Source organism: Pseudomonas aylmerensis (assembly GCF_001702265.1).
Lineage (GTDB): Bacteria > Pseudomonadota > Gammaproteobacteria > Pseudomonadales > Pseudomonadaceae > Aquipseudomonas > Aquipseudomonas aylmerensis.
In genome coordinates, this window is the sequence record NZ_MAUE01000038.1 from 1 (window position 1) to 57671 (window position 57671).

The 57671-nt window shown below is 61.6% G+C and carries 45 protein-coding genes; 30 read left to right on the top strand and 15 right to left on the bottom strand.

The window, feature by feature from the left end; genetic code table 11:
* The 7 genes from BBG20_RS23820 to BBG20_RS23850 form a co-directional block, all read right to left on the bottom strand.
* Window positions 1-715, bottom strand: a 715-nt coding sequence (locus tag BBG20_RS23820) for an ABC transporter permease subunit (RefSeq protein ID WP_065907773.1), incomplete at its 3' end; no start/stop codon positions are given.
* On the bottom strand, window positions 715-2574 hold the full coding sequence (locus BBG20_RS23825; protein WP_065907775.1) for an extracellular solute-binding protein: 1860 nt from the start codon (window positions 2572-2574) through the stop codon (window positions 715-717). The genes BBG20_RS23820 and BBG20_RS23825, both read right to left, overlap by 1 nt.
* 130 nt (window positions 2575-2704) lie before the next feature.
* Window positions 2705-2986, bottom strand: a complete 282-nt coding sequence (locus BBG20_RS23830) for a peptidylprolyl isomerase (protein ID WP_065887453.1) — start codon at window positions 2984-2986, stop codon at window positions 2705-2707.
* A gap of 87 nt (window positions 2987-3073) precedes the next feature.
* The gene (locus tag BBG20_RS23835; RefSeq protein WP_065907777.1) at window positions 3074-3919 is read right to left on the bottom strand and encodes a helix-turn-helix domain-containing protein; all 846 of its coding nucleotides are present in this window, start codon (window positions 3917-3919) and stop codon (window positions 3074-3076) included.
* Window positions 3920-3984: 65 nt separating this feature from the next.
* Window positions 3985-5403, bottom strand: coding sequence for an aminotransferase (locus BBG20_RS23840; protein ID WP_065907779.1), 1419 nt, complete (start codon window positions 5401-5403; stop codon window positions 3985-3987).
* Window positions 5404-5428: 25 nt separating this feature from the next.
* Window positions 5429-6529: a polyamine ABC transporter substrate-binding protein gene (locus tag BBG20_RS23845; RefSeq protein ID WP_065907780.1), complete on the bottom strand. Its 1101-nt coding sequence runs from the start codon at window positions 6527-6529 to the stop codon at window positions 5429-5431.
* 104 nt (window positions 6530-6633) lie between these two features.
* Window positions 6634-7128: a DUF1543 domain-containing protein gene (locus tag BBG20_RS23850; RefSeq protein WP_065907782.1), complete on the bottom strand. Its 495-nt coding sequence runs from the start codon at window positions 7126-7128 to the stop codon at window positions 6634-6636.
* Between the two features lie 106 nt (window positions 7129-7234).
* Here BBG20_RS23850 and BBG20_RS23855 point away from each other — a divergent pair, with 106 nt between their 5' ends.
* On the top strand, window positions 7235-8056 hold the full coding sequence (locus BBG20_RS23855) for an aldo/keto reductase (protein ID WP_065907784.1): 822 nt from the start codon (window positions 7235-7237) through the stop codon (window positions 8054-8056).
* 52 nt (window positions 8057-8108) lie between these two features.
* Here BBG20_RS23855 and BBG20_RS23860 read toward each other — a convergent pair whose 3' ends face one another.
* Window positions 8109-8624, bottom strand: a complete 516-nt coding sequence (locus BBG20_RS23860) for an Hcp family type VI secretion system effector (RefSeq protein WP_065907791.1) — start codon at window positions 8622-8624, stop codon at window positions 8109-8111.
* Between the two features lie 478 nt (window positions 8625-9102).
* On the opposite strand from BBG20_RS23860, the gene tssA reads away from it, so the two are divergent.
* The 16 genes from tssA to BBG20_RS23940 are packed head-to-tail and all read left to right on the top strand — an operon-like array spanning window position 9103 to window position 28798.
* Window positions 9103-10656, top strand: a complete 1554-nt coding sequence (tssA, locus tag BBG20_RS23865) for a type VI secretion system protein TssA (RefSeq protein ID WP_083221471.1) — start codon at window positions 9103-9105, stop codon at window positions 10654-10656.
* A 32-nt stretch (window positions 10657-10688) separates the two neighbouring features.
* Window positions 10689-11186 carry a type VI secretion system contractile sheath small subunit gene (tssB, locus tag BBG20_RS23870; RefSeq protein ID WP_065907795.1) on the top strand — a complete coding sequence of 166 codons (498 nt, stop codon included), beginning with the start codon at window positions 10689-10691 and terminating at the stop codon, window positions 11184-11186.
* 28 nt (window positions 11187-11214) lie between these two features.
* Complete coding sequence (gene tssC / locus BBG20_RS23875; RefSeq protein WP_065907797.1) at window positions 11215-12690, top strand: type VI secretion system contractile sheath large subunit; 1476 nt, start codon at window positions 11215-11217, stop codon at window positions 12688-12690.
* Window positions 12691-12704: 14 nt separating this feature from the next.
* Complete coding sequence (gene tssE / locus BBG20_RS23880) at window positions 12705-13106, top strand: type VI secretion system baseplate subunit TssE (RefSeq protein WP_065907798.1); 402 nt, start codon at window positions 12705-12707, stop codon at window positions 13104-13106.
* Window positions 13096-14883, top strand: a complete 1788-nt coding sequence (tssF, locus tag BBG20_RS23885; RefSeq protein ID WP_065907800.1) for a type VI secretion system baseplate subunit TssF — start codon at window positions 13096-13098, stop codon at window positions 14881-14883. Before tssE ends, tssF begins: the two co-directional genes overlap by 11 nt.
* Window positions 14847-15854 carry a type VI secretion system baseplate subunit TssG gene (tssG, locus tag BBG20_RS23890; protein ID WP_065907802.1) on the top strand — a complete coding sequence of 336 codons (1008 nt, stop codon included), beginning with the start codon at window positions 14847-14849 and terminating at the stop codon, window positions 15852-15854. The genes tssF and tssG overlap by 37 nt, the downstream gene beginning before the upstream one ends.
* A 12-nt stretch (window positions 15855-15866) precedes the next feature.
* Window positions 15867-18299: an AAA family ATPase gene (locus BBG20_RS23895; protein ID WP_065907804.1), complete on the top strand. Its 2433-nt coding sequence runs from the start codon at window positions 15867-15869 to the stop codon at window positions 18297-18299.
* Window positions 18296-19828 (top strand): sigma-54-dependent Fis family transcriptional regulator, encoded by a 1533-nt coding sequence (locus BBG20_RS23900; RefSeq protein WP_065907806.1) that lies wholly within the window; start codon window positions 18296-18298, stop codon window positions 19826-19828. Before BBG20_RS23895 ends, BBG20_RS23900 begins: the two co-directional genes overlap by 4 nt.
* A gap of 41 nt (window positions 19829-19869) precedes the next feature.
* A complete protein-coding gene (locus tag BBG20_RS23905) occupies window positions 19870-20001 on the top strand; it encodes a type VI secretion protein (RefSeq protein ID WP_065907808.1) in 132 nt (43 codons plus the stop codon).
* A gap of 16 nt (window positions 20002-20017) precedes the next feature.
* A complete protein-coding gene (gene tagH / locus BBG20_RS23910) occupies window positions 20018-21187 on the top strand; it encodes a type VI secretion system-associated FHA domain protein TagH (protein ID WP_065907810.1) in 1170 nt (389 codons plus the stop codon).
* 5 nt (window positions 21188-21192) lie between these two features.
* Window positions 21193-21672, top strand: a complete 480-nt coding sequence (gene tssJ / locus BBG20_RS23915; protein ID WP_065907870.1) for a type VI secretion system lipoprotein TssJ — start codon at window positions 21193-21195, stop codon at window positions 21670-21672.
* Window position 21673: 1 nt separating this feature from the next.
* A complete protein-coding gene (tssK, locus tag BBG20_RS23920) occupies window positions 21674-23002 on the top strand; it encodes a type VI secretion system baseplate subunit TssK (protein WP_065907812.1) in 1329 nt (442 codons plus the stop codon).
* Between the two features lie 5 nt (window positions 23003-23007).
* Complete coding sequence (icmH, locus tag BBG20_RS23925) at window positions 23008-23871, top strand: type IVB secretion system protein IcmH/DotU (RefSeq protein WP_065907813.1); 864 nt, start codon at window positions 23008-23010, stop codon at window positions 23869-23871.
* A 15-nt stretch (window positions 23872-23886) separates the two neighbouring features.
* On the top strand, window positions 23887-27249 hold the full coding sequence (gene tssM / locus BBG20_RS23930; protein ID WP_065907815.1) for a type VI secretion system membrane subunit TssM: 3363 nt from the start codon (window positions 23887-23889) through the stop codon (window positions 27247-27249).
* Window positions 27246-27959, top strand: coding sequence for a PP2C family protein-serine/threonine phosphatase (locus BBG20_RS23935; RefSeq protein WP_065907817.1), 714 nt, complete (start codon window positions 27246-27248; stop codon window positions 27957-27959). The genes tssM and BBG20_RS23935 overlap by 4 nt, the downstream gene beginning before the upstream one ends.
* Entirely contained in the window at window positions 27956-28798 is an 843-nt protein-coding gene (locus tag BBG20_RS23940) for a serine/threonine-protein kinase (RefSeq protein ID WP_065907825.1), read from the top strand. The genes BBG20_RS23935 and BBG20_RS23940 overlap by 4 nt, the downstream gene beginning before the upstream one ends.
* Before the next feature lies 1 nt (window position 28799).
* On the opposite strand, the gene BBG20_RS23945 is transcribed toward BBG20_RS23940, so the two are convergent.
* The 3 genes from BBG20_RS23945 to BBG20_RS23955 all read right to left on the bottom strand — a co-directional run bounded on the left by BBG20_RS23945 (window position 28800) and on the right by BBG20_RS23955 (window position 30824).
* Window positions 28800-29135, bottom strand: coding sequence for a DUF6388 family protein (locus tag BBG20_RS23945; RefSeq protein WP_065907827.1), 336 nt, complete (start codon window positions 29133-29135; stop codon window positions 28800-28802).
* Between the two features lie 28 nt (window positions 29136-29163).
* Entirely contained in the window at window positions 29164-29409 is a 246-nt protein-coding gene (locus BBG20_RS23950) for a hypothetical protein (RefSeq protein ID WP_065907829.1), read from the bottom strand.
* Window positions 29410-29504: 95 nt separating this feature from the next.
* The gene (locus tag BBG20_RS23955; protein WP_065907830.1) at window positions 29505-30824 is read right to left on the bottom strand and encodes a serine hydrolase domain-containing protein; all 1320 of its coding nucleotides are present in this window, start codon (window positions 30822-30824) and stop codon (window positions 29505-29507) included.
* Between the two features lie 247 nt (window positions 30825-31071).
* Here BBG20_RS23955 and BBG20_RS23960 point away from each other — a divergent pair, with 247 nt between their 5' ends.
* On the top strand, window positions 31072-33147 hold the full coding sequence (locus BBG20_RS23960) for a PTS sugar transporter subunit IIC/EAL domain-containing protein (RefSeq protein ID WP_065907831.1): 2076 nt from the start codon (window positions 31072-31074) through the stop codon (window positions 33145-33147).
* Here the strand turns inward: BBG20_RS23960 and BBG20_RS23965 are convergent.
* Genes BBG20_RS23965 through BBG20_RS23975 form a run of 3 tightly spaced genes read right to left on the bottom strand, consistent with a single transcriptional unit; the run spans window position 33144 to window position 36418 of the window.
* Window positions 33144-33977: a metal-dependent hydrolase gene (locus BBG20_RS23965; RefSeq protein WP_065907832.1), complete on the bottom strand. Its 834-nt coding sequence runs from the start codon at window positions 33975-33977 to the stop codon at window positions 33144-33146. The genes BBG20_RS23960 and BBG20_RS23965 overlap by 4 nt on opposite strands.
* A gap of 15 nt (window positions 33978-33992) precedes the next feature.
* A complete protein-coding gene (locus BBG20_RS23970; RefSeq protein ID WP_065907834.1) occupies window positions 33993-34883 on the bottom strand; it encodes an SDR family NAD(P)-dependent oxidoreductase in 891 nt (296 codons plus the stop codon).
* The gene (locus tag BBG20_RS23975; RefSeq protein ID WP_065907836.1) at window positions 34880-36418 is read right to left on the bottom strand and encodes a flavin-containing monooxygenase; all 1539 of its coding nucleotides are present in this window, start codon (window positions 36416-36418) and stop codon (window positions 34880-34882) included. The genes BBG20_RS23970 and BBG20_RS23975 overlap by 4 nt, the downstream gene beginning before the upstream one ends.
* 275 nt (window positions 36419-36693) lie before the next feature.
* Here BBG20_RS23975 and BBG20_RS23980 point away from each other — a divergent pair, with 275 nt between their 5' ends.
* From BBG20_RS23980 to BBG20_RS24020, 10 genes are all read left to right on the top strand, one after another.
* Window positions 36694-37692 carry an alpha/beta fold hydrolase gene (locus tag BBG20_RS23980; RefSeq protein WP_065907841.1) on the top strand — a complete coding sequence of 333 codons (999 nt, stop codon included), beginning with the start codon at window positions 36694-36696 and terminating at the stop codon, window positions 37690-37692.
* Between the two features lie 305 nt (window positions 37693-37997).
* Window positions 37998-39278 carry an alkane 1-monooxygenase gene (locus BBG20_RS23985; RefSeq protein ID WP_065907843.1) on the top strand — a complete coding sequence of 427 codons (1281 nt, stop codon included), beginning with the start codon at window positions 37998-38000 and terminating at the stop codon, window positions 39276-39278.
* A gap of 133 nt (window positions 39279-39411) precedes the next feature.
* A complete protein-coding gene (gene praA, locus BBG20_RS23990; RefSeq protein WP_065907845.1) occupies window positions 39412-39906 on the top strand; it encodes an alkane oxidation protein activator PraA in 495 nt (164 codons plus the stop codon).
* Window positions 39907-40040: 134 nt separating this feature from the next.
* On the top strand, window positions 40041-40553 hold the full coding sequence (gene praB, locus BBG20_RS32045; RefSeq protein WP_083221472.1) for an alkane oxidation protein activator PraB: 513 nt from the start codon (window positions 40041-40043) through the stop codon (window positions 40551-40553).
* Window positions 40554-40755: 202 nt separating this feature from the next.
* Window positions 40756-42189 (top strand): outer membrane protein transport protein, encoded by a 1434-nt coding sequence (locus BBG20_RS23995; RefSeq protein ID WP_065907847.1) that lies wholly within the window; start codon window positions 40756-40758, stop codon window positions 42187-42189.
* Between the two features lie 281 nt (window positions 42190-42470).
* Window positions 42471-44996 carry an acyl-CoA dehydrogenase gene (locus tag BBG20_RS24000; protein WP_065907849.1) on the top strand — a complete coding sequence of 842 codons (2526 nt, stop codon included), beginning with the start codon at window positions 42471-42473 and terminating at the stop codon, window positions 44994-44996.
* A gap of 157 nt (window positions 44997-45153) precedes the next feature.
* On the top strand, window positions 45154-46497 hold the full coding sequence (locus tag BBG20_RS24005) for a 3-oxoacyl-ACP reductase (RefSeq protein ID WP_065907851.1): 1344 nt from the start codon (window positions 45154-45156) through the stop codon (window positions 46495-46497).
* 3 nt (window positions 46498-46500) lie between these two features.
* On the top strand, window positions 46501-47391 hold the full coding sequence (locus BBG20_RS24010) for a MaoC/PaaZ C-terminal domain-containing protein (protein WP_065907853.1): 891 nt from the start codon (window positions 46501-46503) through the stop codon (window positions 47389-47391).
* A complete protein-coding gene (locus BBG20_RS24015; RefSeq protein WP_065907854.1) occupies window positions 47384-48682 on the top strand; it encodes an acetyl-CoA C-acetyltransferase in 1299 nt (432 codons plus the stop codon). The genes BBG20_RS24010 and BBG20_RS24015 overlap by 8 nt, the downstream gene beginning before the upstream one ends.
* 31 nt (window positions 48683-48713) lie before the next feature.
* Complete coding sequence (locus tag BBG20_RS24020) at window positions 48714-50420, top strand: AMP-binding protein (RefSeq protein ID WP_065907856.1); 1707 nt, start codon at window positions 48714-48716, stop codon at window positions 50418-50420.
* Window positions 50421-51807: 1387 nt separating this feature from the next.
* Here the strand turns inward: BBG20_RS24020 and BBG20_RS24025 are convergent.
* Window positions 51808-52923: a Gfo/Idh/MocA family protein gene (locus tag BBG20_RS24025; protein WP_065907858.1), complete on the bottom strand. Its 1116-nt coding sequence runs from the start codon at window positions 52921-52923 to the stop codon at window positions 51808-51810.
* A gap of 391 nt (window positions 52924-53314) precedes the next feature.
* On the opposite strand from BBG20_RS24025, the gene BBG20_RS24030 reads away from it, so the two are divergent.
* Window positions 53315-54343, top strand: coding sequence for a WD40/YVTN/BNR-like repeat-containing protein (locus tag BBG20_RS24030; protein ID WP_177343960.1), 1029 nt, complete (start codon window positions 53315-53317; stop codon window positions 54341-54343).
* 16 nt (window positions 54344-54359) lie between these two features.
* A complete protein-coding gene (locus BBG20_RS24035; RefSeq protein WP_065907861.1) occupies window positions 54360-56735 on the top strand; it encodes an efflux RND transporter permease subunit in 2376 nt (791 codons plus the stop codon).
* Window positions 56736-57671 lie beyond the last annotated feature (936 nt).

Below are 57671 nucleotides of genomic sequence, written 5' to 3' on the forward strand. Positions count from 1 at the left end.
GAAACGAGTTTTTGGTGAGGATGGTCAAGGTGGCGAACCCGCCGATCACCAAGGCGCTGACCGGTAATACCAGGTGCCAGAAATAATCGGCAATCTTGCCGACTGTGCTCAGCTCTTCGAAATTCTCCGAGACCAGCCCGCGTACCGGGAACCAGTTCAGCGACGTGCCGCCGGCGAACACCACGATCAGGAACATTGCGAACAGGAACGCCGGCATCGCATAACCGATCACGATGGCGGTGCTGCTCCACACATCAAAGCTGCTGCCATGGCGCACCGCCTTGCGAATTCCCAGGGGGATCGATACCAGGTAGGTGATCAGCGTGGCCCACAGGCCGAGAGATACGGTGACCGGCATTTTCTCCAGGATCAGGTCGGTTACCGTGGCGCCGCGAAAGAAACTGTTGCCGAAATCCAGCTTGGCGTAGCTCTTGAGCATCAGCCACAGGCGTTCCGGCGCGGGCTTGTCGAAGCCGTACTGTTTTTCGATGTCCTTGATCAGTTTCGGGTCCAGGCCACGGCTGGCGCGGGAGCCGCTGCTGATGCCCTCGCCGGATGAACCGCCGATTGCGCCGCCGCCGATGCCTTGCAGGTGGGCGATGGCTTGTTCCACCGGGCCGCCTGGCGCGGCCTGCACGATGACGAAATTGACCAGCAGGATAATCACCAGCGTCGGGATGATCAGCAGCAGGCGCCGCACGATATAGGCAAACATCAGCGCGTCCCTCCGCGTTTTTTCAGCTCGGCGTCCATTTGCTCATTGGTCAGCGGCGTCGGGCTGATCTCCCACCAGGTTTCCAGGGCCTCGTCGTTCTGCGCCTCGATGGCCGGGCGACCGAACCGGTTCCACCACGCGGCGGACGTGCCGGGCGGGTAGTAATTGGGGATCCACAGGTAATTCCATTGCAGCACGCGGTCCAGGGCATGGGCGTAGTTGAGCATCTGCGCCTGGGTATCAGCCTTGACCAGGCCCTTGATCAGCGTGTCGACCGCCGGGTCCTTGAGCACCATGTAGTTGTTGGCGCCCGAATCAAACGCGGCCGCCGAACCGAAGTAGTTGTACAGCTCCATGCCAGGCGATGTCGTCACCGGGAAGCCGGTCACGATCATGTCGTAGTCGCGGGCCATCAGCCGGTTCACGTATTGCGAGGAGTCGATGCGGCGAATATTCAAGGTGATGCCGATCTGCGCGAGGTTGCGTTTATACGGCAACAGCAAGCGCTCGACGCCGTTCTGGGCATTCAGGAAGGTGAATTCCAGCGGCTCGCCCGCGGCGTTGACGAGCTTGTCGCCCTGCGGTTTCCAACCGGCCTCTTCAAGCAGGGCCAGGGCTTGCAGTTGCTTGTCGCGGATCATGCCGCTGCCGTCGGTGACCGGCGCCTTGAACACCTGGGTGAACACCTCGTCCGGCACCTGGCCGCGCAAGGGCTCGAGAATTGCCAGTTCCTCAGGGGTCGGCAACTGGGTCGCGGCCAATGGGCTGTTGGAGAAGTAGCTCTGCTGGCGGATGTACATATTGCGCATCATCTGCCGGTTGGCCCATTCGAAATCCCACAGCATCGCCAGCGCCTGGCGCACACGGCGGTCCTTGAACATCGGTTTTTGCACGTTGAACACATAACCCTGGGACGGCTGCGACATCGCTTTGGCCAAGTGCGCGCGTTGCAGGCGGCCATCGTCGAGTGCCGGGCCGTTGTAGCCGATGGAGTAACCGGTGGCGGAGAACTCACGGTTGAAATCGTAGGCGCCGCCGCGCAGTACCTGGCGGGCCACTTCGGTGTCGCCGAAATATTCCAGGCTCAGGTGATCGAAGTTGTACAGGCCACGGCTGACGGGCAGGTCCTTGCCCCACCAGTCCGGGTCGCGGGTAAAGGTGATGGTGTTGCCCGAATCGATCTTGCTGACCTTGTACGGGCCGCTGCCCAGCGGGGCTTCGTAGCCGCCGCCGTTGGCGAAGTCGCGGGTTTTCCACCAGTGCTCGGGGAACACCGGCAGGGTGGCGATATCCAGCGGCAGGGTGCGGTTCTCGTTGCTGGAAAAATCGAAGCGCACCTGGCGCGGGCCTTCGACCTCGACGTGCTTGACGTCGGCGAACAGTGTGCGAAAGCGCAGGCTGCCCTGGGTCATCAGCAGGTCGAAGCTGTAGCGCACGTCTTCGGCGGTGATCGGCTTGCCATCGGCAAAACGCGCCTTGGGGTTGAGGTAGAAACGCAGGGACAGGCCGTCGTCGGCGCGTTCCATCTTCTCGGCCACCAGGCCATACACCGTGTAGGGTTCATCCAAGGAGCGCTGGGCGAGGGGGGCATACAGCCAGCCGTCGACCTGGGACACGCCGATGCCTTTGTCGATATACGGCAACACGTGGTCGAAACGCCCGATTTCCAAGGCCGAGCGCCGCAGCGTGCCGCCCTTGGGCGCATTCGGATTGGCGTAGTCGAAATGGGTAAAGCCGGCAGAATATTTGGCCGGTTCGCCGTACACCGTCAGGTAGGTTTGCGGGGCCGCGATCACGGCCGTGCTGGCCATCAGCAAGGCCAGGGTGGAACTCAGCAGAGATGAAAAAGCCAATCGCATTGTCAGCCTTGAACGCCGGGTGAAGAAGATTAGGGATTTGTACGCTAACGGCATCAACGTCGCCAGTCACCACATGCACAACGGCCCACCAAAAGGCGGGCCGTTGTTTATAGCATCAGCGCAGACTGGATCAGTCCTGGCGGCTGGTCACTTCCAGCAGGTGGTAGCCAAACTGGGTTTTCACCGGGCCTTGCACGGTGTTGACCGGGGCGCTGAACACGACGCTGTCGAATTCCTTGACCATCTGGCCTGGACCGAACGAACCCAGGTCACCGCCTTGGCGGCTGGATGGGCAGCTGGAGTTGGCTTTGGCAACTTCTGCGAAATCAGCGCCGCCTTCGATTTGGGCCTTGAGTTCGTTGCACTTGTCTTCAGTGGAAACGAGGATGTGACGGGCGGTGGCTTTGGCCATGGGGATTAACTCCTTGAGTAAAAACGGTGAGCGTACCGGATTCAGGCGGTTATTTCCTGGCAAAGTTCCCGGTAAATGCCCAGTGGCTCACGCGCGGGCCATGGCGCCGCTGCGGGTCAACCATTCGATAAACAACGCAAACAGCTCGGCCTGGGAATTGATCGCGAGCTTGGTGTACAGGTTCTTGCGGTGCATGCGCACGGTTTCCGGCGAGATCCCCAGCACCTGGGCCGTGGATTTCACCGAGTGGCCGCGCAGGATCAAGTGCGCGATCTCGCGCTCGCGCACGGTCAGCACGCCACTGGCAAACCCCATGAACGCCGCCTCGATTTGCTGGTGCGCCTGGGTCTGGGTAAACCCTTCATCACGGATCACCTTGGCCAGGCCCCCGGTGGTGCCAAAGCGGCGCAGCAATTCGCGGACCATGGCCTGGGTGGCCTGCTGCAACGCCAGTTGCGCGTCGCTGAACTGCCCGGCGCTGAGGCCCTGGAACATGCACAGCGAGATCTTGCTCTGTGGCCCCAGGTCGACAATGTAGTAACTCTCCTGGGCACCGCCGCTGCGCAGGTAGTAGGTCTTGTAGTACTCGCTGTTGAAAAAATCGTCCGGGGCGATCTGGGCCAAGTGATAGAAGCCCTCGGCCAGGCCCTTGTCGACTGCCAGGCAGAACGGGTCCAGCAGGTAGCCGCGCGAGAAGTAGCGGTGGATGATTTCGTCCTGATAGGCGCGGGGAATACCCTGCTGATAGAGCAGATGCGGGGCCAGTCCCTGGCGCTCCAGGCTGATCATCATCGATTCGATGGGCGTGAGCACACACAGCGCGCTGGCCAGGTGTTCGAGGAAGCACGCCTCGTCCACATGGATCAGTGCCTGGGCCAGGGCGCGGTGCCAGGCTTCCAGTTGCTGCAGGGTCGGGTCGGGAGCTGTCGTCATGCTGGCCAGTCTACCCGCAGGCCAACCCCCAGGCAAAAACGCCGAGACAGGCTCGGCGTTGAGGTTCATTGGCCCTGGTACTCGCCCGTCTGGCGCAGTTCGGCGGCGGTGTCGAGGATGCATTGGCGCAGGGTCTCGACCACCTCGTCGACCTGGGCATGGGTGATGATCAGCGGCGGTGACATCACATTCAAGTGACCGATGGGGCGTACCAACAAGCCCTTGGCCTGGGCGCGAAGATGGATTTTTTCGCCGATATTGACCGCGTCCGGCAGCAGCGCCTTGGTGCGTTTGTCGGCGACAAACTCGATGCAGGCCATCAGGCGCTGGCAGCGGATATCGCCCACCAGTGGCAAATCGACCAGGGTTTGCAGGCGTTGCTCCAGGTAAACCCCGACATCTTCCACATGCGCCAGCAGGTTTTCGCGCTCGATGATCTCGATATTCTTCAGCGCCGCCACGCAACTCACCGGGTGGCCGCTGTAGGTGAAACCGTGGGTAAAGCAACGGCCCTTGCCCGGCTCGCCGATCACCTGCCAGATGCGCTCGGAGAAAATGCACGCGCCCAATGGCAGGTAGCCGGAAGTCAGGCCCTTGGCGGTGGTAATGATGTCCGGCTGCATGCCAAACACGTCCTCGGAGGCAAAAAACGCACCGAGGCGTCCGAAGGACGTCACCACCTCATCGGCCACGTACAGCAAGTCGTAGCGCTGACAGACCTCCCACATGCGCCGGTGGTAGCCCTTGGGTGGAATGATCACGCCACCCGACCCCATGATCGGCTCGGCAAAGAACGCTGCGACGTTGTCCGCGCCCAGGGTAAGGATCTTGTCTTCGAACTCGTTGGCCAGGCTGTCGAGAAACTCCGCCTCGCTCATCCCCTGTGGCGCCCGGTAGTAATTGGGGCAGGCGATGTGGTGGAACAGGTCGCTCATGAAATCGAATTCCGGCGCGCGGTCGGCGGCCTTGTTGCCGATCGACATGGTCAGGAACGTGCTGCCGTGGTACGCGCTGAAGCGCGAAATGATGTGTTTCTTGGCCGGCTTGCCACGGCTGTTCTGGTAGAACTGCACCAGCCGGTAGGCGGTGTCCACCGCCGTTGAACCGCCGGTGGTGAGAAACACATGGTCGAGGTCGCCGGGGGCCAGGCTGGCAAGCTTGGCGCACAGCTCGATGGCGGTGACATTGGCCATGTCGCAGAACGGGTTGGAATAAGCCAGCTGACGCACCTGATTGGCGATGGCCTCGGCCATTTCCTCCCGGCCCAGGCCGATATTCGTACACCACATGCCGCCGACCGCATCCAGGTAGCGATTGCCCTGGGTGTCGTAGATGTAGGCCCCGTCGCCGGCGGCAATATTCAGCGAGCCCTGTTCACGGTGCTCGTCGAACATATGGAAACCGTGCATGTAGTGAGCTTTGTCGGCGGCGTCCAGCTTGGCATTGTCGAACTGGGCGAAGAAAGCAGGATTTGGCAGAGTCATGGCATTTACCTTCAATGGCTGGTTTTCACTTGCCGGTCTTCACGGCATTCCAGGTACGGGTGATCAGGCGCACGGCGGCCGGTGGCTGGCTTTTTTGCGTGAACAGGCGCTGCAGGGTCGCGGCGTCGGGGTAGATCGCCGGGTTGTCGCGGATCTCGGCATTCACCAGCGGCTTGGATGCCAGGTTGCTGTTGGCGTAATGGATGGTGTTGCTCACGCCCGCCATGGTCGCGGGCTGCAGGAGGAATTCGATGAATTTGTGGGCATTGGCGACATGCGGCGCATCCGCCGGGATATAGAAGTTATCGAACCAGATCAGCGAGCCTTCCTGGGGAATGAAGTAGTCCAGGTTGATCTTCGCCCCGGCCTCCGTCGCGCGCGCCTGGGAGGTGGCGTAATCGCCGGACCAGGTGGTGGCCAGGCACAGATCGCCGTTGGCCAGGCCGTTGATGAAACCGCTGGAGTCGAATTTTCGAATGTACGGTCGCACGGCCATCAACACCGCCTGGGCCGCCTTGAGGTCTTTGGGCGCGACACTGTTCGGGTCCAGGTGCAGATAGGTCAGGGCCAGCGGGATCATGTCGGTGGGCGAATCCATGAAGGTGATGCCGCAGTCGGCAAATCGCGACACGATCTTCGGATCGAAAATCATCGCCAGCGAACCGATGGGCGCATCCGGCATGCGCGCCTTGATCATGTCGACGTTATAGGTCACGCCATTGCTGCCCCAGGTATACGGCGCGGAATAGGTGACACCCGGGTCATGGGCTTCCAGGTGCTTGAGTACCAACGGGTCGAGGTTTTTCCAGTCGGGCAGTTGCGTTTTGTCCAGTGGCTGGAACACCTTGCCCTGGATCAGCAGCGGCACCAGCGAGGCGTTGAGCAAGGCCAGGTCATAACCGGAACGTCCGGAGAGCAACTTGCCCTGCACGGTCTCGTAGGAATCGTAGGTGTCGTAGATCACCTTGATCCCCGTGGCCTTCTCGAAGTCGGCCAGGGTGGTCTCGCCGATATAATCCGCCCAGTTGTAGATACGCAGGGTGTTGTCCGCGGCGTCTGCGGCCTGGCTCAGGGCCGGCAAGGCCAGCAATACGGTGCTGAGCAGGGCGATAAAGGCTTTATGCATGGGGACCCACCTTGTGTTGTGCTGTTATCAGGCGAAGGGACTGATGGCACTGTCAGGCAGGTGGCGGGCAGGGCGCCATACCCCGTTCGGGTAGGGCGCCGAATTCAGGGCAGGACGATATAGTCATTGCGCTGAATGATCGGCCGGTGCGGGCCCTGCACCAGGTGCAGGTAGCGGCCGTCCACGAGGTCGATGGGCAGGCAGTCGTCGATATCCAGCACGCCGTCGGTGTGGGCCTGGGACCAATGGCGCAGCATCTGTTGCTTGCCCTGGCGGGTGGCGTCCTGTTTGTTGCGCGCGACTACCAGCAGGTAATGATGGGCCTCGCCGAAGCTGTTGGCTTCATAACCGCCGAGGTTGATGAAATACAGGTGATGCGCTCCCGCCTCGGGGGCCAGGTGGCTGAGTTCGACCTTCCAGCCGTCGACGCCATCCACTGCCATCCACGAATCGATATGCACGCCCTTGGGGCTGCCGAACCAGCCGTCGCGCAGTTGCGGGTAGGTAGCTTCCAGCGTATCCGCCGCAGCGAACACCACATCATGCACTTCAATTTTCGCCCTGGGGTGCTTGCCCCCGAGCATCACGACAAACAGCATTGCAGGTCCTTCCTGGCGACTTGGCAGAGCGCAACCATACTTCGATTGAACCCTTTTGTCCGGCCAATGCCACACTGTTAATCCGCACACTCATCAGGAGATTGTCATGCGTACCATTGATCTGGCGGGCGTTCCCGTCCCTGTCGTCGGCCAGGGCACCTGGCGCATGGGCGAGGATCCGGACCAGCACCGCGCTGAAGTCGCGGCGTTGCAACTGGGCATCGACGAGGGCCTGACCCTGATCGATACCGCCGAAATGTACGGCGAGGGCGGCGCCGAAACGGTGGTCGGCGAGGCCATCCGCGGCCGGCGTGACCAGGTGTTCCTGGTGAGCAAGGTCTACCCGCACAATGCCAGCCAGAAGGGTATCCCGCGTGCGTGCGAAGCCAGTCTCGCGCGCCTGGGTACCGACTATATCGATCTGTATCTGTTGCACTGGCGTGGCCAGTACCCGCTTGAAGAAACCGTCGAGGCCTTCGAACGTTTGCGCGAGGCGGGCAAGATCGGCCGTTGGGGTGTCTCCAATTTCGATGTGGCCGACCTGCAGGAACTTGCATCCCCGGCCTGCGCGACCAACCAGGTGCTCTACAACATCGAAGAGCGTGGTATCGAATTCGACCTGCTGCCGTGGTGGCAACAACATCACTTGCCATTGATGGCGTACTGTCCGATTGCCCAAGGCGGAGCGTTGTTGTCCAGCACGACCCTCAAGCAGATTGCGCGCCGTCATGAGGTCTCGCCCGCCCAGGTCGCCCTGGCCTGGGTGTTGCGCCAGGACGGCGTGATCGCCATCCCCAAGGCGGTCAACCCCGAGCATGTGCGGCTCAACGCTGCTGCGGCCAAGCTGGTGCTGGACGAGCATGACCTTGACGCCATCGACCGCGTGTTCGGCGCCCCCAAGCGCAAGCACCCGTTGGCCATGGTCTAGCCACCTGGCCGCAACGGCGCCGTCCCTGGCTGCCGTTGCGGCACGAGTTGCCTCAGCCCGCTACCGGGCTTCGCCAGTCATCCGATCCGGACGTGCCAGAGACTTCGTGCGTCCAGACGATCTTGCGATAGGTGAAGTACACCTCCTCGAGGTGAGTGAAGTGGGCATTGTCCGGGTTCTGGCAATTGGGCATGCGTGACTGGATATCGACGATGGTCGCGCCTTCAAGCTCGATGGTGAAGTAATGCTCCTGGGTGCCGGCCGAGGACGTGCGCAGCCATTCCAGCCGGCACTTGACCTCCTCGCCGCTGGTCAATGCGCTGAACAGTAGTGGCGAGGACTTATCGAACACCTTGCTGATCATCAGGGGCTTGTGGACCCTCTGGCCCGTTGGCTGGCCGGATTGCGGATCACGGGGAATGATCACCTGATGGGAAAAGGCCTGCACCAGGATCTGGTCCTCATGGCCTTCCTGATAAATATTGCCTACCGAGTCCTGGGTGAATGTACCTGCCGTTATCAAACCTTGCTTGACGCCGGTGATGGAAAGATACGCGGGTGTTGGCATGACGGTTTCCTTGCCTGATTGATGAGGTAGTTCCAACGGGCAAGTGCGCCGGTCGGAGACATACCCTTAACAAGAAGCGTGCCGGAAAGTGCGAGGGCCAATGAAAGTAATGGTCTGGCAGGTTCTTGATCGAACTATTGAGTCAGTAGGGGTGTTTTTAAGCGGTTTTAAGTGAGGAGTGTTGCGCATAAGTGCGCAATTAGTTGCTCATAGGCTGTGTATAAGCTGCATTTGGGGTAGGGGCGGGAGTTACGGCTTGGATGCTTGTTTACCTGTGCAATCTGCTGCGCACGCCTCAATTTACAAGGGTTGTAGGAAATTCCTTAAGTGCACTTCCCTCGCTTGCTGGATGTTCAATGCATGGCTAAGGTTTGCGAACTTCGTTGCGAATCGAGCGAAGGTCAGGTGGCATTCTGATGCACGAATTTAATGTGCTTAGTTGGCCTTTGCTGTCTTTGGTAGTTGTGCGCGGTGCTCAATGTCTTATTCGGACAAGTTGTGTGATCATTATCTTGAAGTCGCGAAAATGCCGTGCTCGCAAACAAGTTTTGCTGGCAGCGACATGCGCTTTTCGAATGAGTATGACGCGCTCGAGACCGAGTTGGAGAAGGCGCAATCGCTGCACGGCAGCGGCCAGCCCGATTGGCACAAGGTCCTCGAAATCAGTGAGTCGCTGTTGTGTCGCCAGTCCAAGGATCTGCGCGTAGGCGTCTGGTTGACCTGGGCATTGCATCAGCGTGACTCCTTCCCCGGGTTGCTGGCCGGCCTCGGGTTGTTGCGTTATCTCTGCGAGCAGCACTGGGCGGCGCTGTATCCTGCAAAGCTGCGCACCCGGAGCGCAGCGCTGCGTTGGTTGGTATTACGGCTTGAGCCGTTGTTTGCGCAGAGTGTATCGGTACAGAGCCAGCAGCCGTTGTTTCGCTGCGTACTCGAACAATTGGTGCGGCTCGATGAACTGTGGACCGAACACCTGGGAGATGACGCGCCGCTGTTGCTGCCGATTCGCCGACAACTGACGCAGCGATTGGAACGCGTTGCACACGATGAGCCGCCGCCTGCCGGGTTGAGCGGTGCGATTGCGCAGGTCAAGCAGGCCACCACTCAACTGCTGAAGCCCGAAGCGGTGGTGGAGAACGAAAAACAAGCGCACAGAGTGTTGCGCACCTTGCAGGAGCAAGCTCGTCCCTTGTGTGCCTGGTGGTTGCGACAGAGCGCCACCGACCTGCGGGCATTACGCCTGAATCGAACCTTGGCATGGCTGGCGCTGGTCAGTTATCCGGACGCCGACAACCAGCACGTCACCTCATTGCGCGGACTGGCCCCCGACAAACTCACACGATTCCAGGAGCGTTTTGCCCAAGGGCATCACGCCGACCTGATGCTCGAACTTGAGGCCAGCCTCGCCGGTGCCATGTTCTGGTTCGACGGGCTGCATAGGCTCTGGCAATGCCTGGAGGCGCTGCAGGCGGATCAGGCCATGACCGAGCTGGAAGTGTCTTTTGCCTTGTTGCTGCAACGCTTGCCCAACCTGCCCGAGTATCGCTTTCACGACGGCACACCGTTCGCCGACACGGCAACCCGCGATTGGATCGCACTGCAGGTAACCCGTCACCTGCGCAGGCCTGAGTCACCGGCAGTCGCGGCCGATGTCGATGCCGAACCTTGGGAGAAGGCCTTGCAGGAGGCGGTGCCCAGGCTGCGCAAGGACGGGCTCAAGAGTGTCATCCCTGTGTTCAAGCAGGGCATGCACGGCGCCCACAGTGATCGTGCCCGGTTTCATTGGCGTCTCGCACAGGCTCGCGTGTGTGTACACGCGGGCAAGCATGAGCTGGCAAAGATCCAGCTCGAATACCTCGATCACGAGTTGCAACGGTCGGCGCTTGAGCGCTGGGAGCCGCAGTTGGCACTGCAGGTGGCCCAGCTGCTGCACCGCTGCTGCGACCTGATGCCACAAAACCACGCCGTGCGCGAGCGCAAGGAAGACACCCATCGCAGGCTGTGCCTCTTCGATCTTGAAGCGGTACTTGAATAGGCTTTCGAGCCACTTGAAAACGGAGCAGCACCATGGCCAAAGACGGTTCGGTAGCACCCAAGGAACGTATCAATATCACCTTCAAGCCAGCTATCGGTGGGGCGCAGGAAGAGGTTGAGCTGCCGCTCAAGCTGCTGGTCCTCGGTGATTTCACCCAGCGTGAAGACTTGCGCAAGCTTGAAGACCGCAAGCCCGTCGCACTCGACAAGAACACGCTCGACGAGGTGCTGGCCAAGCAGGCACTGAGCCTGACGCTGAATGTTCCCAACCGGCTCCAGGAAGGCGACGACGCCGCCGAGTTGGCCATCCAGGTGCGTATCAACACCATGAAGGATTTCAACCCTGCGAACCTGGTGGAGCAGATTCCCCAGCTGCACAAGTTGATGGCGTTGCGTGAGGCACTCATGGCGCTCAAGGGACCGCTGGGCAATACACCCAGCTTTCGCAAAGCCATCGAGCAGGCCCTGGCCGATGACGTTTCCCGCGCAAGGGTATTGGCAGAGCTAGGGCTGAACAGCCCTACCGCCTGACATTCTCAGTTAAAAGGACACTGACAGCATGACCACCCAACAGAACGCGACGCCTGCACACGCCGTGGATGAATACAGCATCCTCGACAACATCATTGCCCAGACTTTGCTCGGCGCCGACGACGAAGCGTACGGGATTGCCAAGCGGGGCGTCTCGGCGTTTATCGAAGAACTGATCAAGCCGCAGAACAGCGGCGAGCCGGTCAAGAAACGTTTGGTCGACCGCATGATCGCCGAGATCGACACAAAGCTCAGCCAGCAAATGGACGAGATCCTGCACCACCCGGATTTTCAGGCGCTGGAAGCCGCCTGGCGTGGCTTGCAGTTACTGGTCGAACGCACCGACTTCCGTGAAAACATCAAGATCGAACTGCTGAACGTCTCGCGGCAGGACCTGCTGGATGATTTCGAAGACTCGCCGGAAGTCACCCAGTCGGGGTTGTACAAGCATATCTACAGCGCTGAATACGGTCAGTTTGGTGGTCAACCGGTGGGCGCGGTGATCGCCAACTACTTTCTTTCCCCCAGCGCGCCCGACGTGAAGCTGATGCAATACGCTTCCAGTGTGGCCTGCATGGCCCACGCGCCTTTTATCGCTGCCGCCGGGCCGGGCTTTTTTGGCCTGGAAAGCTTCACCGGCCTGCCTGACCTGAAGGATCTCAAAGACCATTTCGAAGGTCCGCAGTTTGCCAAATGGCAAAGTTTCCGCCAGAGCGAAGACTCGCGCTACATCGGGTTGACGGTGCCGCGCTTTCTGCTGCGTACGCCTTACGATCCCCTTGAATGCCCGGTCAAGACCTTCGGGTACCAGGAAAATGTGGTGAACAGCCACGAGCACTATCTGTGGGGCAATACGGCCTATGCCTTCGCCACCCGGTTGACCGACAGCTTCGCGCGCTTTCGCTGGTGCCCGAATATCATCGGGCCGCAAAGCGGAGGGGCCGTGGAAGACTTGCCGTTGCATCACTTCCACAGCATGGGTGAAATCGAAACCAAGATTCCCACCGAAGTATTGGTGTCTGACCGGCGTGAATACGAGCTGGCGCAAGAGGGCTTCATTGCCCTGACGATGCGCAAGGGCAGCGACAACGCCGCGTTCTTCTCCGCCAGCTCGGTGCAGAAACCCAAGCAGTTCGGTATCAGCGCCGAGGGCAAGGACGCCGAACTGAATTATCGCCTGGGTACCCAACTGCCCTACATGATGGTGGTCAACCGCCTGGCCCATTACCTGAAGGTCTTGCAGCGTGAGCAACTGGGTTCGTGGAAGGAGCGCACCGACCTGGAGCTGGAGCTCAACAAGTGGATTCGCCAGTACGTCGCCGACCAGGAAAACCCCAGTGCCGAAGTGCGTGGGCGGCGTCCATTGCGGGCGGCACGCATCGTCGTCAGTGACGTCGACGGTGAGCCTGGCTGGTATCGCGTGAACCTCAGCGTGCGACCGCACTTCAAGTACATGGGGGCGGATTTCACCCTGTCGCTTGTTGGCAAGCTCGATAAAGCATGAGCAGGGGGCAGGGGATGACCCACAACCGAAGCCTGTTCGAACGCCTTGATCGCCCGGCAACTGCGCCCGCCTGCGGCGTGACGTCTGTAGCAGCCCACCTGGGGAAAATGCTCAGCATCCGCGCGGGCAGCGTTCTGACACTGGCGGACTATGGGTTGCCCGACCTCAATGATATGAACCAGAGCCTGCATGAGTCATTGAGCCAGTCGCGCCTGCTGATCGAGCGGTTTATCCGTGCTTATGAGCCGCGGTTAAAGGAGGTGCGGGTCATCGCGCTGCCACGGGATCACGATCCGTTGGCACTCGCATTTGTCATTGAGGCGGTGATGACGGGCGCAGGGGGCAAGCAACCGGTGGTTTTTACCGCGCGGCTGCGTGATGCCGGGCAGGTCGAGGTCTTGCCGGATGTCCTTTAATCGCTATTACCAGAGCGAGCTCAGTGCGCTGCGTCAACTGGGGCGACGTTTCTCCGAGCGCAATCCGGCGCTCGCACCGTTTCTTGCCGAGCCCGGCCAGGATCCGGATGTCGAGCGGTTGCTGGAGGGCTTTGCGTTTCTCACAGGGCGCTTGCGGCAGAAACTGGACGACGAGTTGCCGGAGCTGACCCATTCCCTCATGCACCTGTTGTGGCCCAACTACATGCGGCCGATGCCTGCTTTCAGCATCCTGCAGTTTGATCCGTTGAAGCATGCGGGGCCGGGTGTGAGTGTTGCGCGGGATACACCGGTGGAAAGTGCGGCCATCAACGGCGAGCGCTGTCGCTTCCGTACCTGTTACGCCACACAGGTCCTGCCGCTGCAACTGAGCGCTGTGGACTACAGCCTACAGGGCCAGCAGGGCCGGTTGAGCCTGCGCCTGGAGATGAGTGCCGAAGGCAATTTCAGTGAGTGGACCTTCGATCAATTGCGCCTGCACCTGGCCGGCGATCGCTATCTCGGCCAAGGGTTGTACCTGGACCTGTTGCGCCATCTCGAAGGTATCGAGGTGTTGCCCTTCGGCCAGGATGGCTTGCCGGTCTGCGACGTTGATGGCCAGGCGCTCGCGCTGCGGCTCGGTGCCGACCAGGTGAGCCCGGTGGGATTCAGCGAGGAGCACGCGTTGATTCCCTACCCGATGAATACCTTTCGCGGGTATCGCCATTTGCAGGAGTACTTCGCCTTTCCTGACAAATACCTGTTTGTCGACGTCGGTGGGCTGAATGCGCTGCGCAGCTTGCCGCCAGAGCAGCTCAGACAGGTGCGCGGGGTGGTGATGCGTTTCGAGCTGCGCAATCCGTGCCATGGGCCCCGGCACCCCACGTTGGAGAATGTGAAGCTGTACTGCACGCCGATCGTCAACCTGTTCAAGCATGACGCGGTGCCCATCCGCCTGGACGGCAAACAGGACGAGTACCTGCTGATTCCGGGGGAATATTCGCGCGAACACGCCTGTGTGTTTTCCGTGGACAGCATCACCGGTTGGCAGCCCGGCGGGCAGGGGTATCGGACCTACGTACCGTTCGAGTCCTTCGAGCATGACGGCGCGACCGAGGCATCCAAGGCGTCACCCAGCTACAGCATCCGCCAACGTCCATCTGCACAGCACGCCGGGCTCGATACCTGGCTGGGGTTCGACAGGGCGCCGGAGCACGATCAGGAAACGCTGTCTATCGAGTTGACCTGTACCAACCACAACCTGCCCAGGTTGCTTCAGATCGGGATGATCAACCAGCCATGCGAGCAGACACCCCAAGGGTTGTCGTTTCGGAATATCAGTGCACCGACGGCGAGTTTCTCACCGCCCCTGGACCAGGACTTTCTCTGGCGGCTTATCAGCAACCTGTCGCTCAACTACCTGTCACTGAGCGACATCAATGCCCTGAGGGTCATCCTCGAAACCTATGACTTGCCGCGCTACCACGACCGGCAAGCGCAGAAGGTCAGCGAGAGACGGCTGGGCGCATTGCACTCCGTCAGGCATGTGGCCGTTGACCGATTGCAGCGTGGCCTGCCGTTTCGAGGGTTACGCATCGACCTGACGATCGATCCGCAAGGCTTTCTCGGCCAGGGCGAAGTGTTTGTGTTCGCGTCGGTACTCAATGAGTTCTTCGCACTCTACGCCAGCCTGAATGCCTTCCACGAACTACGAGTCATCAGCACACAAGGAGACGTGTATCTATGGCCACCCCGGATGGGCCAGCAACCCCTGCTTTGACGGCGCTGTCCTGCGTCATCCGTGAGTACTCGCTGTTCCAGGCGGTTCTGCAGGTGATCAAGCGTCTGCGTGTTGCCCATCCGACCTTGGATGACGACGCGCTGTATGACCAGTTGGAGTTTCAGGCCAACCCGGGCCTGGGGTTTCCCGGTCACGATATTGACCGGGTGGAGTTTTTCGTTGAGCGCGGCCTGTTGCGAGCGCGGCTGCGCCTTAACGTGCTGGGCCTGTGCGGTGCCGGTTCGCCACTGCCTGCGTTTTATGGCGAGCAGGCGTTTGCCGACAGCGTAGGCGGCAACACGACGCGCGAGTTTCTCGACCTGTTTCACCATCGCCTGCAGCGGCTGATGCTGCCTATCTGGCGCAAATATCGCTATCGGGCGTGTTTCCAGGCGGGGGCGCGCGATGCTTTTTCCGAGCAGATGTTTGCCTTGATCGGCTTGCGGGGGCCGCAGATCCGCAACGCTGTGCCATTGAACTGCAAGCGGCTGCTGCCCTACTTGGGCCTGCTCAGCCTGCGCGCGCATTCGGCAGCCTTGATCGAAACGGTGCTGCGCTACTACTTCAAGCACCGTCGCGTGCACATCGAGCAATGGGTTGAACGCACGGTGGTGATTGCCGATTCACAGCGAAATCGCCTGGGTACTGCCAACAGTGTGCTGGGTGTGGACCAAGTGCTGGGAAGTCGGGTTGCCGATCGCAGCGGCAAGTTCAGGGTGCACGTGCAAGGTCTCGACTGGCAGCGCTTTCACGGGTTTTTACCCACGGGCACGGACTATCCATTGTTGTGTTCATTGGTGCGGCTGACCGCACGGGACCCTCTGGAATATGACCTGCGCCTGGTGCTGGCCAAGGAATCGATAAGGCCATTGCACCTGGGCGAACAGAACGTTTGCCACCTCGGTTGGACCAGCTGGCTGACGCATGAATGCGCTGACGGTGTGGTCATTGTGGCCAGCAACGCTAATTAGGGATGAATCATCATGATGAATGTGGACCTGCAACACCTGATCCAGACGTTGAACGCCCAAGCCCGCCAGGACCTTGCCCGCTCAGCCGAGCGTTGTGTTGCTCGCGGCGGCACGCAAGTGCTGGTGGAAGACTTGCTGTTGGCCTTGCTGGAAGATCACGAAGGCCTTCTGATGCAAGCGTTGGCGGATGCAGGGATCGACGCCGGCGAGCTGCGAGCCACCTTGCAACCCAAGGGCGAGTCGAGCGCGTCACGCAATCCGGTATTTGCCTTGGCCCTGGTGCAATGGCTGCAACAAGCCTGGATGGTTGCCCACCTGGAGCTCAAACACACCGAAGTTGATCATGGCGCCCTGTTGCTGGCGCTGTTGCGCCATCCGTTGGAGCACGCGGGCAGTGGCTATCAGGCGGTGCTGAGCCGATTGGACACGCGGCGTGTGCAGGATTTTCTGATGGCCCAGGCGCCTCGGCGTCCCTGCGCACCGAATGGCGAATCCTTGCTGGAACGCTTTACCCATGACCTGACGCGGCAGGCCCAGGACGGGCGTATCGACCCGGTGTTGTGTCGCGATGCCGAGATCCGGCAACTGATCGACATCCTGGTGCGCCGGCGCAAGAACAACCCGATTCTCGTCGGCGAAGCCGGGGTGGGGAAAACCGCAGTTGTCGAAGGCCTCGCCTTGCGTGTGGTCAGCTCGCAGGTGCCCGAACCTCTCAAGGGTGTACGAGTGCTGACGCTGGACCTGGGCTTGCTCCAGGCGGGTGCCAGTATCAAGGGTGAGTTCGAACGGCGCCTCAAAGGTGTGATCGATGAGATCAACGCGTCGGCGCAACCGGTGATCCTGTTTATCGACGAGGCTCATACGTTGGTCGGGGCGGGCTCCCAGGCGGGCTCCTCGGACGCGGCCAACCTGCTCAAGCCGGCCCTGGCGCGTGGCGAGTTGCGCACCATCGCCGCGACCACGTGGAGGGAATACAAACAGTACTTTGAAAAGGATCCAGCGCTGGCACGGCGTTTTCAGCCGGTGCTCATCGGTGAGCCGAGTGTCGACCAGGCGGTTTCGATCCTGCGCGGATTGGTGCCGGTGTATGAGCGCAGCCATGGGGTCTACGTTCGTGACGATGCCGTCGTTGCGGCTGCACAGTTGAGCGCCCGTTACCTGGCAGGGCGTCAGTTGCCGGACAAGGCGGTGGATGTGCTGGACACCGCCTGTGCACGCCTGCGCACCAGCCGGGACAGCGCGCCCGAAGTGTTGCAACGCCTGTATGCCGAACAGGCGGCAGGTGCGCTGCAACACCAGGCGTTGAGCCGTGACAGGGACACCGGGCTTGTCGTCGATGAACAGGCCTTGCAGGCGTTGAACCTGCGCATGACGGCAGTGGAATGTGAGCGGCAGCCGCTGGAGCAACAGTGGCTGGAGCGGCAAGCGTCTGCGCAACACGTGTGCCCGCGCCTGGTCGCGCAGGTCATCAGCGCCTGGACCGGCATCCCCGTTGAACAGCTGGCCCTTGAGACCAATGAGCGGGTTATGGGGTTTGCCGACGCGCTGCGTTCGCGCCTCCTTGGCCAGGAGCAAGCCGTACAGGCCCTTGATCGCAACCTGCGCGCGGTGGCCGCCGGGCTCAACAAGGTCGACGCACCCGTCGGGGTGTTCCTGCTGGTGGACCCGAGTGGCGTGGGCAAGACCGAGACGGCCCTGGCCCTTGGTGACCTGCTGTACGGCGGCGAGCGTTTCGTCACCACGCTCAACATGACCGAGTATCAGGAAAAACATGCGCTGTCGCGGCTGATTGGCGCACCACCTGGCTATATCGGCTATGGCGAGGGCGGGGTGCTCACGCAAGCCGTGCGTCAACGTCCGTATTCAGTGGTGCTGCTCGATGAGGTGGAGAAAGCCGACCCGGACGTGTTGAACCTGTTCTATCAGATTTTCGACAAGGGGCTGGCCAATGACGGCGAAGGGCGGGAGGTGGATTTTCGCAACACGTTGTTCCTGATGACCTCCAACCTCGGCAGTGAGGCCGTCGGCAACTTGTGCGCGGGTGCCCGGCGCCCGGATGTGCAGGTGCTGCAAGACGCGCTCGAACCGCTGCTGCGTGCCCACTTCAAGCCTGCACTGCTGGCGCGGATGCGGGTGGTGCCGTACTACCCGCTCACCGGTGAGCTGCTGCACGAAATGGCCCGGCTCAAGTTGGAGCGCCTCGGGCAAAGGCTGCAACTGCGCAAGCTCGCCTTCAGCTACACGCCTGAGCTGGTGGCGCACATGGCTGAGCGGTGTACCCATGGTGACAGCGGTGCCCGGTATATCGATCAATGGATCGAGATCCACTTGCTGCCACAGGTGGTGGATCGGTTGCTGGAGGCCATGGCCAGTGGCGAGCCCCTGTCGCGGGTGCATGCCGGCCTGGGCAGCCGTGGCGAGCCCAGCTGCGAGTTCAGCCAATGACGGATGACCGCTTGAACCCGCTGACCCATCCCGTGGCTTACGCCGAGGCGCTGCTGGCGTGGTTCGCCCGCCTGGGCATCGATGGCGACGAGACGACTTTGGCGGGTCTGTGTGTCGAGGCGGCCGCGCAACTGAGTCAGTGCGAACTCAGCCAATTGTATTGGCGCGACGAGCTAACCGGCGGACTGCGCCTGATGGCCGAGCATTTGCCTGCGAGACTGCCGGCCGCCGGGCCGGTTTTAAACGCGGACTCCCAGGGTGAGCAAGTGCTGCAGCATGTGCTCAGTCAGCGAAAGGGCCTTTGCATTGATGACCTGCCGGCCAGCGTCTACGACACCGGGTTCTTGCCCGCGATGGCGACGCCTTGGCATTCATTGTTGTGCGTGCCGCTGTTCAACCGGCAGAAGACCCTCGCGGGCGTATTGCTGTGTGCGAGCCACCACTCGAAACCGTTGCAGGACTACAGCGTTTCCCTCGGCCATCTGGCGAGCTTCGCCTTGATGCAACTGGCGTTGCTGCGACGGATGCGCACTGCGCAAAGTGTCGCGCAGCCGCAGGACTGTGCGCCCGTTCCTCGCGCGGCGTTGGGCTTGATCGGCAACAGCGCTGCCATGGATGCCACCTGTCGACTGATCGCCAAGGTGATGGGGACCCCATACACGGTGCTGCTGCGCGGCGAAACCGGTACCGGCAAAGAGGTGGTGGCACGCGCCATCCATGCCGCCGGGCCGCGCAGCAGCAAGGCTTTTGTGGTGCAAAACTGCGCGGCCGTTCCGGAAGGCCTGCTGGAAAGCGAACTGTTCGGTTACCGCAAGGGCGCCTTCACAGGCGCCGAACGCAACCACATAGGGCTGTTTGATACGGCGCACGGCGGCACTTTGCTCCTGGACGAGATCGGTGATATGCCGCTGTCGCTGCAGGCCAAACTATTGCGGGTATTGCAGGAAGGTGAAATTCGCCCATTGGGGTCCACAGCGGCGCATAAAGTCGATGTACGCATCATTGCCGCGACCCATCGAAACCTCGCCGCGATGGTGGCGCTTGGGACCTTTCGTGAAGACCTGTACTACCGGCTGGCGCAATTTCCGATTGAACTGCCGCCCCTGCGTGAGCGCGATGGCGATGTACTGCTGCTGGCGAGTGATTTCACGCAACAGGCCTGCACTGCCCTCGGGCGCGCGCCCGTGGAGTGGTCGAGTGCTGCGCTGGATCAGCTCTCCAGGCATGGTTTTCCCGGCAATGTGCGCGAACTCAAATGTCTGGTGGAGCGCGCGGTGCTGCTCTGTGACGACGGCGTGATCCTGCCGGAGCACCTGTCCTTGTCACCGGTGCCCACCGATGAACCCGTCGACACCACGTTGCGCCAACGCCTGGAGCGGGTGGAGCGCGTATTCCTGATCGACTGCCTGCACAAGAACCGTGGCAATCGCACGCGTACCGCTCGCGAGCTGGGTGTCGCGCGCCGCACGCTGCTCTATCGGCTGGCCCGCCTGAAGATTCCCATGGGCGATGCCCGCGAGGAGGGCTGAATGAGTGCGTGCGCATACCTGATTTTCCTGGGAGGAACCTGATGCCTTTTCGTTCGTGGCAAGCCGTGGTGCTTGTGTTGTGTTTGCTGGGTGGCTGCAACGCCAATTATGTCTTTGATGATGCTGACTATCGTCCGTTGGGTGATCCCCTGGCGGCCCGTCGCGGCCATTGAACAGGGAGGTCCTGCAATGCAATTAGTGCTTGAAGTGTGTGAAGCCGCGAGGGGTGAGTTGCCGGCGCGCAAAACGTTTGACGGCATCGGCGGCGTGATCGGTCGTGGCAAGGCGTGTGACTGGATCATTCCGGACACCGCGCGGTTGATTTCCAGTCACCATGGCCTGGTCAGCTACCGTGACGGTAGCTACTTCCTCACCGATATCAGCAGCAACGGTATCGGTGTGTCCGGCAGCGTGGAGCGCCTCTGCAAGGGGCAGGCGCGGTTGATCAACGAGGGCGATGTGTACCAACTGGGTGCGACGCAGATTCGAGCCCGGCTGATCGGTCATCAGCGCCGTCCAGGCGTCCAGGGGCAACCCATTCCCGACGATGCGTTCCTGGGGTTGGACCCACTCCAAGCGTTGGAGCGTGAACAACGCGGTGGCGAATCATCGCCGGAGCTGGACGCGTTGGACACGTGCACAGACGCGGTCGGTCACTCGATGGATCACCGGGCTGTGGACCATGACCACCTGGTCGTGCCTCAGTGGGCTGAGCCGGTCAGGGAGATTGAGTCGCCACAACCCGACAGGATTGCCCCGGCAACCACAGAGACCTTCTGGGCGCAGTTCGGCGAGGCGTTGGGCGTGCAGGTGGATACGCTCGATATTCCCGGGCGCGAAGCCCTGGCGATCAAGGTTGCCGGGTTGCTCAGGCAAACCATCGATGGTTTGCAGCAAGGCCTGCGAACCCGCGACGAGCTGTACACCGAGATGGGCCTGGATGGCTGCACTTCGGTGATGCGTCAGAACCCCTTGAAAGACTGCGGCGATCCCCAGACGGCCCTCGCGTCGCTGTTGGGTGGGGGCGATCCGCGCCAATGCCAGGCCGAGCGGTCGGTCGTCCAGGCGTGGCAGGAATTGCAAGTGCATCAACTGGCCCTGGTCGTGGCTTGCCGTACCGCCGTGCGCAGCGCATTTGCGCGCTTTGCGCCAGGCCATCTGCTGCTGTGTTTCGAACGCGAAGGTAAGCCGCGCCGTTTGCTCACCGATGGCGCGCACTGGCGCGCTTACCAACGCCACTACCGTCGGTTGAGCGACGAGGCCTGTCCGGAGGAGCCGCTATTGCGCATTGATTTTTCCAAAGCCTACACGGAGCAGGTGCGCCTGATCTCCACCCTGCACGCGGCGTACCCGGGATGATGTTCATGTATCGATTTGCATCAATGGTGGTAGCGCTGGGCCTGTTGGTCGGTTGCAGCAGCGTGTCGCCTTTTTCGACCCTGACCAAGCTGGACCTGACGTTGACGGCCAGCGACGAGGTCAACCCCGATCTTCATGGCCGTCCTTCGCCGGTGGTCGTGCATTTGCTCGAGCTGCGGCATCCCGTGGCATTCGAGCATGCCGACTTTTTCAGCCTGTATGGCCGGGCCGAACAGTCCCTGCCCAAAGACTGGGTCAGCAGCGAAGAACTGACACTGCGGCCCGGGGAGCGGTTGGCGCTCAAGCTTGGCGTTGGGCCTCACAGTCGTTACGTCGGCGTCCTGGCGGCCTATCGTGATTTGCCCCATGTGCAATGGCGGCTGGTGTTGCCGGTCATGCCTGCGCACCTGACGCGTGCCGACCTGGTGCTGGACCAGACCGGTATTCGTTTCGCCGTCCCGCACACCGACAGGCAGGAGGATTGAGATGCAGGTGCATAACGTTATCTGGCGCGAAGGCATGCTGCTCAAGCCCCAGCATTTGCAGCACAACGATCGCTACTACCATCAGCAGCTCAACCGCACTCGGTTACTGGCCGGTGATGCCTGGGGGTTCCTCACGCTGGAAGTCGACTTGCAGTACCTCAATCTGGGCAAGGTGGTGGTCAACCAGGCCAGCGGTGTATTGCCGGACGGCAGCCTGTTCGAGCTGAGCGGCGCGATGCAACCCCTGGTGTTGCAGGTGCCCGCCGACGCTGGCCCGCAAGCCGTGTACCTGGCCTTGCCCTTGGTGACCTTGAATCAGATTGAAGTGCGCAACCCTGAGCAAGTCGATGTGCTGGCGCGCTATGTGGCCTGTGAAACCGAGATTGGCGATTCCAACGCCGGCGTCGACTCGCGCTGCCAGATCAACTGTGCACGCCCGGACCTGCGCCTGATCCTGGGAGAGCAGGCCAGCGACCCGTGCTACGTGAAACTGCAGGTCGCCCAGTTGCTGGATTCGACCCGCGAAGGCGGGGTACGGCTGGACACGGATTTCGTCCCGACGTTCATCTATCTCCAGGAGGCCGGCTATGTGTCGTCGTGCGTCAAGGAGGTGATCAGTCTACTTGCAAGCCGTGGCGATGCGATCGCCGCGCGCGTCCAGGGTAATGGCACCTCCGCAGGCGCACAGGTCGGCGACTTTCTGATGCTGCAACTGATCAATCGCGCCGAATTGATTGTGCGTCACTACCTGGGCCAGACCCAGGTTCGTCCAGAGGTGGTGTACCGCGAGTTGCTCTCGATACTCGGCGAGCTATCGACGTTTGCGACCGATAGCAAGCGTGCGCAATGGGACGTGCATTACCGGCACGCCGACCAGGGTGCGAGCTTTCGCGGCTTGATGGTCGGCTTGCGCGCCGTGCTGTCGTCGGTGCTCGAACAGCATGCCATTGAGCTGGTGTTGCAACCGCGCCAGTACGGGGTGCTGGTCTGCCCGGTGAGTGATCTCAAGTTACTCGGGACGGCGACGTTTATCCTGGCAGCCGCCGCGCAGTGTGATGCGCAAGAGCTGCGCCATCGATTGCCCGCCCACCTGAAGATCGGCCCTGTGGAGCGCATCCGCGAACTGGTCAACCTGCATCTCGCCGGTATCAAGGTCAAGCCACTGCCGGTGGCGCCGCGACAGATTCCGTTTCACGCCAACAAGACCTATTTCATGCTCGAACTCAGTGCCCGTGACATCACGCAGTTGGAGCAATCGGGTGGTTTTGCCTTCCATGCCAGCGGCGAGTTCGCCGAGCTGGAACTCAACTTCTGGGCCATCAGGAACTGACTGCCATGAACAGGGAAAGTGAATACGCACAGGATGAGAAAACCGTGCTGCTTGATCGTGATGGAGTAGGACCGGCGCAGGGGCCGTTGACGGACGCTCCCTCGCCACCGCGCTTCGAGCAACTGGAAGACCGGATGATCTACACCGCCCGCCTGCAGGAGGCCCAGCGCTTCAATATGGGCCCCAATGCGTTGCTGGCGGCGGCGTGGGAACTGTTGTCGCAGGTGGTACAGCTCAAGGCCAGCGCCGGGCGTGAAAACCTGCAGGCCCTCAATGAGCGGCTGTCATCCGGCGTGGCGATGTTTGAGGCGCATGCCTTGCAACAGGGCGGCGAGGCGGGCCAGGTGATGTCGGCGCGTTATGTGTTGTGCAGTGTGATTGACGAGGCGGTGGTCACCACGGCGTGGGGCAGTCGCAGTGAGTGGCCGCGGATAAGCCTGTTGAGTCGCTTTCACAATGAAACGTTTGGCGGCGAGAAATTTTTCCAGCTGCTTGAGCGGCTGTCGCGTGATCCCTTCAAGCACGTGGCGATGCTGGAGTTGATGTACCTCTGCCTGTCGATCGGCTTTGAAGGCAAATACCGTGTCATGGAGCGAGGCGGGGCCCAGCTCGATTCGGTGAGGGATGCCTTGTACCGACAGATCAAGCATGTGCGGGGTGATCGTCCCTCGATGGCCGCACCGTCCGGTGCAGCGCAGGGCCGCCATTCTCGAATACGCATGCTCTCTACCCCTGCGGTCGTGGCCGTAGGGTTGGCCGCTGTGCTGGCGATGTACCTGGGTTTTGCCTGGGTGCTGGGCAAGGAACGCATGACGGTGCTGCAACCTCTTCAACTGTTGGCGTCGGCTCAGGCTCGAACGCCCTTGTAACGCTGGGAGCAAGGAATGAACGCATTCTTCAAGGGCGCGGGCAGGGTGCTGCGCAAAATCTGGGTCTGGAGCCTGTTGCTGGTGTTCGCCGGCGCACTGCTGGTGTGGTGCTTCGGGCCATTGCTGGCCGTCGATGACTATCGTTTCTGGCACAGTGCGACGGCGCGCCTGCTGACCATCAGTGGCTTGTTCCTGCTGTGGGGGCTGGCAATGGTGTTGGTGGATGCGCGCCGGTCGGCGCGGCTCAACCAGCCGGCGCACCAGGCTAAGCATCAGCACCAAGGGCTGATCAGCAATGAACGCCAGCAGGTGCGCGGACGCTTCAAGGAGGCGCTGCAGACACTGAAAAGCACCCGCCGCTACGGTGAGCGCAGCGAGCGTTGGCGCAGCGAGTTGCCCTGGTATTTGCTGATCGGGCAACAGGGCAGCGGCAAGACTCACTTGCTGGCCGCCAGTGGTCTGCAAGGTCCGCTTGATCGAACCGGGCCCGCCCCTCTGGGGGCAACCTCCTGCTGTGATTGGTATTTCGCCGACGAAGCGGTGCTGGTGGAGACTGCCGGCCGTTACCTGACGCAGCCTGACCCTTCAGTGGATGCGGCCGGATGGTCGACATTGCTGGGTCTGCTGAAGGCACGGCGCAGGGCGCGGCCGCTCAATGGCGTGGTGGTGACGTTGTCGGTGGACACGTTGCTGGGCAGCAATGAGCATGATCTGGAAATGCAGGCGCGTCATGTGCATAGCCGCCTGCAGGACATCCAGCAAAGTTTGCACGTGGATGTGCCGGTTTATCTGGTGTTGACCCAGGCCGACCGGTTGGCGGGCTTTGCCGAATTCTTTGATGTGCTGCAAGGCGACGGCCCGGAGGACGTCTTCGGCGGGCACCTGGAGGCCGACGGGGCCGGCGTGGAGATCGCCCAGGTGAGAGCCGCGTTCGAGGCACTGTTGCAACGCCTTGGGGCGGAGTTGATCCCGCGTTTGCACCAGGAGCGAAACATCGAGCGACGTGGCCTGATTCTCGACTTCCCACGGCAGGCTGCCCGTCTCGGCGAGCGCTTGTGCCTGTTCGTCGAGGCGGCGTTTTCCGCTCATCGCTACCAGCGTATCAATGGGTTGCACGGATTCTACCTGACCTGTGCGAAGACGAGCGAGGTGCGCGCGCATTTTGTCCAAGCCCTGTTCAACCGCGTGATTTTTGCCGGGGCCGACCTTGCCGGGCTGCAGGCTCCGGAACGGCATCGTCTGCGACGACGCCAAGGATTGCTGGCGTTGACGGCAGCGTTGGTCCTCGGCGCTGCGGCGGTGTTGTGGGGGCACAGTTATTCGTTCAACCATCAACGTTTGGCGCAACTGCCGGAGCTGCTCAAGCCTGCGCCACCCACGCCACCCGGTGCAGACGAGACCCTGGTATTGCTGGCGCTGCTGGACAATCGCCTGGCGGCGACGCGGGTGTTTGCACCGTTGGCAGAGGTGCGCTGGGTGGATCGGGCCGGGTTGTACCAGGGGCAGGTGAGTCGGCCGGTGTTGGCCAACGCTTATGAGCAAACCCTGCTTCAGCAACTGCTGCCGCAGGTGAGCCGCCTGCTGGAGGAGCAGTTGCAGAACAGCCTTGGCGAGCGTGAACGACTGCTGGAGACCCTGCGCGCCTACCTGATGCTCAATCTGCGCGAGCGGCGCGACACCCGCTGGTTGACCGAGCATCTGGCTGGCCTGTGGTCTGCGCGTTATGCCGGGGATATGTCAGTACAGACGCGGTTGAATGAGCACTTTGCGCGGTTGCTGGAGCAACCGTTCGCAGTGCCCGTGAACGAGGCGCTCGTGGCCCAGGCGCGGCAGGTATTGCGCGGTGAGTCGCTGGCAGACGTGGTCTACCGGACATTGCGCGAGCAGGCCAGCAACCTCGAACCTTACCGGTTGGCCGAGAGTCCGGTGTTCTCCCCACTGGAGCCGCCCATCCCCGGCTTCTACACCAAGAGATACCTGCAGTATTTCGAGAAGCAGGGCCCCCGGCTGGTGAATGCAATCGCCCAGGACAACTGGGTGCTCGGAGAGGGCACCGACCTCAGTCCCATGGATTTGCGCAGCTTGATGCTGGCGTTGGAGCAGCGCTACTTCAGTGAGTATGCCGATGCCTGGAGCCAGGCCCTCAGCCGCATCCGGCTGCAGGAAAGCGACGACCTGAGGCAAACGGCCGACCAGCTTGCAAGCCTCACATCAGCCCAGTCTGCATGGGTCCAGTTGTTGCAGCAGGTCCGTGAAAACACTCAGCTGTTGCCGATCCATGAACGGCTTGAGGCGATCGGCCAGCAGGCGGGCGCAGCAGGTGTGGCAGTGCCTGGCGCCTTGCTCGCGCAGGTCGTCCCCGATGCCGCCCGGCGCGCGCTACAGCGTCGCTTCGAGCCTTTGCATCAACTGCTTGATGAAACGCAAAATCCAGGCGCCAAGCTCACACAGGCATTGCGCCTGCTCGATGAGTTACACCTGCAACTGTCGGCGCTGAACCGGGAAAGCTCGCCGGAGCAGGCCGCGTTCAAACTGGTCAAGCAACGCATGGAGGGGCAGCAGCCGCTGTTGGGCAACCTGCGCGATGCCGCTACGCGCCTGCCGTTGCCGCTCAAGGGCTGGGTCGAAGGCATTGCTGACCAGACCTGGCGTCACCTGCTCGATGACGCGTATCGGCACGTGAACCAGCGTTACCACAGTGAGGTTTACGCTTTTTACGCCAAGGCGATCCAGCGTCGATACCCGTTCAATGCGCATGCCGGCAGTGATGTTGCCTTGGGCGATTTCCAGGAGTTTTTCAAACCGCGGGGGGCAATGGCGCGCTTCCATGAGGGCTACCTGCGGCCTTTCGTCAGCGTCGAGGGTGCGCGTTTTCGCTTGCGAAGCGTGGATGGGCGCAGCCTGCCGATGTCGCGTTCACTGCTGGAACAACTCAACAAGGCCCAGATCATTCGCCAGGGTTTTTTCACCGAGGAGCAGGGGGAGTGGGCGGTTCGATTCACCCTGGCGCCCTATAGCCTGGACCAGGCGGTGAGCCGGGCGATCCTGCAGGTGGGTGAGCAGCAGTTGGAATACCGTCATGGTCCGATCGTGCCGATGGCCTTTCAATGGCCTGGCGAGGCGGACAACCGGCGCAGCAGCCTGGTGCTGGAGCGCGGTGCGCAACGGCCACTGGGGATTGAAAAGAACAACGGGGACTGGTCGCTGTTTCGCCTGTTCGATCTGATGCAGAGTGAGCCGGCCAGCGGCAGGGAAGCGCAGATCATCAAGGCCGACCTTGCCGGCCTGCGCGCCAATTACCTGCTGACCAGCCAGCGCAATCCCAGCCCGTTCCAGATGGCGGCCTGGCGCACCTTCCGCTTGCCGGAGCAGTTGTGAGCCAACGACCGGCCTGGCGCAGCGCCGGGCGTACCCTGCAAGGCAAGGCGCGCTCGCGCAACGAGGACGCTTTTCTCGATGCACCGCAGGCCGGTTGTTGGGCGGTGGCGGATGGAATGGGCGGCCACCAGTCGGGGGACGTGGCCAGCCAGCGGGTGATCAGTAGCCTGGCGGCGTTGCCTGAGGGTGGCTCTTTCGAGCAACGCATCGAGGCGGTCCGGGTTTGCCTGCGCGGGCTCGACAGTCAGTTGGGCCAGGTGCTTGCGCAACCGGGCATCGTTGGTAGTACGGTGGTCGCCTTGCTGCTTGAAGCCAGCCGTGCGGCCTGCATCTGGGCCGGGGACAGCCGCTGCTACCTATGGCGTGGGCAGCGCCTGTACCAATTGTCGCGTGACCACTCGCTGCAACAGCAACTGATGGACACGCAGCAACTGAGCCTGGAACAGGCCCAGGCTCATCCCAGCGCCAGGGCCTTGACCCGTGCGATTGGCGCGCGCCGACCGCTGAGCCTGGAGGTCCTGGAACTGCGTACGCGCCCAGGCGATGTGTTTTTGTTGTGCAGCGATGGGCTCTACCAAGGACTCAGCCATGGTCAACTTGGCAGCGCCATGAGCCTGGACGCACCCTGGCAAGTGGTGGAGCGCTTGTTCACCGAAGTGTTGCGCGGGCCGGCGCGGGATGACCTCACCGCTGTGGTGATCCAGCCATGAGCGTCGCTGCAGCCTTGCCGAATCTGTTGGCGGGGCGTTATCAACTGGAGCGCATACTCGGCAGTGGGGGCATGGGCGTGGTCTATCGTGCCCGCGACCTGCTGCATGAGGCGTTTGGCGAGCCCAGCGCCGGCATCGCGCTGAAGGTGTTGGGCGAGACATTGTCCGCGTCTTCCGATGCCCATGTGTTGCTCTACAGCGAATTCGCCCTGACCCGCAGCGTGCGGCATGACCACGTGGTGCGGGCGTTCGCTTTCGAGGTCGACACGGTCCATCAGCTGGCATTCTTTACCATGGAGCTGATGCAGGGCATGACCCTGGATCGTGTGCTCAAGGGCTGCTTGCAAGGATTGCCGTGGCATGAACTGCAGCCCCTGGCCTTGCAACTGCTCGACGCGCTCGCCTGCAGCCATCGGCAAGGCATCCTGCATGGCGATGTGAAACCCGCCAATATCATGCTGGGAGAGCAGGGGCTGCGCTTGTTCGATTTCGGCCTGGGTTACGCCGAATCGCAGGAAGCGGCGGGGCTGCCGGGCTTGAGCCGGGGCCGCTTGAACGCCTGGACACCGGCGTATGCGGCGCCGGAACTGATGGCCGGTGGCGCACTGTCGACCCGTACCGATCTGTATGGCGCTGCGTGTGTGCTGTATGACTTGGCCCAGGGGCAGCGCCCCGGCGGGCGGCAGCTTGATCAGCAGCTGCCACGGCCACGACGTTTGCCCAGGCACTGTTGGCCGGCGCTGCGTTCAGCCCTGGCGGCAGACCCGGAGCAGCGGAACGTGAGCATCGCCGAGTTGCGCGAGGCGCTGGCTGGCCCTCGGCGGCGCTGGTTCCTCTAGTTCAAGGCTCCGGTGGAAAGTCATGCAATTGGCAGTACTCGTGCCAACTCAGCCCGGCCATTTGCGCGACCTCCTTGTGCACTTCGCGGCGCTGGGCTTCAAAGACCTCGCTGGAGTCGCTGGTGAGTTTGAGGGTCAGCTCCCAGGCGAACAGGCCTTGTTTTTCGGCTTCTGCTTCGAACGCTTCATGCAGCCGTTCGGCTCGGTACTGTGCCAGGGTTTCGCCCTTGGCCTGGGCGGCCAAGGGGTTGAGGGTGTCCAGTTGCATGGCCACGTCCGGGTGTTCGTTCAAGAATCTGTCCAGCGCAAGCTGGTGGTTATCGCCGGGTGGTGACAAAGGTGTACTCCTGTGGGGCTGGTAGTGTTTAGTGCGTGTGACGACGGGCTCGGCGCTGTAGGTGTTTTCGCATATGGCGGCTGATCCGGCAACGTATCGGTTCCAGCAGAAACAGTAGCACGTAGGCGGCCAGCACCAGGGCAAGGTCCAGCACGCCATCGTCGATAGGGGCGTTGAACCGTCCGATGATGTCCCTGACCGTGAACAATAGTGTGATGCCGCACAGCCAAAGCACGGCGTTGAACAGTAACGGGCGCAAAAGTTTGTCTTGCATGATGAGCGAACCTCCTTGATGTCGGGCTCCCGCTCCTTCGGGAGGAACAGCACGTCGAGTGTAGCGCCGACGCCGCAGCCCTGAACTGGCGCAGATCAAGCCCCCGGCTGTGCCAACAGATAACGCGCCATGGCCTCATATGCCGGCAAGGTGACGGCGTCATTGGCCGCATTGGCTGCGATCGGATGGGAGGCGAACCGCACAATCACCATCTCGGCCGCAGGATCGATGTAGATACTCTGGCCATGTACCCCGCGCGCCATGAAGGCGCCGTCCGGGTTGTGGGTGACCCACCACATGGCGCGGTAGCTCCAGCCTTTCAATTGACTATAGCCTGCCTGGGCAAAAGCCTGTTTGTCGCCGCCCTGGCGAATCGTTTTCAGCACCTCCTCGGGCACGATTTGCTCGCCGTTGTAGCGCCCGTTGTTACGCAGCATCTCGCCAAAGCGCGCCATGTCGCGCAGCCCGGCGTTCAAGCCCCCACCGGCGAACGGTGTGCCGATGGAGTCGACGGTGAAATAGGCATCCTGTTCACTGCCCAGGCGGCTCCAGATGCGTTCGCTGAGCAGTTGGGCAACGTTGCGGCCGGTGGCACGTGCGATCACCCAACCGAGCACGTCGGTGTTGACGGTCTTGTAGCCGAACGCCTGCCCATGTTCGCCGCGCTGCCTGACGGTTTGCAGGAACTCGAAGTAGCTGCGCGGCCCGATGTAGTCCTTGGGCTTGGGCAGCGGATTGCCGGCCTGGGCATGGGCCCAGACCTCTGCCGTGGGGTCGGCATAGTCTTCGCTGTAGTCCAGCGCGGTAGTCATGTTCAGCACCTGCTCCAGCGTGGCACTGCCGAACGCGGAGTTCGCCAGTTCGGGCACATAAGTCGCGACCTTTGCCTGCGCATCGAGGGTGCCCTCGGCGACGAGCATGGCGCCCAGTGTGCCGATCACCGATTTGGTCACGGACATTGCCGCATGTTGTCCGTCTTCTTTCAACACGCCGAAATAGCGCTCGTACACCACGGCCCCGCGGTGCAGTACAACAATGCCATCGGTGTAGGTGGCATCCAGGCTCTGGCGCCAGGTCAACGCTTGGCTGGCGCCATTGGGGACGACGCGCAGTTCGTCGATGCGCGGGTCGAGACGCCGGGGCAATGCTGTGCTCGCACCGAGTCCACGGGACACATTGATCGTGGGCATCAATTGACGAAAGTTCGCCACGCTCCAGCGCATGGCCGGGAAGCGAAAATAGCTGCCATCTTCAAATCGCAGGGTTCGCTCCGGCGGTGGCGGAGCACCGACCATCCACTGGAGGCGGGCCGGGTCACTGGCTTGGGCGTCGGCAAAGCTGGCTTCGGCAGCGTTGGCCACGGTGGTTGAAAGACCCAGCAGCGCGCCGGTCATGAGGGGCAGGATTCGTCGCATCAACAGGCACCTTGATCGCGGATAAGACACACGGAGCAAGGCCTGGGCTCGAGTCCGTTCGAGAATGACATGGCAAAGGATGGGCTAACTGACCGTACCCGACAAGCGCCAACGGACAGCGTGATCGGGGAATGTTGCGTGTGCCGCGGCAAAAGCCTTTCGCTCCCGGCATCAGGACGTGTAGCGTTACGCAGGGTTTTCAGGCCTGCCAACCACGGGCAGGGTGCGATGGGCAGAGGGACGGGTCATGGCGCAAACGCTGTTCAAACTTTTCTTTACCCAACGTCTGGCCGCCTTGGCCAGTACCGAGTCGCTGCGCGCGATCCGCGAAGGGTTGTTGTGGATCCTGCCGTGCCTGCTGGTCTCGGCCGCTTTTCTGATCCTGTCCGAGTTCGCCCGTGTGCTGGGCTTCGACCCACAAGTGGTGGCGTTCCTGGCCGCGCTGCACAACCAGATCAGTTCGGTGATTCCGCTGCTGGTCGGTGCGTCCATCGGCTACATGTTGGCGATCCAGTATCGGCTGCCCCAATTGCCGGTGGCATTCCTGTGCCTCGCCCATGTGGTGGTGGCGACGTTTATCCTGCGCGAATACCCCCGGGCCTCGGCGACGTTCGTGCTGTTTATCGCCATCGCCTCGCCGCTGCTCAATGTGCCGGCCATTGCCTGGCTGCACCGTTACCGCTGGACACGCCTGGTCAATGAAGACCTGGTCGGGCACAACCTCAGGGGCACGATCAACATGGTGCTGCCCGGAGCGATCACGGCCTTGGCGCTGGTGGTGGTGCTGTCCTTGTTGTTGCAGGTTCCTTACGTCGCGCAGATCCAGGGGCCGCAAGTGCTGGATGCACTGGAGTCGCCCTACGGCAGTGGTTTATTCGTGACCCTGATGAACTCGCTGTTGTGGTTTTTCGGGATTCACGGCGTGTACGCCATGCAGCCGCTGTTCAATGTGCTCGACCAGGCGGTGGCCCTCAACGGTGCGGCGTTGGCGGCGGGCGAGCCGATCAAGTATGTGCTGAACGGTGGCTTGCTGGGCTGTTTTGCGTTTATCGGCGGCTCCGGTGGCGCGTTGTGCCTGCTGGTGGCGATCCTGCTGTTTTCCAAGAGCCAGTCCATGCGCCTGGTGGCGATGGCGAGTGTGCCGCTGTCGCTGTTCAACGTCAGCGAGGTGCTGCTGTTCGGCTTGCCGATCATTCTCAACCCACGCCTGTTCATACCCTTTTTGATTGTGCCCGCGCTGAATGCGACGGTGGCGCTGACGGTGGTGCAAATGGGCTGGGTGTCGCCGGCTGTGGCAAGCGTGCCGTTTACCGCGCCGGTGTTGCTCAACGCCTACCTCAGCACCCACGGCGATGTCGCGGCCGTCGCGCTGCAAATCGCGCTGCTGGGCCTGGGCACGCTGGTGTACGCGCCGTATGTCCGGGCGATTCATCGCCAGGCCACCGAAGGCGGCACGGTCTACCTCAAGTCCCTGGACATGACCTTCCGTGGCCTGGAGGAAAAAGGCCGGCTGCGCGAACTGGACCCGGTATTGGCGTCCCACCGGACCCTGGCGCGCCAGGCCAGCGAGCTGAGCCATATCCAGCAGATCAGCGACTATGAGTTCTACCTCGAATTCCAGCCCCAGGTCTCGACCCGGACCGGGCTGTGCACCGGTTGCGAGGCGTTGATGCGCGCGCGCGATGCCCAGGGCACCGTGCATTCGCCATGGGAGTTCCTGCAATGGCTGGCCCAGGCGCGGCTGATGCCGGACGTGGATATGTGGGTGGCGTCGCAGGCGGTGCGCCAATACCAGAAGTGGCAGAAGCTGGGCTTCGGGTTGCCGATGACCATCAATATTTCCAGCGCCACCCTGACCGACGCCGCCTATGGCGAGCGTCTGGTGGAGATCCTGGCCCAGGCCCATGGCCAGGTCTCGGTGGAGATCACCGAAGACGCGCTGGTCTCGGACATCCAGGCTACTCGCCAGATCATCCAGAAGCTGCAGGCCATTGGCGCCAAGGTGTATATCGACGACTTTGGCACCGGGTTTTCGGCGTTGAGCTACCTGCACCAGTTCCCGGTGGACTTTATCAAGATCGACCGCAGCTTCGTGGTCGCCCAGCACGACCCCAAGGGCGCCCAGGTGATGACCGGCATGCTGCGCTTTTGCGAGGCGCTGAACCTGGGCGTGGTGGTGGAGGGGGTGGAAACCGCCGAGCAGTTGGCTTTCCTGAACGGCGGCACCGAATTGATTATCCAGGGCTGGTATTTCAGCAAGGCGCTGCCCGGCGATCAGTTGCAAGGCTTTGTACGCGAGCGCGCGGACCTGGCGAAGGTTTAATAGCTGCGCCGGGTCTGTTCGATGTCCTCGACCAGGCCGTCGATCGCCGCCAGGCGCGTGCGGTTGTCGTGGTCCCAGGGATGGAAGCCGGGTTTGAAGTAGTGCAGCCACGGCACCAGCATCCGTGGGAAAACCCCCTTGGGTCCGTAGAGAAACTTCAGCATGCGCCAGAACCCCTTGAGGAATCCGACGGACTGGCGGTCGGCAATCAGCAGGCGCACGTGGAAATCCAGCACCACCAGCCAGAAGAACACCGTGGTGGTCAGCATGGTGCCGGTGCGCAGCAGGTAGCGTTTGGGGCCGGGCTTGATCACGCGGTTCCACACATCGAAGGCCACGGCCTTGTGCTCGGTTTCTTCCAGCGCGTGCCAGTACCACATCTGTTGGTAGCCCTTGAGCGAGTCGCCAAAGCGTGACGGGTCGCTCAGCAGGATTTCCGCGAGCATCGCCGTGTAGTGTTCAAGCGCGATGGTGATCGCCAGGTTGAACGACGGCGCGAAGTGTTTCTTTTGCAGGTCGAGGATGAATTTCAGGCGCCGGTCCAGGGTGTGGGCGGGCAGGCCTGCTGCTTGCAACAAGTCGTTGTAGGCCACGTGTTCACGGCTGTGCATGGCCTCCTGGCCGATAAATCCCTGGATCTCTTTCTTCAGTTGCGGATCATCGATGCGCTGGCGGTAATGGCGCACGCTGTCCATGAAAAACAGCTCGCCCTGGGGAAACAGCAGCGACAGGGCGTTGAAGAAATGCGTGATGAACGGGCCCTGTTCGTGCCAATTGGTGATGCGCTCGGCAGGCAGGTCGAAATGAATATCGCGACGGATCGGCAACATGGTGCGTGCTCCTGTTCAGAGTCTGGGCTCGTCGTTGGTTTCAAACACTGGCGTGCGCGGCTTGGGCGCCATGCGCCGGCTGGCGAACACCACCAGCGCCTGGTACGCCGCCGGCAGGCAGCGGGCGAGCAGGTCGAGAAAGTACGCGTCGCGGCCAATCAGCACGCGGCGTTTGTTTTTGCGCACGCCGTGCAGGATCACCTTGGCGGCCTGGTCGGCGTCAGTGATGAAGAGCTTTTCGAAGTCGGCGCGGGCCTGCTGTTCGCTGTGGATCAGAAAGCCGGTCATGTTCGCGTCGATTCGGCTGCTGCGGCAGATATCGGTGCGAATGCCGCCCGGGTGCACGCAGGTGGCCGAGACGCCGCAGCGCTGCAGGTCGAGCTCCTGGCGCAGGGATTCGGTAAAGCCGCGCACCGCAAACTTGGTGGCGTTGTAGCCGCTCATGCCGGGCTGCGCGAACAGGCCGAACACGCTGGACGTGTTGATCACGTGGCCCTCGCCGGACGCTTTCAAATACGGCAGGAACGCCTTGGTGCCATGGACCACGCCCCAGAAATTGATGCCGACGATCCACTCCAGGTCGGCGTAGTCGACGCCCTCGACAGTACTCGACAAGGCCACCCCGGCATTGTTGAACACCAGGTTGACCTGGCCGTGTTCGGCCACACAGCGCGCGGCCCAATCCTGCATGGCCTGGCGGTCGGCAACATCCAGCACCTGCAGGGTGATGTGCACGGGTGAGAGGGTCGAGGCCTTGATCATCTCCAGCGTCTGTTCCAGCCCTTGGCTGTTTTTGTCCGACAGCGCCAGGTGGCAGCCTTCCCGTGCGAGGGCCAAGGCCAGGGCACGGCCCATGCCGGACGCGGCGCCAGTAATTGCCGCCACGCGGCCATTGAAGGTCTTCATGACAGGCTCCCTTCTGCAGTGGAGTGAGGCGCTTGGACGGCACGCGCCGGCGCATTGATCGGCACCAGGCTGGCCACGTAGTCCTTGAGCGCAAACTGGCGGGTCACCTGCTTGAAGCGCCAGGTCGAACCCGGCCACAAGGTGGTGTTCTTGCCGGTGCGCGGGTCGAGGTACCAGCTGCGGCATCCGCCGGTGTTCCAGATGGTGCGCTTGAGCTTGTCCTGCAGTTGCTGGTTGTAGGCGCTTTCCACCGCCGGCTTGACGTCCACACTGGCAATGCGATGGCGCTGCATCTGCCGAAGCGCGTCGAGGATGTAAGTGACCTGGGCCTCGATCATCAGGATCATCGAGTTGTGTCCCAGGCCGGTATTGGGCCCGACAATCAGGAACAGGTTGGGATAGCCCGGCACGGTGGTGCCTTTGTAGGCGTGGGCGCCGTCGTGCCAGGTGTCCATCAGGTCCACGCCGTTACGCCCAATGATGCAGTCGCGGGGCAGGGGATCGGTGGCCTGGAAGCCGGTGCCGAAAATCAGGCAATCGGCCGGGTGCTTGATGCCGTCGGCAGTGATCACGCCGTCGGCTTCGATGCGTGCCACGGCGTCGGTCACCACCTCGACATTGCTGCGCGACAACGCCGGATAGTAGTCATTGGAGATCAGCACGCGCTTGCAGCCGATGGTGTAGTCAGGCGTCAACGTCTTGCGCAGGGAAGGGCGGGCGACTTGTTTGTGCAGGTGGCGCAGGGCGATTTTCTGCACCATTTTCATCAGCCGCGGATGCAACGCAAAGCCGACCACGCGGCCTTCCAGGGCCCAGTAAAACGCGCCGCGCACCAGGCGCTGGGTGAAGGGCAGGTGCTTGAACAGCCAGCGTTCGAACGGGGTAATTGCGCGGTCAGGCTTGGGCATGATCCACGGCGGCGTGCGCTGGAACAGGTCCAGGTGAGCCACCTGTGGCGCGATCTGCGGCACAAACTGAATGGCACTGGCCCCGGTGCCGATCACCGCAACGCGCTTGCCTTTCAGCGAGTAGTCGTGGTCCCACTGCTGGGAATGGAAGCGCTTGCCCTTGAAGTTCTCCAGCCCTGGAATATCCGGCAATGCCGGGCGCGACAAGCCGCCCATCCCCGACACCAGCACCCGCGCACTCACCTGGCGACCATCGTTGAAGCTCAGTTGCCAGCGTTGCTGCTGTTCATCGAATACGGCGCGTGTCAGGCCCATGCCGAAGCGCAGGTAGGGCTTGAGCTCGAAGCGCGTGGCGCAGCGTTCCAGGTAAGCACGGATTTCCGCTTGGGGCGCGAATTGCCGCGTCCAGTCCGGGTTGGGCGCAAACGAAAACGAATACACGTGCGACTGCACATCACAGGCGCAGCCCGGGTAGTGGTTGTCTCGCCAGGTGCCGCCAAGGGTGTCGGCCTGCTCGGCGATAAAGAAGTCGGTGAAGCCGGCTTCCTTGAGCTTGATGGCCATGCACAGGCCGGCAAAGCCTGAGCCGATGATGGCGATATCGATAAAATCACTGTGGGCATTCATAGGCAGGCCCTCGTAGGCATCGGATGTGCTCCTGTTTTTGTTTTGTCTTTTAGATAGAACACCATTGCAAAGGAAAATTGAATTATTTATTTTAAAAAAGATTTTAAATAATCTACCTGAAAATATCGCCTACGCTAGTCACTGGCTCCTCATGTGCGACTTGTCCGACGGACGAGCAGGGTCTGCACGTAGTTTAGGTCCAGGGTTGGACGATAGGCCGAGGCCTGATCAATTCCGGTCAGGTTCCCGGCAGCAGGGAAGCAGAGGACCGAGCTATGGCTGTCGAATGGATGATTGCTGCGGCGGTGTTTATCGGCGTGAGCGCGCTGTTGTGGGGCGTCAGTGCCTGGATGACACGGCGTATTGAAGCCGCTGTTCCGATCAACGGGCGCTTCGTGGAGGTCAACGGCGAGCGCTTTCATTATGTAGAAGAGGGTAAAGGCCCGCCGCTGGTGATGATTCACGGGCTGATGGGCAGCAGTCGCAACCTGACCTATGCCTTGTCCGGGCAGTTGCGGGAGCAGTTCCGGGTGATCACCCTCGATCGTCCGGGGTCAGGTTATTCCACCCGTCATGCCGGCACTGCTGCCGACCTGCCGGCCCAGGCGCGACAAGTCGCGGCGTTTATCAACACGCTGGGCCTGGATAAGCCCCTGGTGCTGGGACATTCCCTCGGCGGGGCGATTTCCCTGGCGCTGGCCCTCGACCATCCCGACGCCGTATCGGGCCTGGTCCTGGTCGCGCCGCTGACCCATCCCCAACCGACCTTGCCGCTGGTGTTCTGGTCGCTGGCAGTACGCCCTGCCTGGCTGCGTCGCTGGGTGTCGCACACCCTGACCGTGCCGATGGGCCTGCTGACCCGCCGTGCAGTGGTCAAGGGCGTGTTCGCGCCCGATCCGGCCCCGGAGGATTTCGCCACCCGTGGCGGCGGGCTGCTGGGCATGCGCCCGGACAATTTCTACGCCGCCTCCAGCGAGATTGCGCTGGTCAATGATTACCTGCCAGGCATGGTCAAGCGCTACCCGCAGCTGACGCTGCCCATCAGCCTGATCTACGGGGCCCGGGACAAGGTGCTGGACTTTCGCCAGCACGGCCAGGCACTCGCCGATAAGGTGCCGGGCTTGAAGATGCAGGTGGTGGAGGGGCGCGGCCATATGCTGCCGATCACTGCCACGGCGCGCGTGGTCGAAGCGGTGCAGCACCTGGCCAAGCGCGTGCGACCCGGCGAAACCGCGACGATTCTGCAGCCGTCCTTTGCGTTGGCGAGCAAATAGTCATGCCTCACGTTGCGGGTCGAAAGTCCGGAATGCCTGCTCTAGAGACCTGACCAAACGGCTGAAAAAGAGACTGCTCAGTCACGTAAAAAAGGCCTCGAAAAAGTAGTTGACGACCTATCGATTCCGCGCTATTTATTTAAAAAAATATTTCAATATTTATTTTGAAATGATTTTTGAAATGCCTAAGAGCGAATAAAAATGAAAAAAACGTCTTTTATCGCATGGTTGAATTCCCGGAGCATCCATCGCTCCCTGAACCTGTTTTTTGTAACCCTGCCAACCCGTCTCATCCGGAGGCTGCCATGAATCAGACACTGGCAGCCCCAAGCGTATGGACCGACGGCAAGCGTCACCTGTGGTGGCTGGGGATCATGCCGCTGGCCACTCCGCTGTTGTCTGGCGCCCTGGCGATCACCACCGGTATCCAGCAACTGTGGTGGGTCGGCGTACTGGTGATCTTCGGCCTGATCCCCCTGATCGACGGCCTGCTCGGTGAAGACGTCAGCAACCCGCCCGAATCAGCCGTCAGCGGCCTGGAGTCCCAGAGCTATTACCGCTGGATCGTCTACACCGGCGTGCTGTTTGTGATTTCGTCGGTGGTGGTCACCGGCTGGCTGGCCGCCGGCGGGATCGACTGGATCATCAAGGGTGGCCTAGTGCAGGCCGCCGCGAATCTGGAGCCGACCAGCTGGCTGTCGCAGGCTGCCCACTACATCACCGCACGCACTCAGTTGCATGGCGAGCCGAGTTGGTTCACCTACCTCGGCATGGCGATGTCGACCGGTGCCGCAACCGGTATCGCGATCAATACCGCCCATGAACTGGGGCACAAGCCCAACGCTTTGGAGGTGTTTCTCGCCAAGGTGACCCTGGCGCCGACCTTCTACGGGCACTTCTACACCGAACACAACCGTGGCCATCACGTGCGTGTCGCCACACCGGAAGACCCGGCCAGTTCGCGACTGGGTGAAAGCTTCTGGGCCTTCCTGCCGCGCTCGGTGTGGTTCAGCGCACGCTCGGCCTGGAACCTGGAGCGCGAGCGCCTGCGCAAACTCGGCCTGCCGGCCTGGCACTGGAAGAACGCTGTACTCAGTGCCTGGATGTACAGCGTGGTGTTGTGGGGGGCGATGATCTACTGGCTCGGGGCGGCGGTGATTCCCTTCCTGATCATCCAGGGCATCTACGGCTTCTCGCTGCTGGAAGTGGTGAACTATGTGGAACACTACGGCCTTAAACGCCAGAAGTTGCCCAATGGCCGGTATGAACGTTGTTCGCCTCGGCACTCCTGGAACAGTAACCGTATTGTCACCAATATCTTCCTGTTCCAACTTCAGCGGCACTCTGATCACCATGCCAACCCGACACGCAGTTACCAGTCGTTGCGCCACTTTGATGAGTCGCCGCAACTTCCCTATGGGTATGCGAGCATGATTGTCTGGGCGTATGTGCCGTACTTGTGGCGCCGTCGCATGGACCACCGCGTACTTAATCATTACGCCGGTGATATTTTCCTGACCAACCTTCAGCCCTCACAACGGTTGAAGTACCTGGAGAAGTACAGCAACAGCGCTACGCCGTTCTAAGTGTAAGTCACATGTTGTTGGCGTACTCGGGGCCTGCGTGCCGCGCAGGCCTCTATCGCCCGAGTTTTTTCAGATCAGTTGCACGTAAGTTGTTTGACCCGAACAAAAATAATTAAAGGGAAGGACGTACACCATGCAATCACCTGCTAAGTTCACCACCCACATCGTATTGGCCGCGCTGGGGCTTATCGCCTATCACCAGGCCCAGGCCGCCCGCATCGAACCGGCCGGCAGCGCGTTTACCGCCCAAGGCCCGATCAGTTTTTCCAAGGGCGCGCTGATCAGCGCCGATTGCACCATCAAGGTGGCCGGCAAAGTTGCGGCCGATGGGTCATCGGTGGATGTCGAGAAAGTTGAATTCGATGGCGGCCTCAAGTGCAGCCGTGTCGAAGCCACCAACTTGCCCTGGGTGTTGATTGCCAAGGACACCAAGAGTGGCTCCATGTCGAAGATCAGCGTAGATGTCCACGCCTTCGGCCTGGGCGGCAAGTGCGGGCCTTCTACCGCCGATGGCACCTGGGATAACGCCACCGGCAAGTTGGAGGCGGCCAATGTGCCGATTGGCGAAGACTGCAAGATCAAGACAGTGTCGATCAAGATGCCACCGAACTTCAAAGTTGTGGAATAACACTGGACTGTTGTAGCAGTCATTGAATTGAGATTTGGCTGGAAAGGGAAGTTCCGCTTTGTTTCACCGTGACCTCTCGTTCATGGCCATTACCCCTGGCGAAATGAATTCGCCATAACATGTGAGGAAAAACAATGAAAAGCCTTAAAACCCTCGTTTGTGCAACGTCCTTTGCTCTGAGTTTCGGCGCAGCCTCGATGGCCAGTGCGGCGTCGATCGTTCCTAATGGACCGTTCACCAATTTGACCGGCAGCATTACCGTACTGTCGCCGTCTTCGTCCGCCCCTGTTACTTGCACCCTTACTGCCAGCGGCACTGTTGCAGGTGGTGTAGCGACTATTTCAAACGCTACTTTCACTGGCGGCATTCTGTGCCCATTGGCGCAACTGAAAAGTCTGCCTACCCCAGGCTGGGTGTTGACCGCTACTAGCCTCACCGCCGGCACTCTGTCCAATGTGGGCTACGTGATCAATGGTGCTCCTCCGCTGATTCCTCGGTCGGACTGCGGTCCTACCGGCATTGCAGTGACCTGGAATCAATCCACCCACGTTCTTGGCGCCACCAATCAAACCCTGCTTGGTCAGGGAACTGGCAACTGCACTATTCAATCGCTCACTGTTAACGCACCAGGCCTGACTGTTCAATAACCCGTTGGGTTAGAACCAGGGGCTGATCACCCGCTGTAGGCAGGTGCCTCGAAAGAGGCACCTGTTTGAAGTAAATAAGGCGTGACACCCGCAGCATCTTAAAAACGTATCAGCGATATGACGCGCAGGTGCTTCAACAAGTGCCTAGCATTTTTAAGACGCTTCCGCAGAGTCGGCCGTTGATAATAATAAGGAGTGCCGCATGAACAATAAGAAATTACAAGTGCAGGTCGCGCTGGGGCTGGCGTTGTTGGGTGGGATGGCGGTAACAGTACCAGCTCAGGCCGGTGGTTTTGCTACTCCGACCGTGGGCGCCGCTGGTTGGGGGCGTGGCTTCGGTGGGGGATCGCTGTTCAAGGATGATCCAGGCGCGGCTTACAACAACCCAGCAGCAATGGCTTTTATTGATCATAGCGTTGCGCAGTTCACCGTTGACTATGCTCGCATCAATATCAAATACAAAGGTCAGGCCTATGACCTCAATGGTAACCCTCTGGAAAAAACACCTCTGAACCCGGACGGATCTTTTGGTACGCCTTATTCTCAAGGTGACGGCGGTGAGGGTGGTTTTACCGCCTGGCTGCCTACCGGTTTCATGGTTATACCGATCAATGATCGTTTCGCTTTCGGCCTGAGCCAAGTAGTGCCTCAGGGTATGCGCAGTACCTGGGATCAGGACTGGAAGGGGCGTGATTTTGCCGTCGACACCAAGATCGAAACGGTAGGGCTCACCGGCTCTTTATCGTTCAAGGTCAACGATCAGTTCTCCATTGGTGCGGGGGCGATCGTCCAGCACAGCAAGGGCTTCGTCAGCCAGAACATTGACCTGCTGGGGGCGGCGGCTGCCTCGCCAGCGGGCATTCCTTTCCCGTCAGGCGTAGGCGACGCATTGATGCGCGTCAAGGTCGATAACACGTCCGTGGGCTGGTTCACAGGCGTCGTCTGGAAACCCACCGAACGTGACACCCTGGGTTTGAACTACCACGCGAAAATCAAGAACAAGATGGAGGGCAAATACAACATTCGGGCTGATGCAGCGTTGAAAAGCCTGATGACTGATCCTGCGTTGCCCGATGGCACGACGCTGGTGGGGGTTCTTTACCCCGGCTTGAGGTTGCAACCGGACGGCGCCAACGCCGAGACTCAGTTGGATATCCCGGCGAATGCTTCCTTTGACTGGGTGCATGAAGTCAATGAACGGTTGACCCTGGGCGTCAGTGCGACCTGGACTCAATGGTCATCCTTCAAGGCTTTGACGCTGACATCGGACGGTAACCTGATCGTATCGATTCCCTACAAGTATCGCGACGCCTGGCAGTACTCTTTCGGCGGCGATTACAAGCTCACCGACGACCTGACCTTGCGCAGCGGTGTGTCGTTTGACCAGACCCCTACACGCAACTCCACACGTGACCCGCGTATCCCCGACGGGGACCGGATCTTCGCTTCGCTGGGGTTTGGCTACAACGTCAGAGCCATTCCTGGTTTCAGCGTTGACGCGGCCTACTCGCGGCAGTTTGTGCAGGACGTGAAACTGAAGACACAAAACCAAGACCGCCTGGGTGGATCGCGACTTGATGGCAAATCCGAGGGCAAGGGAGAAGTGGTCAGTCTGTCAGCGACCTATCGGTTCTGACCCAAACGGTGTGACGCCGTCATGACGTAGTTGGCTCATCAGGCTGCCTCTTCATGCAGTCGCTTATCGACGGGTTGCCCACGCGACCCGTTCCGATTTTCTGATCCCATCAACCCATCAGGCTGACCCATTCAGCCGCCAATTTTTTCGCTCAAGCATTAAATAAAAATTTCAAAACAAAATTTGAATTTAGCTTTCCAAGTTTGTAGTGTGGCTTTACGCCGCAGGTCAATCCGACCTTCCGCACGTGAACCACGCCCTGAATCGAGTCGAGGTATCCCATGGTTATCTGGTTATTGGTGGGTTTCGCAGCTGCGATTGCCCTGGCGTATCGACAAGCCGCTGCCACCCTGTGGTTGGGTGCTGGCCTGGTCTGGTTGGCGATTGGTTACCTGTTCAACGTGGTGGCGGCGTTCGGCGCCACCGTCGCGGCGGTGCTGGTGGTGTTACCGGCGTTGCTGATGACCCTCAAACCGCTACGCCGCACGTTGTTGACCAGCAAGGCTCTCGGCCTGTTTCGTACGATCATGCCGGCGATGTCCGACACCGAACGCGCGGCCATTGAGTCAGGCACCGTGTGGTGGGACGCCGAGCTGTTCAGCGGCAAGCCCAACTGGCAGCGCCTGCTGCAAGCTGCGCCGGCCAGCCTGAGCGCGGAGGAGCAAGCCTTCCTCGACAATGAGGTGGAAACCCTCTGTGACATCGCCAACGACTGGGAAACCACCCAGGTCTGGCAGGACATGTCGCCCGAAGGCTGGCAGTACACCAAGGACGCCGGCTTCCTCGGCATGATCATTCCCAAGCAGTACGGCGGCAAAGGCTTCTCCCACTATGCGCACTCGCAGGTGGTGATGAAGCTGTCGACGCGCTGCTCGGCGGCGGCGATCTCGGTGATGGTGCCCAACTCCCTCGGCCCGGCCGAGCTGCTGTTGCATTACGGCACCGATGCCCAGCGCAACTACTACCTGCCGCGCCTGGCGCGGGGTGAAGACATCCCGTGCTTTGCCCTGACCAGCCCGTATGCCGGCTCGGACGCCGGGGCGATTCCCGACCTGGGCATCGTCTGCAAAGGCACCCATGAAGGCCAGGAAGTACTGGGTTTCCGCGTGACCTGGGACAAGCGCTACATCACCCTGGGCCCGATCGCCACGGTGCTTGGCCTGGCGTTTCGCGCCGAAGACCCGGAAGGCCTGTTAGGCGCTCCCGGTTCGCTCGGCATCACCTGTGCGCTGATCCCGACGTCGCACCCAGGCGTCAACAGTGGCCGTCGCCACTGGCCGCTCAACGCGGTGTTCCAGAATGGTCCTACCACCGGCAAGGATGTATTCATCCCACTGGAATGGGTGATCGGTGGTCGCGAGCAAGTCGGTAACGGCTGGCGCATGTTGATGGAATGCCTGGCCGCCGGCCGCGCGATTTCCCTGCCATCGGCCAACGTCGGCCTGGGCAAGGTCGCAGTACGCGGCACCACCGCCTATGCGGCGATGCGCAAGCAGTTCGGCCTGCCCATCGGCAAGTTCGAAGGCGTGCAGGCGCCGCTGGCGCGCATGGCCGGGCACTTGTATGCCTGCGATGCGGTGCGCAAGGTCTCGGTGGCGTCCCTGGACGCCGGTGAGAAACCGTCGGTGATCTCGGCCATCGCCAAGTACCACGTCACCGAACGGGCGCGGATTATCGTCAACGACGGCATGGATATCGTCGCCGGCAAGGGCATCTGCATGGGGCCCAATAACTTCCTCGCGCGCGCCTACCAGCAGAGCCCCATCGCCATCACGGTGGAAGGCGCGAACATCATGACGCGCTGCCTGATCATCTTTGGCCAGGGCCTGATCCGCTGCCATCCTTATGTGTTCCGCGAGATGGAAGCGGCGCGCCACCCGGACCGGCGCAAGGCCCTGGAAGATTTCGACAGCGCGATGTTCGGCCATATCAGCTTTGTGTTGGCCAATACCGTGCGTGCAGCGGTGCATTCCCTGACGGGCGGGCGGCTGATTTCCGCCCCGGCCAAGACCGACCCGGCGTTGGCGTCCTACTATCGCCAGGCTAATCGCCTGTCGGTGGTGCTGGCGCTGATTTCGGATATTTCCATGGGCGTGCTGGGCGGTGCCCTCAAGCGCAAGGAAAGTATTACCGGGCGCCTGGGCGATATTCTCTCGCAGCTGTACATCCTGTCCTGCGTACTCAAGCGCTTCGAGGACGACGGTCGGCCCCAGGCGGATTTGCCGCTGGTGCATTGGGCGGCGCAGGACGCGTTGTTGCGCGGCCATGAAGCGCTGGCCGAAGTGCTCGACAACTACCCGTCGAAAGCCGCCGCCGCAGTGGTGCGAGGCTTGAGTTTCCCGTTCGGCATTCCCCTGCACAAACCCTCGGATCGCCTGCTGGCCCAGGTGGCCGATGTGGTGCAGACCCCCGGCGAAACCCGCGACCGTCTGCTGGCCAATTCCTACATCCCGCGTCCGGAAATCGACAAGCTGGCCTACGGCGAACTTGGCTTCCGCCTGTTGCCGCAAGTCGAGCTGATCGATGCTCGCCTCAAGCCTGCGGTCAAGCAGGGGCTGATCGAGCCGATGCCGATCTCGGCCACGGCCTTCAACGCCTGGCGCGTCAAGGCGCGGGCGCTGGACCTGATCAGCGACGACGAAGACAGCTTGCTGGGGCGCTATGTGGAATACGCCGATCACGGCATCCAGGTGGACGATTTCCCGCAGGACTTCGGCTTGCTGGAGGCGTTGCAACAGCGCAAGCAAGCGCTGGAACCGCCGGCAAAGCGCAAGTCCAGCCAGGGTGAAAACGCCTCGGTCAATTGAGTGGTACTGAATGAACACGCTCAGTGTGGGGCTGGCTTGCCTGCGATGCAGGCGACTCGGTCTATCAGTCAAGCCGAGCCGCTGCCATCGCAGGCAAGCCAGCTCCCACATGGGTCGGGTTTAACAAGGCAGGAATGTGTTGTGAGTGGATCTATCTATGAGTGACAGCTATCTAGCGTTCGTCAGTTCTCCTTGGGGCCGCCGCCTGGCTGGGGCGATCGGTTTGCCCCAACCCTTGCCGTTGCAACGCCATCGCAGCGGTCAGCAAGGCCTCGCCAACCCGGTGATCCTGGCCGGGGCAGGGCGCCTGGCCGGCGAAGTGCAGCGCATTTTCGGCGACACCGACACGGTCACCGCCACTGCGGCCACGCTCAAGGCGCCGTCCACGGTGAAAGTGCAGGGCGCGGTGTTCGATGCCAGCGGCGTGACCGACCTGCAGCAACTCGACGAGCTGTATGTATTCTTCCACGCCAACGCCAAGCGCCTCGGCCAGCACGGTCGCGTGGTGGTGCTCGGCACGGCGCCGGAACACTGCGTCGACTTGCCCCAGGCCATCGCGCAGCGCGCCCTCGAAGGCCTGGTGCGCTCATTGGCCAAGGAGTTGCGCCGGGCCATCACCGTGCAGTTGCTGTACGTGGCGCCGGGGGCCGAGGCGGCGCTGGACAGCAGCCTGCGGTTCTTCCTGTCGCGCCGGTCGGCCTATGTGTCCGGGCAAGTGGTGCGCCTGGAAGCCCCGGTGGACGGTCACGTCACGGTCAATTGGGACAAGCCCTTCGCCGGCCGCCGCGCGCTGGTCACCGGCGCGTCGCGTGGCATTGGCCTGGCCATCGCCCAAGTGCTGGCGCGTGACGGTGCCCATGTGGTCTGCGTGGACGTGCCCCAGGCCCACGACGCGCTGCAGCAAGCCGCCAGCAGTGTCGGCGGCTCGGCCCTGCCGCTGGATATCACCGCTGCCGATGCCACCGCGTTGTTGCAGGCGCATATCAGCCAATACGGCGCCTTCGATGTGGTGGTGCACAACGCCGGGATCACCCGCGACAAGACCATCGCGAAGATGACCGAGGCAGCCTGGCGCAGTGTGCTGGCGGTCAACCTCGAAGCGCCGTTGCAACTGAGCCAGGCGCTGCTCGACCATCAGGGCCTGAACGCTGGTGGGCGCATCGTGTGCGTGTCGTCGATTTCCGGCATCGCCGGCAACCTCGGGCAGAGCAACTACGCGACCTCCAAGGCCGGCGTGATTGGCCTGGTGCAAGGCCTGGCCCGGCAGGCAGCGGCGCAACAGGTGACGGTGAATGCCGTGGCGCCGGGGTTTATCGAAACCCAGATGACCGCAAAAATCCCGTTGATGATTCGCGAAGCGGGGCGGCGCATGAACTCGATGTCCCAGGGCGGCCAGCCGATCGATGTGGCCGAGACCATCGCCTGGCTGGCACACCCGGCATCCGGCGCCGTCAATGGCCAGGTCGTACGCGTGTGCGGGCAAAGCCTGCTGGGAGCCTGAGCCATGGACTACGTGACGCAGATCATCGACCCGCCACCCTCGCGCACCCGCCTGCTGCTGGATGGCGTGCGCGCCCTGCGCAAGCCCAAGCTCGACGGTGTGCCGGTGCTGCCCAAGGAGCGCCTGGTGCGCTCGGCGGTGGAGCTGAGCGCCACCGGCATTGCCGGCTATGGCCGTGCGTGTGGCTTTCGTCACGAGCAGGGGGTGCCGTTGTCCTACCCGCATGTGTTGGCGTTCCCGCTGCACCTGATGCTGTTGACCCGGCCGAGCTTCCCGTACCCGGCCGGCGGCATGGTGCACCTGGCCAACCGCATTCGGCAGCACCAGCGGTTGCACCCAGGCCAGGCGTTGCGCATCGAGGTGTACGCCGAGCGCTGGGTCGCGCACCCCAAGGGACAGGCATTGAGCATCGCCACCCGTGCCTACAGTGCCGATGCGCTGGTGTGGGAAAGCGACAGCCTGTACCTGCGCCGCGACGTGAAGAACCCGCTCGGCGAGCCGTGGGGCGAGGCGCTGGAGTTGTCGAAAGAGGGCCTTTTGCGCACGCAACGCTGGGTATTGCCGGCCGATCTGGGCCGACGTTTCGCCAAGGTGTCGGGGGATTTCAACCCGATCCACGCCTCGATGATCGGCGCGAAAATCTTCGGTTTTCGCCGCGCCATCGCCCATGGCATGTGGACCCTTGGCCGAGCGCTCGCCGCCCAGCAGCCACCTGGAGGCCTGGACCAGGCCGAAGCCCATTGCGATTTCAAACTGCCGATCTACCTGCCCGGCCAGGTCGCCCTGTGGAGCCACCCCGTGACCGGCCCGCGCCGTGCATTCGAGGTGCGCAATGCTGCCGGCGACAAACCCCATATGCGTGGGCTCTTTATTTGGAAAGCCTTAGATGAGTGACTACAGCTTCAACCCGGCTCCGACCCGCCGCGTGGCGATCATCGGCGGCAACCGCATTCCGTTTGCCCGCTCCAACACCGTGTACGCCCATGACAGCAACCAGGATTTGCTGGTGGCGGCGCTGCAAGGCCTGGTCGACCGCTACAACCTGCACGGCCAGCGCCTGGGCGAGTTCGCCGCCGGCGCGGTGATCAAGCATTCGCGCGATTTCAACCTGGCGCGCGAGTCGCTGCTGTCCACCACGCTGTCGCCGCAAACGCCGGCTTACGACGTGCAACAAGCCTGCGGCACCGGCCTGGAAGCGGCGCTGCTGGTGGCGAATAAGATTGCCCTGGGCCAGATCGAGGTGGGCATCGCCGGCGGCGCCGACACCACTTCCGATGCGCCCATCGGCATCAACGAATCCCTGCGCCACACGTTGCTGGCGGCCAATCGCGCCAAGGGCATGGGCGACAAGCTCAAGGCATTGCTGAAAGTGCGCCCGTCGATGTTGTTCAAGCCGCTGCTGCCCCGTAACGGCGAGCCGCGCACGGGCTTGTCGATGGGCGAGCACTGCGAAGAAATGGCCAAGCGCTGGCAGATCAAGCGCCTGGCGCAGGACGAGTTGACCCTGACCAGCCACCAGCGTCTGGACGCTGCCTATAAACGCGGCTTTTTCGACGACCTGATCAGCCCCCATCGCGGCCTGGCCCGCGACAATAACCTGCGTGCCGACGCGAGCCTGGAGAAACTCGCCGGCCTGTCCCCGGCCTATGACCGGCAGAACGGCACGCTCACGGCCGGCAACTCCACGCCGCTCACCGATGGCGCCTCGGTGGTGTTGCTGGCCAGTGAAGAGTGGGCGGCGGCCAATGGCTGGCCGGTGCTGGCCTACCTGCGCACTGGCGAAACGGCGGCGGTGAATTTCGTCGACGGCACCGAAGGCCTGTTGATGGCTCCGGCCTATGCAGTGCCGCGCATGCTCAAGCGCGAAGGGCTGAGCTTTGCCGACTTCGATTTTTTCGAGATCCACGAAGCCTTCGCCGCCCAGGTGCTGTGCACGCTCAAGGCTTGGGAGGACGCCGATTATTGCCGCGAGCGGCTAGGCTTGGAGGCTCCGCTCGGCCCGATCGAACGCAGCAAAATGAACGTCAACGGCGGCTCGCTGGGCTGTGGTCACCCGTTTGCCGCCACCGGTGGCCGGCAGTTGGCGGCGCTGGCCAAGGCCATCCATGAGCGGGGTGGCGGTCGCGGCCTGATTTCGATCTGCGCGGCGGGCGGGTTGGGCATTACTGCCATCGTCGAAAAGTAGCTCTATCAAAAACAACAACAAGGAGACTGCCATGAACGCTGTAAGCCAGGAACAAACCGAACGGATCTGGTTGAACGCTTACCTGCCCGGCGTACCGGCAGACATCGATGCCGCTATCGAGGACTACCCGTCGTTGCGCGAGGTGTTCGTGGAGCACCTGGAGAAGTTTCGCGAGCGGGTCGCCTACGTCAGCATCGGCACCGAAATGACCTACGCCGACTGGCACGTGCAAGGCATTGCCTTTGCCGCCTGGCTGCAAGGCCAGGGCGTACAGCCGGGCGACCGTGTGGCGCTGATGATGCCCAACTGCTTGCAGTACCCGATCTGCCTGTTGGGCACGATCCTGGCCGGTGCGGTGGTGGTCAACGTCAACCCGCTGTACACCTCCCATGAGCTCAAGCATTTGCTCAAGGACAGCGGCGCCGAAACCGTGGTGATTTTCGAAAACTTCGCCCACACCCTGGAAAAAGTCATCGGCGGCAGCAGCGTCAAGCGCGTGGTGGTGGCGGCCATCGGCGACTTGCTCGGTACGCTCAAGGGCGCGGCGATGAACTTCATCCTGCGCCGCGTGCAAAAGCAGGTGCCCACGTTCAACCTGCGCGGCGCGGTGCGTTTCAATCAGGTGCTCAAGCAGGGCCGGGGGCTGAACCATTTTCCGGTGGGCATGCACCTTGATGACCTGGCGTTCCTGCAATACACCGGCGGCACCACGGGCGACGCCAAGGGCGTGATGCTCAGCCACCGCAATATCATTGCCAACCTGCTGCAGGCCAAGGCCTGGGTCGGCGATCAACTGGACCAGGACAAGCAGGAAACCAACGTCACCCTGCTGCCGCTGTACCACATCTTTTCGCTGACGGTGAACTGCCTGATGTTCATGTGCCTGGGCGGGCGCAACATCCTCATCGCCAACCCGCGGGATGTGAAGCGTGTGCAGATGATCCTGCGCAAGGAGCGCTTCAACGGGATTGCCGGGGTCAATACGCTGTTCAACGGCTTGCTGGAAAACCCGGAGTTCTGCGCGCGGGACTTTTCCGACCTGCGCATGGTGATCGCCGGTGGCATGGCCACGCACACGGCAGTGGCCAAGCGCTGGAAGGAAGTCACCGGGCTGCCGATCATCGAAGGCTACGGCCTGACCGAGTGTTCGCCGGTGGTGAGCATCAGCCCGATCAACATCGCCCGTATGCGCGAGATGGACTTCACCGGTAGCATTGGCGTGCCGCTGCCGTCGACCTGGGTGCGGTTTGTTCGCGAAGACGGCGAGCTGGCCGAACTTGGTGAGCAGGGCGAACTGCAAGTGCGCGGCCCGCAGGTGATGCAGGGTTACTGGCAGCGACCGAAGGAAACCGCCGAGGTGCTGGATGCCGAAGGCTGGCTGTCGACCGGTGATATCGGGGTGATGGATGAGCGCGGTTATATCCGCCTGGTGGACCGCAAGAAAGACATGATCCTGGTCTCGGGCTTCAACGTGTACCCGAATGAAATCGAGGACGTGGTGGCCTTGCACCCCGGCGTCGGGGAAGTCGCGGCGATTGGCGTGGAAGATGGCGTGACCGGCGAGAAGGTCAAGATCATCGTGGTGCGCAAGGACCCGAACCTGACCCAGGAACAGATCCTCGCCCATTGCCGTGAATACCTGACGGGCTACAAGATGCCGAAGTATGTGGAATTCCGAACCACGGAATTGCCGAAAACCACCGTCGGCAAAGTCCTGCGCCGCGCTTTGCGGAGCTGAAGGTCCGGCCCCTGTGGGAGCTGGCTTGCCCGCGATGGCGGGGTGACAGACACACCGCTATCGCAGGCAAGCCAGCTCCCACATTTGGGGTGTATTCCAAGGTTGGAACCGGGTTGTGCCGTCGGTAGAAAAGTTAGTGCAGCACTCCGGATTCCAAGTCCGAACAACGATCAAAACTGTGGGAGCGGGCTTGCCCGCGAAAGCGGTGTGTCAGTCGATGAACAGGGTGACTGATCCAGCGATTTCGCGAGCAAGCCCGCTCCCACATTTAGCTCGTATTCCAAGGTTGGAACCGGGTTGTGCCGTCAGTGGAAATGTGGGCGTAGCACCGCGAATCCCAAGCCGAACAACGATCAAAACTGTGGGAGCGGGCTTGCTCGCGAAAGCGGTGTGTCAGTCGATGAACAGGGTGACTGATCCAGCACCTTCGCGAGCAAGCCCGCTCCCACATTTTTGGCGTGTATTCCAAGGTTGGAACCGGGTTGTGCCGTCGGTGGAAATGTTGGCGCAGCACCGCGAATTCCAGGCCGAACAACGATCAAAACTGTGGGAGCGGGCTTGCTCGCGAAAGCGGTGTGTCAGTCGATGAACAGGGTGACTGATCCAGCGATTTCGCGAGCAAGCCCGCTCTCACATTTAGCTCGTATTCCAAGGTTGGAACCGGGTTGTGCCGTCGGTGGAAATGTGTGCGCAGCACCGCGAATCCCAAGCCGAAAAACGATCAAAACTGTGGGAGCGGGCTTGCTCGCGAAAGCGGTGGGTCAGTCGATGAACAGGGTGGCTGATCCAGCGCCTTCGCGAGCAAGCCCGCTCCCACATTTAGCTTGTATTCCAAGGTTGGAACCGGGTTGTGCCGTCGGTGAAAATGTGGGCGCAGCACCGCGAATCGCAAGCCGAACAACGATCAAAACTGTGGGAGCGGGCTTGCCCGCGAAAGCGGTGGTTCAGTCGATGAATAGGGTGACTGATCCAGCGCCTTCGCGAGCAAGCCCGCTCCCACATTTGGCTCGTATTCCAAGGTTGGAACCGGGTTGTGCCGTCGGTGAAACTATTAGTGCAGCACCCCGAATCCCAAGCCGAACAACGATCAAAAATGTGGGAGCGGGCTTGCTCGCGAAAGCGGTGTGTCAGTCGATGAACAGGGTGACTGATCCAGCGCCTTCGCGAGCAAGCCCGCTCCCACATTTGGGGTGCATTCCAAGGTTGGAACCGGGTTGTGCCGTCGGTGAAAGTGTGGGCGCAGCACCGCGAATCGCAAGCCGAACAACGATCAAAACTGTGGGAGCGGGCTTGCCCGCGAAAGCGGTGTGTCAGTCAATGAATAGGGTGACTGATCCAGCGCCTTCGCGAGTAAGCTCGCTCCCACATTTGGGGTGTATTCCAATGTTTAAACCGTGTCCACTGTTACCCAGCGTTCTTCACGGGCCGCGACGCGAATCGCGGTGGCCAGCCGTTCCACTGCCCACGCGGCGTCAAAATCGGTGCCGTCCGCCCCCTGGCCGGCCACGGCCATGATCAACTCCTGGACTTCCAGCGTCTTCAGTTCGTTGTAACCCAATTGGTGCCCGGCCGCCGGGCTGAACGCTGCGTAGCCGGGCAGGGCGGGGCCGGCCAGCAGGCGCTGGAAACCGTCCTGGCCGGCACGGCACAGGCGCAGTTCGTTCAAGCGCTCCTGGTCGAAGGCCAAGGTGCCCAGGGTGCCGCTGATCTCGAAACTCAGGTGGTTCTTGTAGCCATGCTTGAGCCAACTGCTGCTCACCGTGCCGCGCGCGCCATTGGCGAAGCGCAGCAGGGCATGCACCTGGTCATCCACCGCGATGGCTTTGCGCTCATCGCTGCCGTGTACCGCAGGGCGCTGGGCGTGGACGGTCTGGGTGTCGGCGCACACGCTGGCGACATCCCCCACCAGATAGTGCGCCATCGACAGCAAGTGGCTGCCCAGGTCCGCCAGCGCGCCGCCGGCATGCGCCACTTCGCAGCGCCATGACCACGGTGACGCGGGGTCGGCCATGAAGTCTTCGCTGAACTCGCCCTGGAAGCTGATGATTTCGCCGAGATCGCCGTTGGCAATCATCTGCCGAGCCAGGCCGATCATCGGGTTGTGCTGGTAGTTGTAGCCGACCCGCGTCACCACCCCGGCCGCACGGGCGGCGCGGCGCATGGCGTCGGCCTGTTCGAGGCTGACGGCCAGCGGTTTTTCGCAGTACACCGCCTTGCCGGCCGCAATTGCGGCCATGGCCATGGGGTAATGCAGGTGGTTGGGGGTGGTGATGGCCACGACATCGACGGCAGGATCATCGATCAGCGCCTGCCAGTCGCCGTGGGCCTGGGCAAAGCCCCAGGCCTTGGCGCAGCGCTGGGCACGCTCGGTATCGGCATCGGCCAGGGCGGCCAGCTTGAGGTGTACCGGCAGGTCAAATACCGCCCGGGCGTTATTGAATGCCAGGGCATGGGCGCGGCCCATGAAGCCTGTGCCGATCAAGCCGATTCCGAGTTCACGCATAGCCGTGGTCCTTTGGTTTATTGTTTTCAGGTGGCTATTAATGGAATAAAAATTCTCATAATTCAAGATATGGAATAAAAATTCATTGAGCGGGTGGTTGATCGTTCCCACGCTCTGCGTGGGAATGCAGCCCTTGACGCTCCGCGTCACCCGTCACGCCTCGGCAGCGGTAAACGACCAATCAGTGCGACTGATGGCGCCATATTCAGCACGTGGCCAAACGCCGCCAGTTAACAAAAGATAACGTAGCGCCGATTGTCAGACGATTCGAAAGCCCGATAGGATGGCCCCTGCTTCCTTCAGGCGCTCTAGATTGCAGGTTTCAGGCGCCAGGAAGGCAAGACGACCTAACAATAATAAATCGGGAGAAAGGTCTATGAGTGAGCCTGTCATGGGTTGGGTTGTTTGCCGCCCACGCGCCGCACGCAAGGTTGCGTTGCTGGCCGCAGCGCTCTCGCTGTTTGGGGCAGTCGCGTTGCCGACTGTCGTCCAGGCCGCCAGCGATACCACTTTTGCGATTGAATCCCCCAAGGCCGCCAAAGGCCTGATGATCGATGTCGTCCATGCCGGCAAGCGCCTGGTGGCCGTCGGTGATCGCGGGCATATCCTCTATTCCGATGACCAGGGCAGTACCTGGACCCAAGCCAAAGTGCCTACCCGGCAACTGCTCACGGCGGTGTTTTTCGTCGATGACAAGCACGGCTGGGCAGTCGGCCATGATGCGCAGATCCTCGCCAGTGCAGACGGCGGCGCCACCTGGACCCAGCAATACCAGGACCTCAAGCGCGAAGCGCCACTGCTCGACGTGTGGTTCAAGGATGCCGAGCACGGCCTGGCCGTGGGCGCCTACGGTGCGCTGATCGCGACCGACGACGGCGGCAAGACCTGGGCAGACGTCAGCGACCGCCTCGACAACGAAGACCAGTTCCACCTCAACGCCATTGCGCACATCAAGGACGCCGGCCTGTTTATCGTCGGCGAGCAGGGCAGCATGTTCCGCTCCAGCGACGACGGCCAGACCTGGGAAAAGCTCGAAGGCCCCTACGAGGGCTCGCTGTTTGGCGTGATCAGCACGGCGCAGCCGCAGACGCTGTTGGCCTACGGCCTGCGCGGCAATCTCTACCGCTCCACCGATTTCGGCAGCACCTGGGAGCAGGTTGAACTGCCGGCGGCACGCGGTGCCCTGGAGTTTGGCCTGTCGGGGGCGACCTTGCTCGACGACGGATCGCTGGTGGTGGTCGGCAATGGCGGCAGCGTGGTGGTCAGTCATGACGACGGCCAGACCTTCAGCGTGTTCAATCGCCCGGACCGCATTTCCCTCTCGTCGGTGACGGCAGCAGGCAATGGCAACTTGATTCTGGCCGGGCAGGGTGGCGTGCGTGTTGCCACTGCGACTGGCGCTGAACTGGCAAAACAATAAAAAAGGCGGGGAAAGAATGAGCAGTCATCACAACGATAAAGCGACCTTTCTTGAGCGCCTGATCTTCAACAACCGTCCGGCAGTGATCGTGATCTGCCTGCTGGTGAGCATTTTCCTGTTCTGGCAGGCGACGCTGATTCGCCCGTCCACCAGCTTTGAAAAGATGATCCCCCTCAAGCACCCCTTCATCGAAAAGATGATGGAGCACCGCAACGACCTGGCCAACCTGGGCAACACCGTGCGCATCTCGGTGGAAGCCAAGGACGGTGACATCTTCACCAAGGAGTACATGGAGACCCTGCGGCAGATCAACGACGAGGTGTTCTACATCTCCGGCGTCGACCGCTCGGGCCTCAAGTCGCTGTGGAGCCCCAGCGTACGCTGGACCGAAGTGACCGAAGAAGGTTTTGCCGGCGGTGAAGTGATCCCGCAGAGCTACAACGGCTCGCCGGAAAGCCTCGACCAGTTGCGCAACAACGTGCTCAAGTCCGGCCAGGTCGGGCGCCTGGTGGCCAACGATTTCAAGTCGAGCATTGTCGACATCCCACTGCTGGAGTCCTACCCGGACCCGCAGGACCAGGGCAAGCTGCTGGCCCTGGACTACCAGAAATTTTCCCACGAGCTTGAGGACAAGATCCGCACCAAGTTCCAGGAACAGAACCCCAACGTGCAGATCCACATCGTCGGCTTCGCGAAGAAGGTCGGTGACCTGATCGACGGGTTGATCATGGTGGTGCTGTTCTTCGGCGTGGCCTTTGTCATCACGCTGATCCTGCTGCTGTGGTTCACCAACTGCCTGCGCAGTACCATCGCGGTGCTCAGCACGACGCTGGTGGCGGTGGTCTGGCAGCTGGGGCTGATGCACTTTTTCGGTTTCGGCCTCGACCCGTATTCGATGCTGGTGCCGTTCCTGATTTTCGCCATCGGGATTTCCCATGGCGTGCAGAAGATCAACGGTATCGCCCTGCAGTCCAGTGAGGCCGACAACGCGTTGACGGCCGCACGCCGCACCTTCCGGCAACTGTTCCTGCCGGGCATGATCGCGATTCTCGCCGACGCGGTGGGCTTCATCACGCTGCTGATCATCGACATCGGCGTGATCCGCGAACTGGCCATCGGCGCCTCCATCGGCGTGGCGGTGATCGTGTTCACCAACCTGATCCTGTTGCCGGTGGCGATCTCCTATGTCGGCATCAGCAAACGCGCGATTGCCAAGAGCAAAAAGGACGCCAACCGCGATCACCCGTTCTGGCGCCTGCTGTCGAATTTCGCCAGCGCCAAGGTCGCGCCGGTGTCCATCGTACTGGCGCTGATCGCCTTCGGTGGCGGCCTGTGGTACAGCCAGAACCTGAAGATCGGCGACCTGGACCAGGGCGCCCCGGAACTGCGTCCGGACTCGCGCTACAACAAGGACAACAACTTCATCATAAACAATTACTCCACCAGCTCCGACGTGCTGGTGGTGATGGTCAAGACCAAGGCCGAAGGCTGCTCGCGCTACGAAGCCATGGATCCTATCGACCAGTTGATGTGGAAGATGCAGAACACCGAAGGCGTGCAATCGGCGATCTCGCTGGTGACCGTGTCCAAGCAGATGATCAAGGGCATGAACGAGGGCAACCTGAAATGGGAAACCCTGTCGCGCAACCCCGACGTGCTCAACAACTCCATCGCCCGCGCCGATGGCCTGTACAACAACAATTGTTCGCTCGCCCCGGTGCTGGTGTTCCTCAACGACCACAAGGCCGCGACCCTCGATCGCGCCGTGCATGCGGTGCAGGACTTCGCCAAGGAGAACAACAAGGACGGGCTGGAATTCCTGCTCGCTGCCGGTAACGCCGGGATCGAGGCCGCCACCAACGAGGTGATCAAGGAGGCCGAGCTGACCATCCTGATCCTGGTCTACCTGTGCGTGGCGACCATGTGCATGATCACCTTCCGTTCCTGGGCGGCGACCCTGTGCATCGTGCTGCCGCTGGTGCTGACCTCGGTGCTGGGCAACGCGCTGATGGCGTTCATGGGCATTGGCGTCAAGGTCGCGACCCTGCCGGTGGTAGCGTTGGGCGTGGGGATTGGCGTGGACTACGGCATCTACATCTACAGCCGCCTGGAAAGTTTCCTGCGTGCAGGGTTGCCGTTGCAGGAAGCCTATTACCAGACGCTCAAGTCGACCGGTAAAGCCGTGCTGTTCACCGGCCTCTGCCTGGCGATTGGCGTGTGCACCTGGATCTTCTCGGCGATCAAGTTCCAGGCCGACATGGGCCTGATGCTGACCTTCATGCTGCTGTGGAACATGTTCGGTGCGCTGTGGCTCCTGCCAGCACTGGCGCGCTTCCTGATCAAGCCCGAGAAGCTCGCGGGGCAGAAGGGCAACTCGCTGTTTGCCCACTGAGGTAGGACTTGGGGCTAGTGGGGTTCTTGTGGAAAGTGGGATTGGTTGTGGCTAGTGGGCTTCATGTGGAGAGTGGGATTGTTGTGGCTAGTGGGCTTCATGTGGAGAGTAGGATTGGTTGTGGCTAGTGGGCTTCATGTGGAGAGTGGGATTGGTTGTGGCTAGCGGGCTTCATGTGGAGAGTGGGATTGGTTGTGGCTAGTGGGCTTCATGTGGAAAGTGGGATTGTTGTGGCTAGCGGGCTCCTTGTGGCGAGCGGGCTTGCCCCGCGTTGGGCTGCGTAGCAGCCCCATCCCCACACACTGCGGTTTGCCTGAAACAACGCGGCGGATGTAGTGGGGGCGCTGCGCACCCCAACGCGGGGCAAGCCCGCTCGCCACAACAGCCCTGCTCATCACAAGAGGACTGCTCATCACAAGAGGGCTGCTTATCACAAGAGGCCTGCTCGCCAGCGTTTCCCCTCAAGGCGAGAGCGGAGAGTGGGATTGGTTGTGGCTAGCAGCCTTCTTGTGAAAAGTGGGATTGGTTGTGGCTAGTGGGCTTCATGTGGAAAGTGGGATTGGTTGTGGTTAGCAGGCTTCATGTGGAAAGTGGGATTGTTTTGGCTAGCGGGCTTCTTGTGGCGAGCGGGCTTGCCCCGCGTTGGGCTGCGTAGCAGCCCCATCCTCACACACTGCGGTTTGCCTGAACCAACGCGGCGGATGTAGTGGGGGCGCTGCGCACCCCAACGCGGGGCAAGCCCGCTCGCCACAACAGCCCTGCTCATCACAAGAGGGCTGTTCATCACAACAGTCCTGCTCATCACAACAGCCTTGCTCATCACAAGAGGGCTGCTCATCACAACAGCCTTGCTCATCACAAGAGGACGGCTCATCACAACAGCCCTGCCCATCACAGGGGACTGTTCATCACAGGAGGCCCGCTCGCCAGCCTTTT

Bases quoted from the DNA above. Each gene is read 5' to 3' on its own strand.
- BBG20_RS23825 (WP_065907775.1), bottom strand. From the start codon at position 2,574: ATGCGATTGGCTTTTTCATCTCTGCTGAGTTCCACCCTGGCCTTGCTG.
- BBG20_RS23830 (WP_065887453.1), bottom strand. From the start codon at position 2,986: ATGGCCAAAGCCACCGCCCGTCACATCCTCGTTTCCACTGAAGACAAG.
- BBG20_RS23835 (WP_065907777.1), bottom strand. From the start codon at position 3,919: ATGACGACAGCTCCCGACCCGACCCTGCAGCAACTGGAAGCCTGGCAC.
- BBG20_RS23840 (WP_065907779.1), bottom strand. From the start codon at position 5,403: ATGACTCTGCCAAATCCTGCTTTCTTCGCCCAGTTCGACAATGCCAAG.
- BBG20_RS23845 (WP_065907780.1), bottom strand. From the start codon at position 6,529: ATGCATAAAGCCTTTATCGCCCTGCTCAGCACCGTATTGCTGGCCTTG.
- BBG20_RS23850 (WP_065907782.1), bottom strand. From the start codon at position 7,128: ATGCTGTTTGTCGTGATGCTCGGGGGCAAGCACCCCAGGGCGAAAATT.
- BBG20_RS23855 (WP_065907784.1), top strand. From the start codon at position 7,235: ATGCGTACCATTGATCTGGCGGGCGTTCCCGTCCCTGTCGTCGGCCAG.
- BBG20_RS23860 (WP_065907791.1), bottom strand. From the start codon at position 8,624: ATGCCAACACCCGCGTATCTTTCCATCACCGGCGTCAAGCAAGGTTTG.
- tssA (WP_083221471.1), top strand. From the start codon at position 9,103: ATGTCTTATTCGGACAAGTTGTGTGATCATTATCTTGAAGTCGCGAAA.
- tssB (WP_065907795.1), top strand. From the start codon at position 10,689: ATGGCCAAAGACGGTTCGGTAGCACCCAAGGAACGTATCAATATCACC.
- tssC (WP_065907797.1), top strand. From the start codon at position 11,215: ATGACCACCCAACAGAACGCGACGCCTGCACACGCCGTGGATGAATAC.
- tssE (WP_065907798.1), top strand. From the start codon at position 12,705: ATGACCCACAACCGAAGCCTGTTCGAACGCCTTGATCGCCCGGCAACT.
- tssF (WP_065907800.1), top strand. From the start codon at position 13,096: ATGTCCTTTAATCGCTATTACCAGAGCGAGCTCAGTGCGCTGCGTCAA.
- tssG (WP_065907802.1), top strand. From the start codon at position 14,847: ATGGCCACCCCGGATGGGCCAGCAACCCCTGCTTTGACGGCGCTGTCC.
- BBG20_RS23895 (WP_065907804.1), top strand. From the start codon at position 15,867: ATGATGAATGTGGACCTGCAACACCTGATCCAGACGTTGAACGCCCAA.
- BBG20_RS23900 (WP_065907806.1), top strand. From the start codon at position 18,296: ATGACGGATGACCGCTTGAACCCGCTGACCCATCCCGTGGCTTACGCC.
- BBG20_RS23905 (WP_065907808.1), top strand. From the start codon at position 19,870: ATGCCTTTTCGTTCGTGGCAAGCCGTGGTGCTTGTGTTGTGTTTGCTG.
- tagH (WP_065907810.1), top strand. From the start codon at position 20,018: ATGCAATTAGTGCTTGAAGTGTGTGAAGCCGCGAGGGGTGAGTTGCCG.
- tssJ (WP_065907870.1), top strand. From the start codon at position 21,193: ATGTATCGATTTGCATCAATGGTGGTAGCGCTGGGCCTGTTGGTCGGT.
- tssK (WP_065907812.1), top strand. From the start codon at position 21,674: ATGCAGGTGCATAACGTTATCTGGCGCGAAGGCATGCTGCTCAAGCCC.
- icmH (WP_065907813.1), top strand. From the start codon at position 23,008: ATGAACAGGGAAAGTGAATACGCACAGGATGAGAAAACCGTGCTGCTT.
- tssM (WP_065907815.1), top strand. From the start codon at position 23,887: ATGAACGCATTCTTCAAGGGCGCGGGCAGGGTGCTGCGCAAAATCTGG.
- BBG20_RS23940 (WP_065907825.1), top strand. From the start codon at position 27,956: ATGAGCGTCGCTGCAGCCTTGCCGAATCTGTTGGCGGGGCGTTATCAA.
- BBG20_RS23950 (WP_065907829.1), bottom strand. From the start codon at position 29,409: ATGCAAGACAAACTTTTGCGCCCGTTACTGTTCAACGCCGTGCTTTGG.
- BBG20_RS23955 (WP_065907830.1), bottom strand. From the start codon at position 30,824: ATGCGACGAATCCTGCCCCTCATGACCGGCGCGCTGCTGGGTCTTTCA.
- BBG20_RS23960 (WP_065907831.1), top strand. From the start codon at position 31,072: ATGGCGCAAACGCTGTTCAAACTTTTCTTTACCCAACGTCTGGCCGCC.
- BBG20_RS23965 (WP_065907832.1), bottom strand. From the start codon at position 33,977: ATGTTGCCGATCCGTCGCGATATTCATTTCGACCTGCCTGCCGAGCGC.
- BBG20_RS23970 (WP_065907834.1), bottom strand. From the start codon at position 34,883: ATGAAGACCTTCAATGGCCGCGTGGCGGCAATTACTGGCGCCGCGTCC.
- BBG20_RS23975 (WP_065907836.1), bottom strand. From the start codon at position 36,418: ATGAATGCCCACAGTGATTTTATCGATATCGCCATCATCGGCTCAGGC.
- BBG20_RS23980 (WP_065907841.1), top strand. From the start codon at position 36,694: ATGGCTGTCGAATGGATGATTGCTGCGGCGGTGTTTATCGGCGTGAGC.
- BBG20_RS23985 (WP_065907843.1), top strand. From the start codon at position 37,998: ATGAATCAGACACTGGCAGCCCCAAGCGTATGGACCGACGGCAAGCGT.
- praA (WP_065907845.1), top strand. From the start codon at position 39,412: ATGCAATCACCTGCTAAGTTCACCACCCACATCGTATTGGCCGCGCTG.
- praB (WP_083221472.1), top strand. From the start codon at position 40,041: ATGAAAAGCCTTAAAACCCTCGTTTGTGCAACGTCCTTTGCTCTGAGT.
- BBG20_RS23995 (WP_065907847.1), top strand. From the start codon at position 40,756: ATGAACAATAAGAAATTACAAGTGCAGGTCGCGCTGGGGCTGGCGTTG.
- BBG20_RS24000 (WP_065907849.1), top strand. From the start codon at position 42,471: ATGGTTATCTGGTTATTGGTGGGTTTCGCAGCTGCGATTGCCCTGGCG.
- BBG20_RS24005 (WP_065907851.1), top strand. From the start codon at position 45,154: ATGAGTGACAGCTATCTAGCGTTCGTCAGTTCTCCTTGGGGCCGCCGC.
- BBG20_RS24010 (WP_065907853.1), top strand. From the start codon at position 46,501: ATGGACTACGTGACGCAGATCATCGACCCGCCACCCTCGCGCACCCGC.
- BBG20_RS24015 (WP_065907854.1), top strand. From the start codon at position 47,384: ATGAGTGACTACAGCTTCAACCCGGCTCCGACCCGCCGCGTGGCGATC.
- BBG20_RS24020 (WP_065907856.1), top strand. From the start codon at position 48,714: ATGAACGCTGTAAGCCAGGAACAAACCGAACGGATCTGGTTGAACGCT.
- BBG20_RS24025 (WP_065907858.1), bottom strand. From the start codon at position 52,923: ATGCGTGAACTCGGAATCGGCTTGATCGGCACAGGCTTCATGGGCCGC.
- BBG20_RS24030 (WP_177343960.1), top strand. From the start codon at position 53,315: ATGGGTTGGGTTGTTTGCCGCCCACGCGCCGCACGCAAGGTTGCGTTG.
- BBG20_RS24035 (WP_065907861.1), top strand. From the start codon at position 54,360: ATGAGCAGTCATCACAACGATAAAGCGACCTTTCTTGAGCGCCTGATC.